This is a genomic window from Pseudoalteromonas sp. 2CM28B (genome assembly GCF_023161935.1).
This window is the reverse complement of record NZ_JALNTH010000001.1, coordinates 299,058-356,728: the sequence shown is the minus strand read 5'-3', so window position 1 is coordinate 356,728 and position 57,671 is coordinate 299,058. Positions and strand designations below refer to the sequence as shown.

Genomic DNA, 57,671 nt, shown 5'->3' with positions numbered 1-57,671 from the left:
TTGGCTTGGTTTAGGCCCATTTGAAAACTACCCAGATCGTAAAGCGGCTGCGCGCTTAGGGTTTTACAGCGCACAATATAATGAGCTACATACACCGTATATATTCCCAACCGATAATGGCGTACGTAGTGGTTGCCAATTACTTAGCATTAATAATTTAACCGTAACTGGTGCGTTTTTATTTGCCGCCAGCGAGTACTCACAAAGCATGTTAACGCAAGCAAAGCACACTAATGAGCTAGTCGCTGATGATTGCTTACATGTACATATTGACCATCAACATATGGGGGTTGGCGGCGATGACTCGTGGAGCCCAAGTACCCATAAAGAGTATTTACTAGAGCAAAAGCAATACAACTACTCTTTAAAATTCAGTGCTAAATAAAACAGCGCTTAACCCATACAAAAATAGCGGCTAATTTAGCCGCTATTTTTTAATGCTGAATTGTTATTTACTACTACTGAGGCAGCGATTTATTCGCTAACTTTTTAGCAATTACGTTATCAACCGATAAGCTACCTGCCCCTTGTATAGCCAGTGCAGCCGTTGCAACTAACAAAGTAAGTGCGAACTCATAGCCGTTGTTTGCTACAAATAAACCATGACTAATGTGCACGCTACATATCGCAATCAGCATAGTAAACGCCGTAACTACAGCTGCTGGGCGCGTTAATAAACCAATGGTTAAGGCAATGCCGCCAAAAAATTCAGCGCTGCCTGCCATCATTGCAAGCCAGTAGCCAGGCTCAAGGCCAATGCTTGCCATCCACTGTCCTGTGCCTTCAAGACCGTAGCCACCAAACCAAGCAAATAATTTTTGTGCACCGTGCGCTGCTAAAATTAAACCAACGGGTACACGTAAAATAAGTGCTGCCATGCCTGCGTTAGAGCTTAATAATGAGTGTAAGTATTTCATAGTGTGATCCTGTTTTATTGTTAATAAGGCTAGTAACCAATGAGTACAGTTTACTATCATCATTTAAAACAATTAATACGAATATTATTGCCAAATTATCAACATGGTGTTTTTAATTACTTAACTAAGTTGCGGCTATTTTGTACTTAGCGGGCATAAACACCTCAGGAGCTAATTTAATAGCGCACTTTTAAGCGTTATTAAACAGTAAACTAATAGCTAAATAGTCCGGCTCTGCTAGTATAAAAAAAGTAGTAAAAATTGGATCCGCTTATGAGCTATAAAGGTAATAGATTGACGTTTTTCCCACCTAAAAATAAGGGGGCGCTCTTTTTTGTTTTCATTACTTTGCTCACGTTATTTATTACTTTTGATTCTCATGCTGCCGATACATGTAAAATAAAGCACTTAAACTCACCCACGCCTGCCTCTGTGCTAAAGGTAAATACTCCTTCTGAACTCACTGCTCAACGCGGTGTTAATCAATACCAAATAAGTTGCTCTGTTAAAAATGGTGGCGTACTAAGCTTTTTACGCCCGGGGCTAGATAGCTTTACTTGGCAGCAAAATAACACTATAAAAGCGCCCTTAAAAGCAGGGCAAGTAGCCTACTTAATGGACTCGGGGGCTTTTACAGCCACAATAACATTAGAATCAAAGCTTAATTACACACCGCAGTTTAAATGGCAGCCAACTCATATTTATTTTAAAAAAGCACAGCAACATTCGCTGATTATGGGCTCATTTTATGGGTTGTGCATTACACTTATTTTTTATGTATTAATAATGGGACATAGACTTAACGAAAGTGTATTTAAGCTCTACAGCATTTACATTTTTTGTATTGGCAGCTTTATTTTACTCCAAGAAGGGCAACTGTATTTATTTGTAACGCAGCATGTATCTGGCGTTATTTTTAACTTATACCTACTTAGCATTGGCTTAACCGTACTAAGTGCCACGTGGTTTATGCTTGCGTTACTCGAGACTAATAAACGCTGGCCTAAATTAACTAAGCTGCTCAAAACATTGGCCTGTACTGTAATGCTATGCGCGGTACTTAAAATGCTCGTTACCGACCTGTTATTTTGGACAATAGCAGGGCATATAATGGCTTATTCTTCGCTGTTTATTGTGGCTGTTATTTTTACTTTAGCAGCCATGCAAGCCCTCAAAGGTGTGCGCGAGGCAACACTCGTATTTGTAGCGCTTAGCTTTGTATTAGTAAGTATGATTTTTAGGGTGCTGCTTATTAACCAAAGCCCGTTTATGCAGCGTTATGGGTTTGTGTTAGCGTTTGCGGTTGAATCATTTTTATTAGCTGTTGCGGTTTCAAGGCGTATAAGCCGAATGCGAATTGCACAAAAGCGCGCCGAAACCGAAGCCGACTACGATCCCCTTTGTGGTATTTTAAACCGCAGGGGCTGGGCTAAAAAATCATCCGCGCTTATCAATATGCACGCCAAAAAAGGCGGCGTATTATGCTTGATGTATATAGATTTAGACGACTTTAAACAAATAAACGACAGCTACGGCCATGCTGTAGGCGATGACGCTTTATGCAACGTTGCCCGTTGCTTAAAAAGCAGTGTTCGCAGCAGCGATGCTGTAGGGCGCTTAGGCGGTGATGAATTTGTCGTGCTTGCACATTTTTATACTAATGCGCAGGTAAACCCTAAAACTCATCATTTAAAAACCGCCTTAAATAGGCTCACAATAAATCACAACAACGACCCTATAGCCATTAAAGCAAGTATGGGTACTACCGTATTTAGTGAACTGCCCCACTCCATTGATGAAATTTTAAAAGCGGGCGACACCGCCATGTACCACGAAAAAATACAACGAAAGGTTAAGCCACTCACGTTAGTAGATGGCTAAATTTAGGCAATACTGCTTATTGCTATTAAACCGTAGCCGGCTTGGCAAATTGTTTACGGTTTACATAGTGGCTCATAATAATGGTAAATAAAGTTGAGCACACTGCAGCCGCTGCATATACCTGCCAAATCACAAATTCAAACTTAAGCGCGAGTGCAATCACAGCAAAAAACACACAGCCCCCTAACGAGCCAATAATGCCCCCGTTAAGCACCTTATACGCCGAGTATTTTTTATCACTTGCATGCGCAATACTGCCCATAACCGCCAAAATTACCGGAAAAGTAGAAAGTAACCCGCTCCACATTGCCCCTATTTTTGCCGATATAACCGTAACTAACATAATAAAGCAGCTGACCAATAACATTTTTAGCGGCAGCTCCCACGCAGCGGTAAAAGGTTTGGCATCGGGCGCAAATTTTAACTTACTCGATGCCAGCGCAAGCACCAATAAAGTACTAAGCGAGAGCACCGATGCAAAGGCAATATTCACCGGCAATAACAAGGTAAATGCACTAAAAGCGCACCATAGTGTTAATGCAGCAAACAACGCTTTAACTACCCCATATTTTGCAAGCATGGCAGCATAACAAAAACAAAATAAGCCTATACCGCTCATGCCATACAACGACGCCACAGCCGAGTTACTAGCAAATAACTTACCTTGCTCAAGCGCAATAAAATACGAAATAGGGCCCGATGTAATAGGCAAGCCCGGAATAATACCGCTCACAAAACTGCCAAAGCGTTTTTGAGCAAAGTGAATAAATAATAAAAGTAATGGCGCAATGGTGAGTTTTAACAGCAACATAAATAACTATAAAGTATGAGAGTTGCGCGTTAGTCTACGTTTAAAATTCCGTACTGTAGAGTGAATAAATATCACTCATACGGTGTAATTATTTTCATCTATAGGTACAAAAAAGGCCACTACAAAAGTGGCCTATTCTTTAATAAGTATTGCTTACGCTTTTTTAAATAAAACCTCAGGGTTTACCATAGTTTTCATTTCAAGCACGTTGCCGTTTGGATCTTCAATAAAAAAGGTTTCTTGTTCAAACTCATCACCAACAAAACGGCGATACGGTTTATCTAGGTATTCAAGCCCCGCATCTTCTATACGTTTTTTTAAACCGTTAAATTCATCTTCAGATAAATGAATACCAAAATGCGGTACCGCCACTGCGCCCATATCTACATCGTGGCGAACAGTGGGTAAGCGCTCTTCGCTTTGGTGTAATGTGAGCTCATTACCCCAAAAATCTATGTCTACCCACCGCCCTTCTTCGCTGTTCCCTGTTTTACAGCCAAGCACATCACAGTAAAACGTTTTCGCTACTTTTAAATCGCCAGCGGGTATAGCCAAGTGCAAACAGTTAGACATAAATTACCTTTAATCTTTTAAATTTGTATATTAATAACCTCTATTATACATAAAATATAATTTATGAAACATTAACAGCCACAAATAAGCATAGTTAATACCAACCCAGCTTAAAAAGTAGCCTTAATAACATTTAACGCTAACACCCACATTTTATTTATTAGAGATAGTTAGAAAGCGTAAAAGGATTAGTTTAAAATGCGCCACTATGATTAAATTCTTATTTTTAAAATTTATAACCTTCTTTTTAGGCTTTGTAGCCTGCTTTGCCATGCACACAACTTTTGCATTGCCTTTAGTTATTTCGGCGGCGCTTACAGGGCTAATTGGCTCGTTTATTCCTTTTCCTGCTCGGTTTAAAAATCATCCCTATGCGGCTATTTACGCAGGTAGTTTTGCCGGTATGTGCTCTACACACTTAATTACAAGTTATTGGGAAATAGCCATAATTTCTGTTATTGGCGCCAGTTTATATGTGCTTACCATAAATATGTTTACCGGATTTGGCGGTAAGCTTGGCAGTGTTGCCTTTGCAAGCATGGCTTTATTTATGTTGGCCAAAGGAATGGTTTTATGAATTTAGAATACCCATTTATAGCCTTACTAGGTGCGTTTTTAACGTTTTACTTAGCCAAACATAATCGTTTTGACGGCATACGTGCATCGGCCTCGCTTTCTATTATTGCTTATTTACTATTAAGTGCTTTGAACCTAAACCCCGACTTATACTCAGTCGTATTTTTTGGCGGCACATTTATAGGCATGAGCGCCCCACACCGTTTTGGTATTTATACCGTGGCCAGCTCATCTATTTTATTTTCGTTTTTATTTGAATACCTAGTACCAAAGCTTGATGGTTATGGCGGTGCCTTAGGTGTGAGTGCGTTTTTATCTATTTGTATTTGCCACATGTTTATTTTACTCGGAGCGCCAAGAAGTAAAAAGCCACTTGGCTAAATCACTCGTTTTTAACTTTAACGCTACTGGTTGGGTAGCCAAATAGCACTTTGCATTTAGCTTTTAACCCTTTCGCCGTATAGGTACTTTTTAATAAATGAGCCCACTGATGAAACGTTATTATTAGTGGGTTATTACTATTTAGCTGCCCTACTATGCCGTATTTACAGGGCTGATTTTTGTCTTCTTCTACAAAGGTGCCAAATAATTTATCCCAAATAATAAGCACACCGGCAAAGTTTTTATCAAGGTAGCGTTTATTAATTGCATGATGAACCCTGTGGTGCGATGGCGTATTAAATACGCTTTCAAACCAGCCTAATTTAGCCACTATTTGCGTGTGCACAAAAAATTGATATGCCAAATTAAGTGCCACTACACTAAATACGGTTAAAGGGTCAAACCCTAGTAGTATCATAGGTAGCCAAAATACCCACATGCCGGCTACTGGGTACATTATGCTTTGCCTAAACGCAGTGGTAAAATTCATTTTAGTGGAGCTGTGGTGCACCACATGCGCAGCCCACAACCAATGAATATGATGCGACGCACGATGAAACCAATAGTACAAAAAATCTTGCAGTAAAAATGCAAAAGCAACGCTTAATACACTTAGCTTTATATCAAATAAACGGTACTCGTAAAGCATGTAAAAAAATGGCATAAGTAGCAGCAGTGCCATTGCATCTGCGCCTTGGTGCAACAAGGCTAAAACGGTGTTTGCTAGGCTGTCTTTTATATTGTAATAGCGCTTAAATTTTACAAATTCAAAGCATACAAACACTAAAAACACAGGGCTTAGGGCAAGTAAAATAATTTCTGAGTTCATACTTTGCCCACCATAAAGTAATGCTGCAGTTTATTTAATGCCTGGGTTATATCTTTACTAATTAGGTGTTTTAGCAAAGCATTTGGCAGCCACCACGGCGCTTTGCAGCGTATACAATAATTAAGATCGGTAGTGATACTTTTAGCCCCTGTATTAGCAACTAAATAAATATCACCTTGATGGTGCGCCACAGGCTTATTACCTTCTATTCGATAGCAAATGTGGCTGGGGTTAGCCATTATTATACGCTCATTAAACGTGGCATTTGCCATTTTCACATGCCTAATAGCGCCTTTACCGCCTTTTAGCTCACCGCTATTTGCTGTTTTTATTAGCTCAAACTTGGCATTAAAAAAGCGATCTAACTGCTGATGATCCAACAAGGTGGTTATTATTTGCAAAGGATCTGCATTAAGCGTTTGTTTTATTGATATAAAGATCATTGTTTACAGCGAAGATAATTACTCATGTAACTAGCATATAAAAATTGAACATGGCAAGCTTGCTCATACACGACCATTTTTTAGCTTTAGACGACAAATGCATACACTGGCTGATCATTACTTTTCAAGCATTTTAGATTACTTGCAAACCCAAGGTATTGATTCTAGTACGGCTCTTAAGGCAATCGGGTTTACTGAATTTAGTCGCCAGCATAGTCAGCAATTAGCACCCCGGATTAGTTTACAAAGTTACAATGCGCTGCTTGTGTACGGCCAAAAAGTGCTAAACGATGCGCTGTTTGGTTTTACTTTAGGTATGCACATTCGCCCCGCAGATTACGGTATATTGGGCTATTTAATAGAATCGAGCGATACCCTAAGTAGCGCTATAAAGGCACTGTTAAATTACGACAGCTTAGTGGCAGATATTGGTAAAGCGCAGTTTTTGCAAACTGCAGACACCGCTACGGTGCGCTGGCATGCTCATCCTCATTGTAATGAACAAGTAGTATTACGAAACATGACTGCGTGGGTAAGCGTTATTCGCCAATTAATAAACGCATCGCTTTGCCCAAGCAGTATCAGCTTTATACATAATTGGCCTAAAAGGCACACACAACAGTTAGAGGCCTGGTTTAAATGCCCCGTTATAAGCGGCGCAGCGCATAACCAAATAAATTTTCCGAGCAGTTATTTAAACCTTGCCTTTAAAACCGACAACGCCATTGTAAATGCTACATTTAAGCAGCTTTCACAACAGCAGCTATCGCGTTTTAAAAGTCAGCAGTGCCTAACAGAAAAAGTTAAACAGCTACTTATTGCAAAAACAACATTACAAAATTGTCAGCTTATTGCTGTTGCAAGCGCACTAAACGTAACACCGCGCACGCTACAGCGACATTTAAAAAAACAACATGTAACCTTTGCGCAATTGCTCGAACAAGAAAGAAAAAACCGATCCCACACGTTAATTGGTACGCTCTCACTTAGCGAACTAGCTAACCTGTTAGGCTTTAAAGATCAGAGCTCGTTTAATCGTGCTTTTTTACGATGGCACCATTGCACACCCACACAATTTTTAAAACGTAAATGAACCGCAGTGTTATTCACATTAAATAAACATTTATGGTATACCTTTTAATCAACACTCTTTAAACTAGAGCGCATAATAATTAAAAATGTGGGTTATATTTGTGCGTGTAGTATTAAGTATTTGTGTGTTTATGCTTTATAGCGCCATGTGCAACGCACAAACCATTACCTTTGTAGCAGAAGATCTCCCACCTTATCATTTTATAAATGAAAATAACGAACCCGACGGCGCATTAGTCGATTTAGCCAAAGCCACCATTAAACACACAAAGCTATCCGCCAAGTTTGAAATAATTCCTATGGCGCGTATTTTTACAATGCTTAAAAACAACCCAAATGCAATTGCGTTGTCTCTTTTAAAAACCCCCATTAGAGCAAGGCAATACACCTGGCTAGGTGAGTCATACTTTGCCGATGCTTATTTAGTTAGCTTAAAAAACCGTACTGATGAAGTTACCCACCTTAATCACGCAAAATTTTACCAAGTGGCCACAATACGTGGCTATTCAAGTGCCACCTATTTAAAAAACGCCGGTTTTACCGAAGACAAAAACCTAGTTCTTGTAAGCTACTATCAGCAACTGTGGCAAATGCTTTATAAAAAACGCATCGACTTTGTACTAACCAATACACTTACATTAAATAACGAGCTAAAGCGCTCAGGCCTAAATCCCAATTTAATAACTAAGCGAATTCATTTAACCGACTACCCTTCAAAATTATATTTTAGTGCCAACAAAACCCTAGATAAACACATCGCAAGCGCTATTAGCCATGCACTTAACACGCTAAAAGAAAACGGCGAATATCAGGCTATTTTAACCAAGTGGCAACTACCGCTTCCGGCTACTGCCAACAAGTTGTAATAAACAGGGTCTATAATTTTAGCAACGCAAACACTGCTAGTTGGCTATGCGAACAATTAAAACACCTCAGGGTATAAAACTCAGTTACCAAGACGAAGGCGATAAAAAAGCCCCTGCAATCATACTTATTATGGGTTTAGGCGCACAAATGACCGTGTGGCCGGACTCGCTTTACTACACCTTAGTAAAAAAAGGCTTTAGGGTTATACGCTTTGATAACCGTGACACTGGCCTATCTACCCATTTAGAGCATCACCCTAGCCCGAGTTTATTTAAAACGTGGTTAAGTAAACGCCTGCCCATACGCACGCAAACGCCCTATTTACTTGATGATATGGCAAACGATGTATTGGCGCTTATGGCGGCGCTTAAAATAAAAAAAGCGCATTTTGTAGGTGCTTCTATGGGCGGTATGATTGCTCAGCTAATTGCAGCTCAACATAAAAAAAAGGTGCTAAGTTTAACCACTATAATGTCAAGCTCTAGCCTGCCAAGGCTAAGTGCCAAAAGCATTGGCGTATTTATAAAGCTTGCCAAATTAAAGCCCAAAACATCCAGCCGTGATGAGGCAATAAACTACAACATTAAACTTAACCAACTTATTGGCAGCCCCGCTTACCCTCAATCAGAAGACGCACTTCGCCATCATGCAACGCAAATTGTAGAGCGCTCGCATAATCCAAGTGGCTACAAACGCCAACTTATTGCTATGGCCGCGAGTAAAGATAGGCAACATTTAATTCGTAAAATTAAAACGCCCACTTTAGTAATTCATGGCAGCGACGATGTGGTAATACCCGTAAGTGCAGGCAAAAAAACGGCAAGCCTTATAAAAAAAGCCAAGCTAAGAGTAGTCCCTGGTATGGGCCATAACTTTGCGCCAGAACTTATGCCTCTTATGACAAAGTGGATAGTTAAGCATGTAAAAAAAGCACAGCGCAAACACCTAAATAAAAAACGCAAAAAACAACAGCAACAAAAAACCACTTTGGTATAACCAAAAAGGCACTATAAAAACTACGAAAACAAAAAATTGGTAATGTTGATATTTTAAATTGGTATGTTAGATTAAAGTTAAGCGAAGTTAATATCGCTCATTTTTAATATCATCACACAGAGACAACAATGAAAAATCTAACATCTACTTTTAAACTCACAGCACTGGCTGCTGTTACCCCTTTGCTATTTATGGGCTGTGCCAGCACAAGTACACCTGTTGATAGTAATGTCGCAGTACCTGCGTCAAAATTTGATTTATCGCAATGGAAAATAAACGTACCTGTAGATCTCAATAACGATGGAAAAATAGATACCGTAGACGTAGAAGAGATCCAAACCTACGCGCACCCTGATTTTTTCTACCTTGATGATCAAGGTTATATGGTATTTACCTCGCCAAACAAAGCGCTTACCAGCGCCAATTCAACCAATACCCGCAGTGAACTAAGACAAATGATCCGCGGCACTAATACCAAAATAAAAACTAAAAATTCAAAGAATAACTTTGCCCTAGCTGTACACCCGCTATCGGAGCGCTTTGGCTCGGTAGGCGGAAAAATGGAAGCCACCCTAAAGGTGGATCATGTTGCACTTCGCGCTAACGATCCTAATAAAAAAGCCGCTTATTCTGTGGTGGTAGGGCAAATTCACGCAGGTAAAGATCAAGCCTTAATAGATACAAAACTGGGTTTTGGCTGGGGTAACGAGCCGCTTAAAATTTATTATAAAAAATGGCCTGGCCATAAAACCGGATCTGTTTTTTGGAACTACGAACGTAACTTACCAAAAAAAGATCCTAACCGTACCGACATTACATACCCTGTGTGGGGTAACACCTGGGAAAACTCGGACGATCCCGGAGCGACAGGCATAGCGCTTGGCGAAGACTTTAGCTACACAGTAAACGTGCATAAAAACATGATGTACTTAACCTTTAGCGCCCAAGGTAAAAAAGACGTTAACTACGCAATTAACTTAGGCAATAACGTAGATGCCTATGGCAAGGTAGATGATAAAGATCACCCTAATGGCTATGCTGCCGATTGGCATTACTTTAAAGCGGGTGCATATAACCAATGTAGCACCAAAAGCGCTAAAGGCATTTGGTACCCAGGTTGTTTAGGCACTGGCGATTGGGCCACCGACAAACAAAATGGTGATTACGCCCAAGTGAGCTTTAAAAAATTAGTATTAAGCCCATCAACTAAGCCGTAAGCGTTGTTGTAGTTAAGTAGTTTTTAAGTGATGTAAACAGTGGCGATGGTAAATTATTAATGTCGCACCAGCGCCACTGCATACATTTATTTGGCTCGTTTAGCACAGGCTCGCCGCTCTCGTAATCGGCTTTTACATATAAGGTAATGTAGTGTTTATTCTCAGCACTAAAAATATCGTTAGTAAAATCAAGCTTAGTAATTTTACTCACATTTAGCCCTGTTTCCTCAAATACCTCGCGTATTGCGCACTGCTCAACACTTTCACCAAATTCTACATGTCCACCAGGCGTTGCCCATGTATTTGCACCATGCGACCCTATTCGCTCACCTAATAAAATAGTGTTTTGGCGCATTATAATAACCGCAACCCCTACTCTTACTACGTTACTCATATTGTGTTTTCTCTTATTTTAATTGCGCGCCATGCTGAGCCACACGCTTTGTATTGTCAATTTTGTATTTTAAAACCCAAAGTGTTGTTTAACTTTTAGCCGACCATAGTCGAATACCTATCGGTTAAAAAAAAGCCTACCTTTTGTAAGGTCTCTCACACACATTTAGTATTAGGAGCCCACTATGTTAGGCCCATATAAACAACAATACGAAAGCTTTAAACAAAACCCAGCACAATTTTGGCTTGAACAAGCAAAGCGCCTACCTTGGTATAAAAATCCTGAACACGCCTACACACAAGACACTGACGGCCTTTACCATTGGTTTGATGATGGCCAACTAAACACCAGTTTTTTAGCGCTCGACCAACACGTTATTGCCGGTTTTGGCGAGCAAACCGCGCTTATTTACGACTCCCCCGTAACCAACACGCAGCAGAAGTATAGCTACTACCAGTTACAGCAAGAGGTAGCTAAATTTGCCGGTGTAATGCAATCGTTAGGCGTTAGTAAAGGCGACCGCGTTGTTATTTATATGCCCATGATCCCCCAAGCTGTAATAGGCATGCTGGCCTGCGCCCGATTAGGCGCTATACACTCTGTGGTATTTGGTGGTTTTGCAGCGCATGAACTCGCCGTACGTATAGACGATGCTAAACCTAAACTCATACTGAGCGCTTCGTGCGGTGTAGAGGTAGATAGCGTAATAGAATATAAACCGCTGATTGATCACGCCATAGCTCTTGCCAATCATAAAATAGATCATTGCGTTATTTACCAGCGCGAACAAGTAGCTGCCACGCTTATCCCCACAAGAGATATTAACTGGGATGAGGCAATGCAAACAGCCAGTGCAGTAGAGCCAGTACCTGTAAGTGGGCGTGATCCTCTTTATATTTTATATACCTCAGGCACCACAGGCACGCCTAAAGGCGTAGTACGTGAAAACGGCGGCCATGGCGTTGCTATGCACTACAGCATGGAAACCGTTTACGGCATGCAGCCCGGCGAGGTGTTTTGGGCTGCCTCAGATATAGGCTGGGTCGTTGGGCACTCCTACATAGTGTATGCCCCGCTAATTTATCGCTGTACAACAGTATTATTTGAAGGCAAACCAGTTCGCACACCTGATGCCAGTGCATTTTGGCGAGTAGTAGAGCAATACCAAGTAAATGCATTATTTACAGCGCCCACTGCGTTTAGAGCCATCAAAAAAGAAGACCCAAATGCAGAGGGCTTTAAGCAGTACAACACCAGTAGTTTAAAACGACTATTTTTAGCGGGAGAGCGGCTCGACCCGCCAACGTACAACTGGCTAAAAGAAAAAACCAACCTGCCAATACTCGATCACTGGTGGCAAACAGAAACCGGCTGGGCCATTGCCTGTAACCCCGTAGGCATAGAAGAATTAGTAACAAAACCAGGTAGCTCTACCGTGCCAACCCCTGGGTTTGATGTGCAAATATTAAATATGCAAGGCGAGCAATGCGCACCAAACGAGCAAGGCGTGGTGGCTATAAAATTGCCGCTGCCGCCAGGTTGCTTACCCACCATTTGGCAAAATACAGCGCGCTTTAAAACCGGTTATTTAACTCAGTACCCGGGGTATTATCTTTCCGGCGATGGTGGTTACATAGATGACGATGGCTACCTATTTATAATGGGCCGCACCGACGATGTTATAAACGTAGCAGGTCATAGGCTTTCAACCGGCGAAATGGAAGAAATAGTCGCATCCCACCCAGCCGTTGCAGAGTGCGCGGTGTTTGGGGTTACTGATACACTAAAAGGCCAATTACCGATGGCCATGATCGTACTTAAAAACGACTTTACCGGCTCCCCTACCGATGTAGAGCAAGAGCTTGTGCAAACAGTACGCAACCAAATAGGCGCTATAGCGTGCCTTAAAACGATAATAAGCGTAGAGCGATTACCAAAAACTCGTTCAGGTAAAATACTACGCAAAAATTTACGTCAACTGGTCGATGGCGACGAACTACAAATTCCTTCAACCATAGACGATGCCGGTATTTTTGAAGAAATAAACCAGCAGCTCACCCTGCGTTAAATCCAACCTAACAAAGCCATTTTATATTTAAAATAAAATGGCTTTTACTTTGACTGAAATTTTATACTCATTAGCACTTTCTTACTTAATGCTAGGGTCTGTTGATCTTTTAAGGTTAAATTTGCAGCTGTCTGTTTGGTATTTAGGCAAGGCAGAGCCTATATAGTGTGGTTGTTCCCCACAAATAGGCGATAACGTAGCATTAATGCCAAACAGGCGCTGCCCAAAGGGTTCTTCCTAGGGGCTATTTACTCTTTGTTGCCTACATGGATGTAGGTAAAGGGCGTGAGCAGGACGCGGAAGCTTTGCTCGGCTTTTACTTAGCCCACTAGGTTACAAACCTCGCGCCGCGATTAAATAGCCCCTAGTTTGAACAAATTTTAATCCGCAAAGGTCAACAGACCCTTAGAACATTAAACAGGATTGTGCATGCTTCGCTTAATACAAACACTACTTGCCATCAGCCTACTATTTACAGGTTTTATGGCGCACAGTTACGAAATTGAAGATTTAGGCGATGGCCTCCACCGCTTTATTGACGACAGACACCGCTCGGTATTTTTAATCACCCCACAAGGTGCAATAGTTAACGACCCACTTAATAAAAAAGCCGCCACGTGGTTAAAGGAGCAAATTAAAACTCGCTATAACGTACCCGTTAAATACGTTGTATATAGCCATAATCACAGCGACCATATTTACGGCGCAGAGGTATTTAAAAGCCCTCACACTACCTTTGTAGCGCACAAACTTACCGCGCAAGATATTAAAAATACAAAAATAAAAACGGTTATGCCTAACCTTACTTTTGATGATGAACTAATACTTAGCCTTGGCGGCTCAACCTTAAAACTTAACTACCACGGCCCTAACGATGGCCGAGGCTCAGTAAGTATGCTGTTCGAAAAACAAAAAACACTATTTGTGGTCGACTGGATAGTCATTGGCAGAATGCCATGGCAAAAACTGTGGAGCTACGATATTCAAGGTATGATTAATTCAACCCAAGCGGTATTAAATTACGACTTTAATACCTTTGTGGGCGGCCATGCCGATATGGGTAATAAAGCCAATGTAGCACGTTATTTAAGTTATATAGAGCAGCTTTACAGCCAAGTAACCGCAGGCGCACTTGCAGGGCAAAGCCTAGAGCAAATAAAACAAAACGTTAAGCTCGATGAATTTTCAGATTTAAAGCAATATAAAGCATGGCTGCCACTTAATATTGAAGGCGTATACGAGCGCCTTATGGAAGAGTCGGGCATGGGCTGGCGCAGCGATTTATAAATTGTATGCGTGTGCATTTGTAGCTTAAATGCAAGTGCATACGTATTCACATTGAATTAACAATGCAAGCTTGTGATAGTGCACTTTTTGTATGCTAAGGCGCCACCATGAAATTAGTTGCTTTACTGTTTAGCTTATCAATATTTGTAGTGCATACCAGCTATGCAAACACGCCCACCGTGCAAGTAAGCAAGGGTCATATTGAGGTGATCGACAATATAGAATCACAGTTTGTAAAAAACCGTTTTTTAAATGTATGGCTACCGCCAGGTTACAGCAAAAACACCACCTACGATGTACTTTACATGCACGATGGCCGCATGCTGTTTGATGCCAATAGCACATGGAACAAGCAAGAGTGGCGCGTAGATGAAGTAGCCGGCTCATTAATAGAGCAAGGCAAAGTACGCCCATTTATTGTGGTAGGCATTCCAAACGCCGTAGAAAACCGCCACAGCGAATACTACCCGCAGCAACCGTTTGAGGCCTTGAGCAAACAAAAGCAAAACGCCCTATACCAGTTAGAAAAATACCCAGGCCACAAATTATTTGCCTCTAAGGTGTACTCAGACAACTACTCACGCTTTTTAGTTAAAGAAGTTATTCCTTACATAGAGTCTAACTACAACGTAAACAAAGGCGCGCAGCACCGCTATATTGGTGGCTCTAGCATGGGTGGGCTTATATCGTGGTATACACTACTTAATTACCCTAACGAATTTGCCGGCGCTATTTGTATGTCGACCCACTGGCCGGGTATTTTTAGCCACGACGACGAAGTATTTGCCGAGTTTAAAAATTACATTGCCAACAACATCGCAAAGCTGAGTAACCAAAAAGTGTATTTTGATTACGGCGACAGCACTTTAGATGCCATGTACCCGAAGCTACAAGCGCAAATTGATGATTTATTTATGGCGCAACACTACCCAGCAAAGCTATGGCAAAGCCAGTTTTTTCCGGGTGAAGATCACACCGAAAACGCGTGGGCAAAACGCTTACACATTCCGCTTGAGTTTATGTTTAGAAAAACCAAACAAGCTGCCCCCGAATAATCATTTACAAGTATTATCCTATCAGCAATCACAAAAAAGCGGCTTAACGTTTACTACGTTAAGCCGCTTTTTTAATAGACTTTTAAACCGTTTTAAAACGTAGGTCGGAAGCGCAGCACCGTCCGACAATTAACGGCGCTTAAAGCTCATTAGTCTTACCAAGCATTCATAGGAACCTCTAAAGGAACTTGGCTACCATCCTCATTTTCTAAAACTAACTGTAAGATGTCCCCTGACTCCTTTCGCATTAATTTTTTTGCTTTACTGGCAGGGCAGCCCGGAATTTTACAGCCTTCTATAGAAATAATTTTTTGCCCTGCAACAATCCCTGCTTTTTCAGCGGGTGAATTAGGCTTTACGTTTTCAATAATAAATGACATTACTTTTGGGCTAAAAAAGCCATCCGCTCCAACGTTCCCTACAACTCCAAGCTTCACTTCTTCTGCTGCCAAGGTATTAAAAGAAATAATTGATATTAAAATAATTATAATTTTGAACATAAAAATAAACACTCCATGTTATCCAACACTAAATATGTTGGTATCGTTTTTTGTATTGTTTGCTAAATATATGACTATTAATCATTCTCTGGGTCGCCGCGTTTGTTATATCGCTCTTTGAATGACTCATAGTCTTCGCTTTCAAGTAATAAAACATTTTGTAAAGTATAACTAGCCGCACCATATGTAAAATCAGCTGAAACAGAAACACTTTCCCCTATTTCAAAATCAGAACGATTAAACCCGCTAATTTCAGACTTGTTTATAGCAGCACACAACGAAGCTAACTTCTTTGGACCACTATTAATACTTATGCATAACTCAGATATTGGTTGGCCTTGCTGATCAACTTCGGGATACATTAGTATTATCCAGCTATCGTCCAAATTTTCACTATTTCCATCAACTAGTCGATGAATGTGTAATTTTTTTGCTTCATCTGAGCTCAGTACATTTTCAGCAATAACAAGCGATGTGTTTTCAGCACTACATACCCAAAATGGGCAAAGTAATATAAAAACTAAAAGTATCTGCATACATCTCCTAAAATAAAACATTCAATAATCGCAACTAGTTTGTACTGGATTGCCCTGATTACTATAGAGCAATTTCCCATTCCCAGTTTCACACTCCACTATCGCATACTATTCAATCAAATGTTTAATTTCACATAAAAAACCGCGCTAACACTTTATAAAAAGCCTTAGCGCGGTTATTAATACTTGAAACCTAATTAACCTAATAACTAACTAAAATCGACCACCACTTCATAGCGCCCTGGCATGTCGTTTACATCGTAAACCCAGCCGTGGCGTTTTATTATTTTTTCGCTTAATTGCAAGCCTAGTCCGTACCCTATGCTAGCGTGTTTTGCTGAGGGCGAGCTCGCTTTAGGGGCATCGTCTTGCTTACTACAATTAACAATAGTCACTTTACTGCCTTGCTGCGTAATATGTACTTGGCCAAATTGGGTATGTTGGTAGGCATTACGAATTAAATTAGTCAGTACAATGTGGCACGCAGTAGCATCGGTGGTAATAACGCTCTCTTGTTGGGTGTTTAAAACCACCTCAACGTGCTTAGCATTAAGCAAGTAGTTAAGCTCATTACTCAGGGTCGTTATTTTATCACTAAGGTTTACAGGTTCTGGACTACTTTGCTGATCTTCGTTGCGGCTTAGCCATAATAACGTATCGGTTAAATCGCTCATGGTTAAACCGGCGCGCTCTATACGCTCAAGTGTAAGCTGTTGTTTATCACTTAACGGGGCTTTTTCGCTCAGCCGATTGAGTAGCTCAACGTTACTGCGAATAACCGAAATTGGCGTACGTAGCTCGTGGCTGGCATAGCTTAAAAAGCGCTGCTCGCGCTCTACGCTTTCATTCGCCGAAAGTAAGCTGCTGCGTATTAATGTGGCTAAAGTGTTTAGTTCGTTATATGTAAAATCAGGCGGTGTTTGCTGCAGATTAGTTTGGTTTAACGATTTAGCCCAACTCCTTAACGACTCCACTGGCTTGGCTATTTTTTTCATTACCATAAACAAAAAAAACGCAAATAATACAATGGCAGCAATGCCTGTAATGGCAATCCAAAGCATGCGTTGTTCGGGCTCTATATTAGCGAGCAATTGGGGTTTGTCTTTTTCGAGCATAATGCGCGATATATAACGCGGCTCGCCTTCGGGGCTTGGATAATACACCACAAAAAATAAATTTTGCGGCATAGAAAACATCGATGGCCTGTCTTTTGTTTTATGTAAAAGCCCCACCTCTGTTGGTTTTTTAAAACGCTGCTGAATTGACGCAGGCATGTCTTCCCAGCGACTTGCTATATTAAAGCCCACCAGCTCTTTTGTTTCCCCAGGCTTTACTTCAGTGGTTTGCGAAAGCTTTAACATAACTCCGTTTAAGCCTTTATCTAGCCCATCAATAAAGTAATTTACACTTAAAAACGAAAAGCCAATGGCCATAGCAGAGCTAAGCACTACCATACTGGCAAAAAAGTAGAGCCTTAAACTAGGCCTTATTTTCATTGTGGTTGCCCTTCGTTTGCTGTTATTGCAAAGCCCACACTAGGAATGGTTTCAAGTGTAACTTGGTGTGTGGTTGCTTCTAATTGCTTGCGCAAATGATGCACATGCACTTTTAAACTGTTGCTGTCGGGCTGCTCTTCGCCCCATATAGCTTGCATAATGCTACTGCGCGTAACAGGCTGCGGCGCATGGCGTACTAAGGTTTCTAGCAATTTAAATGCAATGGGCGATAACTTTAATGTTTGCCCCTCTACATCGGCACTGCGCTTTGCTAAATCTAAATTTAAATTAGCTAAGGTGAGGCGTTTTGCCTCACCACTTTTGCGCTTTGCCAGTACTTGTACCCTCGCTACTAGCTCTTTCATGGCAAAGGGTTTTACTAAATAGTCGTCGCTACCGGCGGCAAAGCCCTCAAGTTTATTATCGAGGCTATCGCGTGCGGTCAACATTAATACCGGAATATCTTTACCTTGTTCACGCAATGTTTTGCACATTGTTAAGCCGTCCATTTTGGGCATGTTTACATCTAAAATAATCATTTGATAATCATTAATTTGCAGTAAATTTAAGCCCAAAACGCCGTTGCTTGCATGGTCACACTCAATGTCTTCTATATCGAGGTAATCAACAATTGTTGTTGCCAGGTCTATGTCGTCTTCAACCAGTAGTACGTTTATCATTAAGAGGCAGCTCCTTGGGTGCGTTTACCACTTAAAAAGTCTAACACATTGGCAAGTAAGCGCTTAATGTCTATTTGAATCATTAATAATGCCGGAATAAGGATTAATGTAATAACCGTGGCAAACAAAATACCATAACCAAGTGATGCCGCAGCAGGGATTAAAAACTGTGCCTGCATTGAGGTTTCGCTTAATAACGGCACTAAGCCCGCGTAGGTGGTAATTGAGGTAAGCATTACCGCGCGCAGGCGGCTTGTGCACGACTCTACAATAGCATCGTGCGTGCTCATGCCTTCATCTTTTACCAGCTCGTTAAAGCGCGATACCAATAATAGGCTGTCATTTACAACCACCCCACTGAGCGCCAAAATACCATTTAAAGAAAGTATGCTGATGGTTAAGTCGTTCCACCAATGGCCTAAAATAGCACCCACAATACCAAAGGGAATCGCCACCATAATCAACATGGGTTGAATGTACGATTTAAGCGGAATCGCCAGCAATACGTAAATAACTAATAACGCGGCTATAAACATAGTGGCCATTGAGCCTGTTGTTTCGTCTTGCTCTTCGGCTTCTCCGGCAAAGTGAATACTTAAGTTAGGAAATTGCGCGTTAAGCTCAGGTACTAAGTCGCGGCTTAAGTTAGCAACTAATTCGTTAGATGCCACAATGTTTTTATCTACTTGTGCGCTTAAGTAAATTGCACGTAGGCCATCAATGCGGGTTATTTCATCTTGCTGATATTCGCTACTTATATTGGCTACGTTAACCAAAGGTACTACGGAGCCATCGGGTAACCTAATACGCGATTGCATTATATCGGCTGGTGTTTTACGGGCGTTTTCTGGGTAACGCACACGTACTTTTACTTCGTCTTTATCGCGCTGGTAACGCTGTACAATTGCTCCACCAAAAGCTTGTAAAACCTGCTCTGATAGGCTCGCCGTATCCATACCTAAAGCGCGCCCTTGTGCATTTAAGGTAAATTTAAGCTGTGGCTGACCTGGGTTTAAATTATCATCTATGCCATTAACACCAGCGGTATTTTGTAAGCGCTCTTTAAACAGTGCGCCTGCAGCCATTACTGTTTCGTCATCCCACGCTTTTAGCTCCACTTTAAAGTTATCGACCATTTTACGTGTAGCCAATACTTGTAGCTTTTTACTGCCCTCTGGCATACCGGCAAGGCGCTGCCATTCTTGTGCAAATTCGCTTGCAGTAAAGTCGCCCTCGTTTAATAGCTCAACACTTACCGTACCGCTAGTATCGCTACTGCTCACTAATTGTAAGCTCGTTATTTCGCTCTCTTGCGAGTCAAACTTATCCATTAAATTTTGCTGGGCTTGTAGTGCACTTTGCTCAAGCGCTAACAAGTTTTTATTAGTTTGCCCATACGCTGCATCGTTTTGCATAACAAGCTCAGCGGTTACGGTATCGCCGGCAATACTTGGGAAAAAACCTACTTTTACTGCACCGGTCATAGGCATACCAACAACCAGAATAAAAAAGGCTACAAATGCAGCAACAATGGCGTACCTAAAGCGTAACGAGTATTCAATAACGCGGCGGTACACTTTATCGCTAAACCAAGTTAGGCCGCTGTCGGCGCCGTGCTGCACCTTTGACCACAAGCCACTAAGGCCCGATTTCAACTGGCGTTTAGTACTTACGTGGGCTAAATGCGACGGCAAAATAAGTTTTGATTCAACAACCGAAAGCAGTAAACAAATCGTCACTACGGTCGCAAACTGAGAGTAAATTTTACCTAAATTGCCAGATACATTCGAAAGCGCAACAAACGCAGCTACCGTGGTTAATACGCCAAATATGGTAGGTACAGCCACCTTCATGGTACCTAAAATCGTGTTATTAAGGGTGTCGCCGTGTTTTTTGCGAGTGGTGTAAATACTCTCCCCTACAACCACGGCATCGTCGACCACGATCCCCAGCGCCATAATAAAACCAAAGGTGGTCATTTCATTTATGGTCAGTGCGGTGTAGCTGTCGGTCATAAAGTACAGCGTGCCAAAAAATACAAATGGCAAGCCACCTGCTACCCATAGTGCAACGCGTACATTTAAAAATATCGCTAAAATAACAAACACCATAATAATACCGGTTACGGCATTTTTAGTAAGCAGCGATAGGCGCTCGGTGATCATAGTGCTTTTGTCGTGCCAGCTTTCAAGCTCTACATTTTGCGGTAATAAGCCGCGCTCGTGCCATGTATCAATTACGCTTTGTGCCTGCTCAACTATGGTGGTTATATCGCTATTTTCATCCATTAAAATTTCAATGCCTACGGCATTTTTCTGGTTATAACGACTTAGTGAGTTGGTATCTTCTGCGAAGGTGTCGGTAACGGTTGCTACATCACCTAATTTAATTTGTGTGCCTGATTGCGTTGTAAGTAACACAATATTGGCAAAGTCGCGCTGCCAGTAAGCTTGGTCTGCCGCTTTTAGGCGCATAATTTTATTGCTATCGCGCAAGCTAGTAGAAAGCGGGCTCGATGATTCGTTGTTAATCACCTCGCTTACATCGCTAATAGTTAAACCGTAGGCTTGTAGTTTGCCTTCGTCGATTTCTACCGACATCATAGGGTCAAGCACGCCCGATTGCTCTACATCGCTAATGCCCGATTTAGCTAATAAATCGGCTTTTAGTTTTTCACCTAGGTTTTGCAACGTATGGCGGTCGGCATCACCAAATAATTGTAAAGTTAATGCGTGATCTTGCCTGCGCGCTTTGTCGATCACCGGCTCTTCGGCATCTGCCGGAAAGTTATTTATGGCATCAACTTGGTTTTTAACATCGGTGAGTAGCTCATCAAGCGAGTAATCGGTTTTTTTCTCAATGCTTACATGACTGCCGCTGGCATCGGATGTAGAGGTAATGCGCTTAATACCCGGTACGGTTTCAAGGGCTTCTTCTACTTTTAGGGCGATGCCTTCTTCTGCTTGTAAGGCATCGCCACTGTCGTAAACCACCGATACCGAAATAGTATCTGGCTCAAGGCTTGGAAACGCCTCTTTACGCAAAGTAGAAAGCGACATTATGCCCATTACTATTACGCTAATGAGTAATAAATTGGCGGCCACTGAGTTGTTAGCAAACCAGCTAATAATGCCGTGCAAAGGGTTAGTATTATTAGGTAATTGCGGTGCTTGATGCGGGCTCATTATGGCATCTCCTCAACAATTGGGTTTACTAACATATCGTTTAAGTAGCTTACGAGTGGGCGAGCCACCACACGTAAATTAGTGTGTCCTTCAATTGGAGAGATATAAACGTAATCACCGCGCTCAAATAGTTTTTGCGCTTGAATGCTCATTAACGTGTTTTGCTCGTTTACGTACCAAATTAAGCCCTCTTGCGATACTGCTGAGGCGGGTAATTTAATTACGTTGTTAAGCGCTTTGCCGGCAATTTGTACCGCTAAAAATGTACCTGGTAGCAATGGTGTTGCTTGCTCAAAAGGTTTGTCTAGCGCAACCACTACACTGCGCTGGCGTGAGCTATCGTCAAGATGCTGCTCAAAACGAGCAATGTAACCTTGCCACTGATTCTGTGTTGTTACATCACTTAAAATAACCTCGCCCGACTTATCGCTTGCCAGGTTTTGCCATTGGCTTAATGAAAGCGGTACGCTAATTTCTACTTTGTCGGTGCTGTTTAATGTAGCCAGTGTATCGCCGATGCTTACGTAAGTGCCTAAATCTACATCACGCGATAAAATAACAGCATCAAACGGCGCACTTATATGCGTGTTTTTTTCATCACGCTGCGCAGTTTGGAGTGCGTATTGGGCGTTATCGGCCGTTGCTTGGGCAGCTTCTAGCTGTAGCGTTCTAAATACTAAAGGTGAGCTTGGCGCTTGTGTTACACCCGAGCGCTGCCATTCACGCTTTGCTTGGTTTCCTAAGTCTTGCTCTTCTTGTAGGGCAAGTTTGGCATCTGCTAATGTGGCTTTAGCGCTCGCAACTGCTTGTAAGTATTCGGTGTTATCTATTTGTGCAAGCACTTGGCCCTTTTTAACTACATTACCGGTAGCAAATTGCTCGCTCATATTCGTTATTTCGCCCTTAACTTGCGCTTTTAAGCTAAGCGCCCAGTGCGCTTTAGCCTCACCGTGGCCATTAACATAGGCTTGATACGTACTTGGCACAGCGTTAATAACCGATACATTGGGTGCCACAGATTTAGCCGGCTCTGGCTTTGGGCCATTTGCTTGCTGCGCCATTTTTTGGCCGTTATATGAAATAGCAAGCCCTATACAAACAATGGCAACAAGAGTTACAACAACAGGTACTGGCGAAATTTTCATGACGATACTCCAAGGCCCAAGGCAAGGCCTAAATCTATACGGTTAGTTAAAAGGGTGTAATTTATTTGGCTAAGCTGAGCTTGTAGGTCGTACACCTGCTGCTGCACGGTTAGTAGGTCTAAAATATCAACCAAACCTTGCTGGTATTTGCTTTGGTAGTTGCTATAACTGCGCTTAGCACTGGCAAGTGCTTTACTAATTTGTAGCTGCTGCTGTGTTAATGATTGCTCTTGACCTAGTGCGTTTTCTACTTCGTTTACGGCGCTAAGTAGCGTGTCTTGGTATTCCCAAAACGCCTGTTCGGCATTTAATTTTGCAATATCAACTTGTGCACGAAGTGCCCCGCCTTGAAACAACGGCGCACTTAAACTGCCTAATAAGTTCCAAACTGGGCTGGTTAATAATGCTTGGCTGGGTGTAGTTGCTAAATCGCTAAGCGATGCCGAAAGCGTAATGCTTGGCAGTAAATCTTTGTAAGCTACATCCACTAAATAACGTTTAGATTGAATATTGTAATAGGCACTTTGTAAATCGGGGCGACGCGCTAAATCTTGCTCTGGTAGCGCGCTTAGCGGCTCAATTACCTCAGGTAAAACAGAGGTGGTAGGTAAGTTTTCAAGTTTATCAACGCCCACTAATAATACTAAAGCACGTTTAGCTTGCGCTATTTGCTCTTGGTAATCGGCAATAGTGGCTCGGGTTGAAGCGGTATTTGTACGCGCGGTATCAAGGGCTTCTAAATCACCTAAGCCGTATTGGTAACGCTCAACAATACTTTGCTCGTTATTTTCTAAAACCGTTAAGCGCTGCTGCTCTATGTTAAATAAATCTTGCTGCAAAATAATGTTTAAATACGTGCGCATCACGCTGGCTACTAAGGTGTCTTTAGCGCCTTGGTAAGTGGCCTGATTACTGGCTATGGTCATGTCTTGCGCGGCTACGTTATCAGCAATTTTTTGCCATACGTCGGCCTCCCAGCTAACCCCTAGTGATGAGCTGTACTGTGTGCCAGTTGTTTCGTTGCGCTGAGCGTCAAAATCGGCATCTACACTAAACCACTGGCTTGCTGCGGTAACATCTCGCTGCGCATAAGCAAGTTTTAGCGCCACATGCACTTGGTTAAATGAAGGGTTATTTGCAACGGCTTGGTTAATAAGCGAATCAAGCCCCGCTATATTCACTAAATCAGTGATATAACTTACCTCGGTTGCATCATCTTGTGTGTATTGCCAATTTGCATGCTGCTTTAGCGATTGCTCGGTGCTATTACCTGTATAGCTTGGCTGGCTACTACACGAAGCAAGCGTGCAGCTAAGTGCAAGCAATAAAACCGTTGAGCGCTTTTTAAAATAAACCATTTAACTGTGCCTAATTTACATCATTACACACAGTGTATTAGGGCAAGGGTTAAGGATGGGTTAAAAGGGGTTAACTTACTTTAGACAAATTAGTATTTGCCTCGTTTAGCCAAATTACGTAGCCTTTGGCAAAAATACTCACTTAAAACTCATATGCATAAATTAATTTTTACCCTTTTTTTAATACTCCCCACGTTATTACAGGCTCAAGTAACCTTAAGTGATAAAACCATTATATACAGTGGCCAAATCAACAAACAAAATAACAATACGGCAGCTGAGCTTTTAAAAACTAACCCTACAATTAATACATTTACGATTACCAGCGGCGGCGGAAACATTGATTTAGGGATGGACTTAGCCGAATTAATTTTGGCGCATAAGCTAACGGTAAACATAAAGCAGTTTTGCTTTTCGTCGTGTGCAAATTATGTGTTGCTTGCTGGCCACCCTACTACAATTGAGCCCAATACAATTATTGGCTGGCATGGGGATGCAGCCTCAGCTAAGTGGTTAGATAGTGATATTGATGCCATGGTAAAGCATTTAAAAGAGCCACAAAAAAGCCAAAAGTGGCAGACATTACGCGCCCATTACGATGAGGTAATTGCTAAAGCAAGCTTGCGCGAAAAAGCCTTTTACACAAAGCTAAATGTAAATCACGACCTACTCACAGTAGGGCTAAAACCCAGTTTACGCAGCGCCGCCATAAAGCAACGTGCGCGTGGCTGGACGTACTCACCTAAGGTGCTTAACTATTTTGGAATTAGCAATATTAGCTATAATAATTGGCAACCTCGTTCAGTTAAAAACTTTCCGCTGCTTATTATTAGCGACTTAAACTAACAACCATCCTCCTCTTTACTAATCTCATTTTTACTCACAATAAAGCCCTGTTAATAGCAAGGTTTTGTGTTTTAGCTGCCTTATAAGTACTTTGTGGATACTCACTATTAATATGACAAATAGTTTACACACCTTAAAATATAATTGATATGCGTTATCATTCGCAACATCATTAACTTTTAATATTAACAATAATGAACAAGCTAATTAAATTTACCCCAATATTATGCGCGCTTGCGTTGGCAGGTTGTGGCGGTGGCTCGGGTAATACTGCTCCACAGTTTTCTCAACCTAATTTAAGTTTTACTGTAAACGAAGACACCACTTTTTCAGGCCAAGTAACAGCCACCGACGATGACGCCTTAAGCTATACGCTTGCCAATGCACCAAGCAATGGCATCATAGCAGTTGAAGCAAACGGTGAATTTACCTACACACCATTTAGTAATTATTTTGGAGAAGACACAGCAACCATTAGCGCAAGCGATGGCAGCTTAACGGCAAATGTAGTGATACGTTTTAGCGTAGAAAATGTTAATGATGCCCCGCAGCTACTCACTACTAATGTATTTGTTACCTCTTCAACCACCACTCAAGGGGTTATTACTACACAAGACTTAGATGGCGACACCGTAACTATTAGCTTAATAACACCACCGAGTAATGGCGTAATGAGCATAAATAGCACCACGGGTGAATTTACCTATGAGGCTCAATCTCTAAGCAGCATTGATGAGCAATTTGAAATTAGCTACACAGATGGTCTAATTAGCGAGCCGTTAACTGCAATTATTTCACTAAGCCCTTCTTATGTAACTAACGAAGATAAACTTAATTATTATTACAGCTCTAGTCTGTCGCACTTAAAACAAGCCGACGAGTTAAGCGCAAATATTGCCGATGAACTTTCTCGATATGAGGTATACGCAACCCAAGCTGCGGCCTATGCACGTGCAGGATTTTTAGATACTGCTAACGACTATTTAGCGCTTATAAACGAGCAAACAGCGCGTTCTTCGGCACTAAAAGATGTGGCACAAGCACTAGACGAAATAGGCCAAACAGAACAAGCAAACGATTACCGTGACCAAGCGGTGGCGGCCTACAACCAATACTTAGCTGATAAAGGCTTTGATAACATTGCCTCATCAGACGCATCAGCCCTTTATTCTTTAGTAAAAAGCTATTTAGCTGCTGATCAAGTTTCGCAAGCAAGTAATTTGTTAAATACAATTTCATTATACGCAGAGCAAGTACGCGAAGACGAATACACCTCAAGCTATGGCTACTTTTTAAATGGCGTACGCTTATCAATAGATGACGCCCTACAAAGCTATGCGCAAAGCCTAGATGAAAGCGATTTAACGCAAGCCAAATTGCTTGCTAATAACTACGCGCAACTTGCAGTAAAAACAGGTTACAGGCTAGTACGTAGCGGCGAATACGAAGGCCAACCATACGAGCAATACAAAACGCTACATGGTGCATGGGCTGCGCAATACCTTTATAGAGCTGGCGAATTTGAAGCGGCAAAAGACTATACTAACCAAGTACTTGCCATGTATGGTTCAACGGGTTTTGATAGTAACTACGCTTACTCTGCATCGCCTTACAGCGCCGCTACTTTAGATAACTACACTTATCCTATTCAATTTTTAGCAGGCTTAATTGAAGGCCTTTACCAAAGCGACGAAAACCCAGCAATAACGCTATCAGACAGCGAAACCGATATAAACAACGCGCAAGATCAAGTGTATGGTTTTAATATAGCTAATCGCCTGCTTGGTGGTGAAGATATAACAAGTGCCGCAGCTCAAGCTCGCAGCTTTTTTACAGAAAATGGTGATTACAACGAATTTTTTAGAGCGCTAACATCGCTTGATAACGTCCCTGGCACAGGCCTAATTTTAAGTGAAGCCGGCAGAAACGATCTAGCACAGCAAGTATTTACCTATGCTGGCGACTTTATAGCCTCGGATGACTACATAAGCAAAGAATCATCAACCACGCTTTTAACCGGTTCCAAGGGCTGTAAATTGTTAGTTGATTTAACTGCCCAAGTCGGTGGTGATACAGCAAATGCCGCTAATAAATGCTTAACCATGCTTAATACGCTCAATGCAGGCGATATACGTACGCTAAGTAATACCTCATCAATTACAGCTCATAATCAAGTAATAGTATCGCTTATTAAATGCGGCTTATCGGAGCAAGTAGCTGGTGTACACAATCAACTACTTAGCTACATTGCCCTAGATGAAGATACCGAAGACAGGTTTGAAGCACGCTTAGAAACCTTAGGTTACTTAGTTAATGCAAACCAAACATCACTGGCAAGTACCACTTTAAATGATGCTATTACTGAAATAACCCCTGAGCTAAATGCATTAACAAGCGATCAGCTAGAAACTATTTTAGCCGCTGTTAAAGCCGAAGTAATTGGTTTTGAAGAAGCTCAAACAGGTGAATTTGAACGTTATTCTATGCTTTCAAGTATGGGCACTAACGCGGCGAATATTAGCGATTTTTCAGCAAACTATAGCAATGCAAAAACACAAGCTAGCACGCTTTTAAATACGCTTGAGCCTCTTATTTTAAACTTTGCCGATACAATTATTGCCGACAACATGGAAGATTTAGTAAACAGTTTTACGCTAATTAACGATACCACTAAAGCACAAAGCTTAATAAATAATGGCGTTAATGGCGAAGCCGATCAGCTTGAGCTTTACATAGGCATGACCAACTTAGTCGCCTCTCGTGATGACTTTAAAGGCATAGCTATTGCCAGCGTAGATACAGACCACGACGGCTTACCTAACTTCTTTTTACCTAACACCAGCGATGAAGATATAGCCTTAGCTGGATTAATTGCCGACCAAGACGCCGATAACGATGGCGTAATTGATAGCGAAGACACTACCCCACTAGGTATTTAACTAAGAGCCGTAATAAATGCAGACACCGACTACCCTCGCGTGTCTGCTTTTGCTTTCTCAGGGTGTATACGCCGCAGAGCAGCAACAGCAGACCGAACCAAAAACACAGCCATGTAACGACCTTAAAAATGAGCAAAAAGAGCGTTGTGAAGCACTTGAGCACATTGAAGTAAAAGGCCAGTACATAGGCATAGAAGTACCCGAAGTTATTGGGCGTTCTTACTTAAATCGTGACTTTATAAATGCCACACCTAAAGGCAACGGCGATATAAACGAGCTTATTGCATTGCTCCCTGGTGTACAGCTAAGCAACGAGGCTTACTCTATTGGTAGTTTGGCAGAAATCAGCGCACCAGAAATATCAATCTCAGGCGCACAGCCATGGCAAACTGGCTTTTCGTTAGATGGACTAAACTACAATAACCGCATAGACCCGGGTAGCAGCAGCCGCTTAAGCTCTTCATCAAACGATGTATCGGGCGGCGTGCAAAGCATGAATGTAAACTCCGATGTAGTTGAATCAATCACAGTGTACGACCATAACATTCCGGCTGAGTTTGGTGGCTTTTCGGGTGGCATTGTTGATAGTAAAACCAAAAGCGTATTTACCAATGACAGTTTTAGCTTTGGTGTGCGGGGTAATCAAAGTAGCTGGGGGAGTTATCACTTTATAGAAGCCGATCAAGACAGCTCTCAGCAAAATGTTGATCAAAGCACACTTGAAACGCCTAAGTATGAAAAAATCAGCTATAACCTGCGTGCTAATAAACAAATTAATAAGCGCCATGGCGTAATGATGAGTGTTAGTTACTTAACCAGCGACATCAGCGATTTGTCGTTAGGAGAAGTCAAAACGCAAAGCCGTAAAAACATAAATGCCATTGTTAAATATGGTTATCGCAATGGCTGGGTAGACGCATTAGATTTAACCCTAATGTATTCACCTTACGAAGTAGATGACTTTATAACCGACGCCAAAGACAGCGACTTCCATTTAGAAGGCGGCGCAGTAGGCGCGGTCGCATCACTTACCCAGCACTTTGATTTTGCAACCTGGCGCAGCAACCTTAATTTTAGTATGAGTGATAGCAGCCGAGAAGGCCCAGCGCACTTTTATAACTGGCTGCAAGCTAAAGGCAAAGATTGGGGACAATATGCCGACCAAGGCGATGCGCAAACACGCTACTCTCGCCAAGGAGGCTATGGCGCTTTAGATAACACCCAATACACCACCAGCTGGAAAAACACGCTAAATTTCAATTCATTTGAATTTGCAGGAACTGAGCATAATATTAAGGCCGGTATAGAGCTTATTCGCCAAGAAGTAGAGCGCGAACGCATACAAAATAGCTATAACTACGACTCCCCTATTATATGGTCTAGCGCTAGTACACCACTTAATTGCAGTGGTTACACGCTTGACTGCCAAGCGCTTGAAACCACTATATCTATTGACGAACTTGCAGCGCAGTTAGGGGGCGAAATTGATTTTAACAACCAAGATCACATAACAGCGTACAGCAACAATGTAACAGCCACCGCACAGTATTTTAATGGCCGCTTAGTAACCCCAGCAGAGTATATAAATGTAGCGTTAAATCGCGCCTCGTTTTATGCAACAGATAGCATTACCTTAGGGCAATTAAGCTTAAATTTAGGTATGCGCTACGAATACAATGACTTTTTAGCTAATCATAATATTGCGCCACGTCTATCCCTTGGTTACGATGTATTTAACAACAACCGCACTATTATTAGCGCAGGGGTTAACCGCTATTACGACTCAGCCATTATTGGTTATAAAATAAAAGAGCAGCAGCGTTTTTCATACAGAGAGTACCGCCCAATTGAAAACGGCTACCTTCAAGGGTGGCTACCGTCTAACTACACCGGCGCGTTTAAATACCGCTTTGATGATGTAAATACCCCCTACGATGACGAACTCGCATTAGGCATTGCGTATTCATTTGAAAAAGCAGGCAATATATCTCTCAAATATGTAAAACGTAAAAAGCATCAGCAATTTTCTCAAGTTACCGATGAAGAAGCAGCTAGTGATGGCTATAAATACATTTATATGACTAACGAGGGTGATGGCAGCTCAGAGCGCTACTCTATCTCGTGGAGTGCACAGTTTGGTAAACACTCTTTATGGGCCAATGCCTCCTACGCTGAAAACAAAGTTTCAAACGACGAATACAGCGCTAGTGCAGAAAATACCCCCCTTGATGAACTCGTTTATTATCTCAATGCACAAGGCGAAGGCGAGCTTGTAACGCTTGGGCAGCTAGAGCAAATACGTACCAACTTTGGCACCCCAGTGTCAGGTGCGCTTGGTTGGAATGTTGATTGGAACAGCTCATTTAGTACAGGCTTAAATGTTACCTACAGTGACAGCTACACCAGCGCGGTAAGTACCGGGGCTAGCGAAAGTATTGGGCTTGAGCAAAGCTGTACAAGTTGCCCTGTAGAATCAAGCTTAGTTGATGTATACGAAGAGCAAGAAATACGCGCCAGAACCATGCTAGGGCTCAGTTTACGCTATAGCCATAACCTCACAAAAACCCAAACTATTGACATAAGAGCGGATATTTCTAATTTATTAAATGCCCGCACTTACACAGTAAACGAAGGGGCATCAGGTATTGAGCCCGGGCGTATGTTTTGGGTAGGAGTTAGCTATAACTATGATTAGGTTATTAAGCATTTTTTTACTGTGCTCATTTAGCTTAAACGCCAAATCAACAAGTAGTAACGATTTACGCTCACTTTATAGCAAAGGCCAAGCTCATTGGCCTGCTATTCAAACCAGTGACGGAAGAAGCGTTGAGCCCATGTCGCTTTTGCCTGTAGCATCGCCTAAGCCTGAGCACGTGGCACTAGGCGATAAGCTTTTTCATGATGTGCAGCTTTCACGTAATAATACCGTTAGCTGCGCCACCTGCCATGAACGCGACAAAGGCTTTCATGATGGCCGTACAACTGCCATAGGCATTGACGAGCAAATAGGCACGCGTAACACCCCCGCAATTTTTGGTATTGATCAATGGCAACATTTTTTTTGGGATGGACGCGCAATCACCGCTGAGCAGCAAGCACTTATGCCAATAGAAAACCCGATTGAAATGGACTTAGATCCAAAAATAGCTTTAGCCCGAGTAAATAAAGATAAGAGTTACCGTGCATTTAATAAAAGCGCTTTTAATAGCAGCACGTTAACCACTGAGCAAATGGCAAAAGCCTTAGTTGCGTTTGAGCGCACATTAGCAGCGCCAAATAGCCGCTATAAAACTTTTTTAACGCAGCTTAATAAAAATCCACAACAAGCAGTTAGTAGCCTAAGTGATAGTGAGTTAAATGGCCTGCACCTATTTAGAACTAAAGCTAAATGCATGACTTGCCATAACGGCGCACTACTTAGCGACAACCAATTCCATGGCACAGGGCTGCATTATTACGGCCGCCGTTTTGAAGATAAAGGCCGCTACGATGCCACCCACAACCCTGAGCATATTGGCCAATTTAGAACCCCATCGCTATTAGGGTTAATGCAAACATTTCCGTGGATGCATAACGGCTTATTTGACGATTTAGCCGGTATTGTCGCCTTATATAACCATGGCGGAGTAAGGCCCAGACCACGAAAAAACCAACTAAACGACCCACACTTCCCTAAAACCACCGACCTGCTTATAAAGCTTAATTTAACCAAGCAAGAACAAGCAGACCTAGTGGCATTTTTACGGATTTTATAAATAGTAAGCTACTCACCTAAAGTGCGCGTGAGTAGCTTAGCGAGATAAAATCGAGGCCTGGGTTAGGCTTTTTAATACCAGCGTTTGAATAATGAAAATACTTAAGCGAGACACTATGTTGCTCAGCCTCACCAAATTTCATGGCAATGCCTAGGCGGTCTTCAAACTGGTAATGGGTGCTTATGTTTTTTCCCGCAAATTTGGTGTCGTCTAATAAGCTTAAACCAATACCAAACTCGGCAAAAACGCGGTTCCCAGCAATACTGCCAATAGGATAAAAAATAACAGGCGAAAGCGATAAGCCTAAATTAGCGTCGTAGCGTTTTGGGTCATCGTATTCAAAAAAGTTGGCATTGGCTTCTAGGTAAATCTCTAGCTCTTCAAAGCCTTCTATTTGATAATCTAAGGCATATTGATAAGCCACCTTAACCCCTCGCACGTCTCCTTCACCTTGAATATAGCTCATCGAAAAGTAATCTTGTGCAGCCGTTGCAGCGCCTGCGTATAGCGTTATAGCTATTAAAAACAATTTATAAAGTTTCATGTTATTCACCTCAAGCAGCTCTATTTTTATTGCAATTGCTTGACCTAAACACAGCAAATTTAGCTGCTATAGATTAAGCAATGATTCAATGAGGTGCATACTAATTGCATTTAACTATTTTGATAATTGCAATTTAAGTGGAATAACTTTCTTCAATATATTGATAATTAAACAGTGATTGAGCGCACGCTAACGTGTGTTGTTAAACGCTTATATTGCTGCTTAAAAAGCTGCCAACCCACAATACCCGACAAGGTATTACCGCATGCCATACCGATAAATAACCCTGTTAAACCGTAAAAATACGAGCCTAACCAAAGTAGTGGTAAGTAACACAAAAATAGCCGCAATATGGAGATAAATAAGGCCGTGGTCGCAAAGCCCAGCGCGTTACATACCGATACCGTGATCATACATACACCCAAAGCCGCATAGCTCAGGGGCACAAATGCAAAGTAATCTGTTAGGTTAGCTACTATTTCACTATTATTGCTAAGCGCATTTGCAAGCGGGTTAGCCACACCTAGCATAATAACCGCTAATAAAATTTGTATGCCAATTACAAAACCGCACGCAAGTTTTACTACGCTTAATATTTGCCTAAGCTCGCCCCGCCCTTTTAAATTTCCAACAATGGGGGGCAGCGCCATGGTAAGCGCTAAAATTAAAATAATCGCAATATATTCAATACGGTTTGCAAGCCCCCAAGCTGCTACAGCAAACCCACCATACGCGGCAATCAGTGCCGTTACTATCATGGCTGAAATAGGCGGAATAAACTGTGAAAGTAAAGCCGGCGCCATCATTTTGGCAATGGCTTTTATTGCCTGCTCGGTGCGGTTTTTTAAAACGTCAAAGGTTACAAGTTCTCGTTTAATAAGCGTGTAAAACACCACTACTAAGCCTATTGAAAAAGCAACACAGCTTGCCCATGCAGCACCCGCTAACTCCATATCAAAGGTAAACATAAACAATGGATCGAGCGCTATATTTAACACGCTGGTTAGCACCATAATTCGCCCAGGCAATAAGGTTTCGTTATGAGCACGGCAAATGCTGTAACCAAAATAAAGCAGCGCTCCAAGCCAGCAGCTTATTAGCCAAGGCAACCAGTAAAGCTCGGTTAAATTAAATAACGAAGGCGTTGCACCCAGCGCTAAAATTATAGGCTGCTGAAAAAGCCACAACGCCAAGCACAATAGCGTTACTATTACGGTGCCAATAAGTACGATTAAACTACCTAAGTAGCGTGCGTAGTGAACTTTATTTTCCCCAAGTGCAGTAGAAATGGTCGCAGTTGCCGCAATACCTAAGCCTACTTGTACTCCCACAATTACCTGAAAAATAGCAATACTAAAGGCAACTACAGCGAGCCGCTCAGCGCCTAGCTTAGCAATAAAAATACTATCAACCAGCTGGCTTCCCATAATAGAAAACAAGCCAACCAACATAGGCCAGGTTTGCTTAAATAAATACTTTAAAAGTAATGATGTATTACGGCTCATAAGGCAGGCTCACTCTAAACTTAAAAATTTAAACGAGAAAAATACCGAAAAAAAGGCGCTTATAGTAAGCGCCACAGGAAAAGTCACAATGAATAACCTGCTAGTATATTTACACAACTAAGTATTGATAATATAGTTGTTTAAATAATCAGTTTATTGAAAAATTTGATAATGAACATTGCCCATTTAAATCTGTTTGTCAGAATCGCAACAACACACAATATTAGCTTAGCTGGCAAGGAGTTAGGTTTGTCGGCTGCGGTTTCTAGTGCCCAAATGAATAAGCTTGAAGAAACGCTCGGCGTTAAACTCATTCATCGTACAACCCGAAAAGTATCGCTAACCGAAGAGGGCCAAGCTTTTTTACCCCACGCCGAGGAAGTGCTTGCCAATGTTGAAATGGCACGCGCCTCGGTAGGTATTGGCAGTGTAACTCCACAAGGAAAATTGCGCATTACCGCCCCTGCTTCGTTCGGGCGTATGCATATTATTCCTGCATTGGCTGGATTTATTGAGCAATACCCCGACCTGACAATTGATTTACGCTTAAGCGATAGCATTATTGATATGGTTGGCGGTGGTTTTGATATAGCAATACGCGACGCCGCCCTAAACGACTCAACCCTTATAGCCCGAAAGGTTGCCCGCGATAAACGCTTAATTTGCGCATCGCCTAATTACCTTGCAAAACACGGCACCCCAACAACACCGCAAGATTTAAAAAATCATACCTGTGTTAATTTACATGGTTTAACTACGTGGTCGTTTATTACACCCGAGGGCACACAAAATATTAAAACCAATAACGTATTACAAGCCGATAACGGTGAAGCGGTGCGCGATGCGTGCGTGCAAGGCTTAGGTATTACGCTAATGTCGAGCTGGTGTGCCTATAAAAAACTACAAAGTGGTGAGCTGGTACAAATTTTACAAGATTACCCACTTGCATCCGACACCGCTATTTGGAGTGTGTACCCAAGTTCGCGTTTATTAGCGCCAAAAGTAAGGGCCTTTATAGACTACTTTAGCGGCTACTTTGGTGACGAACCCTACTGGGAAAAAATATAATTATTTAACCGTAAAATATAAAAGCACAAACCTAGGTTTGTGCTTTTTGCGCTTTAAATATATGGAGCTTTATTGGTAAACCTTGGGCAAGTAAAAACAGCAGTTGCTAACTTGTACTTTTATACTTCGTATTTAATCGTGTAAGTTTATTAAATAACTTAATAACAACTCCCAATAATGTTAATTAAAAGCTAGCCATGCATCTCAAACATATCAATAACTCTTTTAAAACTTTCATTTTATTTGCACAATTTATTGCCATACTAAAACCTACGTATATAAATCGTTTTGGGGTAAGTATGAGAACAATTAAACGAAGTCGTTTAAAAGCGCCTAGCGTTAACACTACAAAAACTAAGCTCGCATTTTGCCTGATTAGTGCCACGGTACTTTTAACTGCATGTGGCGAGCAGATAAAAAGCGAAAGTACACCTGCCTCCCCAGAAACTAAAAGCGCTAAAAACACGCTTATAAATACCGATGAATTTAATATTAAAGCCATGGTAAAGCTGCCACAAACTGTTGAATGTACGCTTGAAAACGGCTTACAAACTCAGTGTGCTCAGGTTGTTTTAAAATATCAGCCCGACAACATTGAAGTCGGCCCTTTTTGCCCAGAAACACTCGACGACGTAGGTGGAATTTGGGATTGGGATGGCACCGATGCGGGGCTATATAGGTTAGATAAAGCATTTTTAACCATGCTTAACGAGCAAGGTTTTACCTTTTACGATGAAGACGGCAACGTGCATATTGTTGATAACGCGACCATTCGCCCAACCGTTGATCATGCATGTATTAATGTATCGGTAGATAAAAGCGTAGAAATTACCGCCCTTTTACCACTGCACCCTGTTATGTCTGAGCAATCAACAGCGCTGGGCACTGTATCTAAAGTGGGTATAGCGCTTGCGGGTGTGCCTATTTTTTCGGATGCGCCAAGTGTGCAACATACTGGGCATTTACCCGCGCTTGATACCTGCGCAGGTCATATTGATCCGGGCGGTTGGTACCACTACCACGGCACCGCCAGTGATATAGACAGCGTATATAAACACGAACATGTAAACGCCAACTGTAATAATTTAACGCAAAAGCCAAGCGCCCTGTTTGGTTATGGCTTTGATGGCTACCCAATTTACGGAAGCCAAGAAATTGATGGTACATCCCCAACCGAGCTTGATAGCTGTAATGGCCACACAGGCCCCGCAGGCGAAAGCGGCATAGTCACTTACCACTACCATGCAAGTAATACATTCCCTAACTTACCTAAGTGCTTAAAAGGCGTGGTTGCACAAAATAATTTTACGACCACAGCACAAGCGGGTGTAGGGGCTAAGCCACCTGAAGGCACTAAAATAACTCGCCATGAACCACCTGGTGGAGGCGGTCCAAAAGCGGGTGGCCCTAACGGCGGCATGTCGCCACCGGGGTTTGCTGAGGCAGCTAACAAACTAGGCGTTAGCGAAGAAGCGCTTATGCAAGCAATGCAAGAAGCCGGCGGCCCTAATGCCGATTTAACGGTTGTAGCAAAGGCACTTAACGTAACACCGGAGCAACTAAAAGCCGCCCTACCCGAAAAACCTAAACGCTAATTAACCTGAACTCTGGTTAGAGATTTACTAACATATTGAACCATAATGATATTTAAGTTTATTTTCTCTAGCCAGAGATTTTCAGTGAAAATAAGGTAAATTTACGCGTCAATAGCTGGCCTATTGCAAGTAAATTAAGCGCGGTTAGCACTGAAAATAGCTGCTCGAGATAGATTTATTATCCAAATTCAGGCTAATTATAAATTACGGCAAGTGTTAAAAGCACTTTCCGTAACAATTAGTTACGCAACTTAAAGCGTTTTAAAAGTTCCTAAAATCGTCAAAAATGTGAGAAAACGTTGGCTTGTGTCAAGAACAGTAAACGTTAGTAAAAAGCTGTAAACACGCCCCTGTTATCGGTTACATGTCAGTTACCATTCAGTTTAAAGCGCTAGTATTGAACCCAGTTATGTAACAACATACACGAGGCACTAGTATGAAACTGACTCAATTACTCCCTGCTCTACTTGCCATAAGTGCAGTATCTGGCGCTGCATATGCAGCACCCAATGAGCGAGAACACGCAAAAAGTTTTAATAATGAGCGCGCAAAACGCATCGAATACAAACGAGATGAGCGCCGCGATGACAAAAAACAGCGTATAGAATATAAAAAAAACGACCGTAAAGAGCGCAAACAAGCCAAACGCGAGCACCGCAAAGAGCAAAAGCGCAAAGTTGCCCATTACAAACAGCAGCAACGCACTCGTAATTATTTTAAACATAATCGCCACAACGTAGTGACCTACCGGCCTGGGCATTATTTTAATCATTTACCGCGCAATAGTGCTTCAATCAGATTTAATGGCATTACGTTTACATTTAGTGATGGTATTTACTACAGAAAAGCAAAAAGAGGCTACCACGTAGTTAAGCCACCAAGAGGCTTAAGAATACGCTCTCTACCAAGGCATTATTCACACTTTAAACGCCACAATACCACTTACTATACCTACCAAAATGTATATTACGTGGCAGATAATAATGGTTATAGAGTAGTTGATGAGCCTAAAATAGTGGTTAATCAGGCTATTAAGGTAGGCAGTGCTAAAAATTATGATTTAGGGCAAACCTACGACACCCTCCCTATTTCGGCAGAGGCAGTCACGATTAACGATCAACAATATTTTAAGTACCAAGATATTTATTTTTTACCGCAAATAAACGGTGACGAAATAAAATATTTAGCGATAAATTTAGGGTAAACAATTTAGCTCAAACGCAGGGCAAGTTTCGCTAAGCATCTTGCTCTTTTGACATTAAGTCGGCCATTCGTTGGTTAATTTCTTGCTCACTTAAATCTTCTTTATGGGTGCCTATGGTCCAAATATGCCCGAATGGGTCTTGTAGGGTGCCGGCTCTATCACCATAAAACTGGTCGTGCACTGGGCGTACTTCTGTAGCGCCAAGTTCAATTGCCTTTTTAAATACGCTGTCTACATCTTCTACGTAAAGCATTAAACTTACCGGTGTGCCACCAAGTGCATTGGGGCTTTTAAATGACTCGTCCGGGCATGAGTCCGAAATCATAATGTGGGAGTCGCCAATTATAATTTCAGCATGGGCTATACCGCCCTCTGGCAGCGGCATTTGCATTACTAACTGCGCATTAAATGCATCACGATAAAAACAAATAGCTTGCTGAGCACCTTCTATAATTAAGTACGGTGTTACCGAACTAAACCCTTTGGGAATTGCTGAAACAGTCATAACGCTCTCCATTATTTTTTATGGGTGTATGTATTTAGCCTATAGGTTAAAAACACTTCTTTCAACGTGTTAACTCATTTAAGTCACTATAATTAAATTAGCCAATTTGTGGTCAATAACTATACTAGCTGTAATATATATCTTACTTTTATTTGCTTAGGACTTTTATAATGTTAGCTAAAATTAGCCTAGCCGCTAAAAAGTATAAAGTTCTGAAGTATTTAGTTTTAAGCTGGTGTGCTTTATTTGCCCACCAAAGCGTGGCTAAAGTTGTGATTGCCATTGTAGGTAAAACAAAAAACGACTCTTTTTATCAGCAAGCCTTTAAAGGCTGTTTGCACTTTAGTAATGAGCACCCTGAAATAGAATGCAAGTACGATGGACCAAAAGACTTTCAAGATATTCGTAGCCAATCTATGGTCATTAATAGGTTAGTTGACCAAAAAATAGATGGGTTAATCGTAGCAACAACCGACTCTCAGCATTTGGTCACTCGTTCATTAATGGCGCTTAAAAGCAAAAACATTCCTGTTATAACGTTTGATTCTGACCTGCTAGAAAAACACCAACAGTTCCGCCTAGCCTACGTAGGCAGTAACAACTTCGACTTTGGCGTTGCCTTAGGCGAGCAAGTAAAAAAACTGACCAACAAAGCAAATAATACGCTTTGCATGCAGTCGGGGCACCATACAACCCCTAATTTAAACAAGCGTATTGCAGGGGTTAGGTACGCGCTGCCTGATCAAGCGACAGCGCACCTATCAGGTAAAAACGGCTGGCGCGAACATAGTCGCTGCCCCTTATTTAGTTTAGGTAAGCGCGAAGAGTCACTAAAGCAGTTAATGCATTTATTAAAAATGGACAACCCACCCATTTTTTTAGCTGTGGCGGGGTTTGCACAATTTAACCCTCATTACGTAAATGCCTTAGCGCCTTTTAAGCAACGTATTGCCGATAAAGACATTATTATTGTTTCTGCCGATACAGAAGAGATACAGCTCAATGTGTTAAGCAGGGGTCTATCTTCGGCTAACATAGGGCAAAACCCTTTTGAAATGGGCCGCTTGAGCACCAAGCTAATGCACGACTACATTTTATATAATAAAAAGCCTGCGCAATCTCACTATTACACCGACTTTCATTACTGTACACAAAGTAACGCCTCACAGTGCACTGTTAATCATTAAAATTTTACCCCATTAACTGGGGGGTATGCCCTTTTAAGTACGATGCAGCGCACTTTAGCCAGCGTATTATTGCTCTAAGTTTAAACGTTGGTGCCACGCTGCAATGCTTTCATCGGGGTATTCATCAAACTGTTTATCATTCTTTTGAATATGCGGGGTAACCCAATTGGCCTTACTAGCAAGCATTAAATGGGTGTGCTCTGGCGGTACGGGTAATTCGCTGTCTATTGCGCCAGCAAAGGGATGAACTTGCTCAGGCCATCGCGAATCATATAACCACAAGTTACTGCTGCAGTGCTTACAAAAATGGCGCTCAGCGGGGCTGGTTTTATCACCCACTTTGGCATGATAAATAGTAATATGCTCACGCCCTGTAACCTCAAGCGTGCTGTATTGTGCGTTCAAGTTTATAACAAACCCGCCACTGCCGGCCGTTTTACGACAAATAGAGCAGTAACATAAGTTATAAGGGTAAGGGTGTTTAGAGCTCACACTAAACGTTACTTTGCCACAGTGACAAGCGCCTTTAAGCTTCATAATAAATCCAATTAGTTACTGTTTAAGAGTTAATACCATAACCAGTTAGCCATAAAAAAACCACACCCTTTACAGGGTGTGGTTTTTATTTGCTAAAGCGTTTTGTTCTAACGCTGCCAAAATCTTAAATTGCGCAATGTTTCAATAAATTTATCTGCAGAGTGCATGTTTAAATCTATCCACCCATCGTCGGCTTTACCATCAAGCCCTGCGGCTTCAAATAATGCCATGGCATCTTTTGTGTAGCCTATGTATTTCATGTGCGCGAACGCATCGCTCACAAAGTCTTTCGCCTCAGGGATACCAGCAAGCTTCTTAGCGCCCTCTTGCGTTGCAAGTACCATCACCGCATCATAAAGCACCGAAGGGCCGCCATTGATTACTTGATCCGCTGCTACATGCTTACCTTTACTACAACATGCACCCCCTACTTGTGCGGCCACAATTTCGTAGTTAGCACCTTCAGCGTCTAAGGCATTTGTAACCGAATTAAAAATATCAGCATCAAAGCCATCGCTCACTAAAATACCTAACTTACGACCTTTAAAGGTATCTGGCGCATTTTTTAAAATACTTAGCGCATCTGATACAGGTAAATCGTTACGCGTTGGCATAGCAGCTTCAGCCGGCTCTGGCATATCTTGCAGGCGCAGGCCTTTTGCAACTTCTTGCGCTAATGTGTTATCTACATTTAATAAGTGCGAAACCACACGCTCACGAATCGGCACATGCTCTACTTTTGAAAGCTCAAATACAAACGCATATTGAATGTGCGCTTGCTCTACGTCTGTTTGGCTTAAGTAAAATTGGCGCGCTTGGCTGTAGTGATCGCTAAATGTTTCTGAGCGATAACGCAGCTTATCTCCACCGCTTACTTCTGGCTCGCTTGAGCTTTTAAAGCCATGCACTGGGCATTCGCGGGGGTTATGCTCATCGCCGCTCCACGAGTTTGGCTCGTAGTTAGCACGCCCTTTAGGGTTATGCATTGCCATGTGGCCATCTTGTTGAAAATGACGCATTGGGCATTTAGGCGCATTAACCGGAATATGCGTAAAGTTAGGACCGCCTAAGCGTTTGGTTTGAGTATCTAAATACGAAAAGTTACGCCCTTGCAGTAATGGGTCAGGTGTAAAATCAAGCCCAGGTACAATGTTTTGTGTACAAAAAGCAACTTGCTCTGTTTCGGCAAAAAAGTTATCAACTACACGGTCAAGCACCATGCGGCCCACAATTTTTACGGGTACTTGCTCTTCAGGTATAAGCTTGGTGGCATCAAAAACATCAAATTCAAATTCATCAGCAAATTGCTGATCAAACACTTGTACACCCAGCTCCCACTCTGGGAAGTCGCCTTTACCAATAGATTCCCACATGTCTCTGCGATGAAAATCAGGGTCTGCGCCATTAAGTTTAAGCGCTTCGTTCCACACTACTGACTGCATACCGGCTTTTGGTTTCCAATGAAACTTAACAAATTTTTCATCGCCATTTGCATTAATAAATTTAAAGGTATGAACACCAAAGCCTTCCATAAAGCGTAAAGAGCGCGGTATGGCTCTATCTGACATGGCCCACATAATCATATGAATTGACTCAGGCGATAAACTTACAAAGTCCCAAAAGTTATCGTGCGCGGTTTGCGCTTGTGGAAAACCACGGTCTGGTTCAGCCTTAGCTGAGTGAATTAAATCAGGAAACTTCATTGCATCTTGAATAAAAAATACAGGTATGTTGTTACCCACTAAATCCCAGTTTCCTTCTTGGGTGTAAAATTTAACAGCAAACCCGCGAACATCACGTGCTAAATCGGGAGACCCTTTATTCCCTGCCACAGTTGAGAACCGTGCAAATACCGGTGTTTTTTCACCTTTGCGCTGAAAAATATCAGCACAAGTTAAATCTTCAAGCGTATCGTAGGTTTCAAAATAACCATGAGCACCGTAGCCTCTGGCATGTACCACACGCTCTGGAATGCGTTCGTGATCAAAGTGAAACAGCTTTTCGCGCATTACATGATCTTCTAATAAACCTGGGCCGCGCTTGCCTGCACGTAATGAGTTTTGATCGTCGCTAACAGGGCACCCTTGCGCGGTGGTCATCGTTGGGTATTCATCAGAAGCCTTTTGATGTAATTCGCCACCATGCCCTTTATTGCCTGAGTATTTAAATGATTCAGCCATGTTTAGTCCTTCATACAATTTGATTTAATGGGTCGATAGTTTTTATGGGCTTTAAATTAAAAGCGACTATGCAAATGCAAAATAAAGACCAGCCATCCAACCTAGTAAAAAAAGGGCTGTACAGACAAAAAAGTAGTATTTGAGGTAATTTATAAAAGAAAAAATTACACAGGCGTGTAACTTTTTCAGACAAAAAAAGAGCACTTAAAAAGTGCTCTTAGGCTTAAGCCTTAATCTTTATTCTCGTTAACTAAAATAACTTTACGATGTGGGAATGGAATTTCGATATTGTTTTCATCAAGGGCTTTTTTAATCAGCTCTGGCACCGTGTATAAAATTTCGAAGTAGTGCTCGCCTTTACAAAAAGGTCTTACTAAAAAGTCTACCGAGCTGTTGTTTAGTGTTTCTACTTCAACAAAAGGAGCAGGGTCTTTTAGTATGTGTGGGTGAGCCTCAAGCACGCTATCAATAACTTTGCGAACAGCGTCGGTGTTTTCATCGTATGCCACACCAAAGTGCATATCTACGCCGCGAATAGGATGATGCGAGTGATTAATAATTTGCGCTCCCCAAATTTGGCTATTTGGGATAATAACTTGCTGATTATCGAACGTTTGCAAAATTGTTGTAAACATATCAACCTCGGTCACTTTACCAAAGCGCCCTGCGGCTTCAATAAAGTCGTTTACTTTGTAAGGTCTAAATATAAGTAACATTACACCTGCAGCTAAGTTAGACATAGCACCTTGCAGCGCTAACCCAATAGCTAAACCTGCCGCACCTAATAGCGCAATAATTGAAGCTGTTTGCACACCAAAGCGGTTTAACACGGCAATAAATACAAACGCTAAAATAACATAGCGCGCCATACTGCCTAAAAAGCGAAACAGCGTGTCATCAAAGTGAGTGTATTTATGGCATAAACTAATAATCATATTACGCACTTTACCCGCAAGCCATAAGCCTATTAGTAATATAACAATTGCCATTAGAATATTTGTTGCCCACATTACTGCTGCCGGCAAATACTGATTTACATCAATATTATTTATTATCTCGTCCATTTTATTGTTCCTGTTAGACTGGTTGTAAATATAAAATCACATTAAACATTTGATGTTAACTTTTTATTAACCAAATTACGAATTTTTACTTATTCGCTGTATTTGCCTTTCATTTTTATCACCAATAACAGTTACAAAAACAAATCAGTACATAAATTGACCGAAAATATTTTTATTGCGTATATATTGTTCAATTTGTAAATAAAGCCAATGTGTTCTAAACCTTTAAGAGACACCTTGTTAAGGAGCGTTGTTATGCCAACAACAAATACGATTAATAAACACTCTGAATTTGCCCGCTGCATTGAATGCAATAAGGTAAACACATTTGCGGCTTTTCACTGGCTAGCACTGGCATTTAAAGACATGGCCCGTGCGCCCATATTGAGCCTTATTTACGGGGTAATATTTACCCTTATTCCTGTTGCTATTGTTTACTGGGCAATGTTTACAGGTACATATTTAGTAATACTGCCTGCAACCGTGGCGTTTGCATTAATAGGCCCAGCCTTTGCGGCAGGCCTTTACGATGTAGCATGGGAGCTTGAAAAAGGGCATAAACCCACACTTAGCCACTCTATAAAGTCGATGTTTAGAAACCCAGTAGGCGAATGGGGCTTTGCAATAATGCTAATGGTTATCATGATTGCTTGGATGCGTTTAGCCGCGCTTGTGCATGCTTTATATCCTAGCCACGCCAATCCCACCTTTGAAGAGTTATCGGCGTTTTTAACGTTAGGCAGCATAATAGGAGGGGTATTACTGGTGACTGTATTTTCGCTTTCTGCTTTTGCTCCACAAATAATGATGGAGCGCCGAGTAGATATTATGACCGCTGTAATAAGCTCTATGAACGCTGTAAAAACTAACTTTGCCGCTATGGTGGTATGGTCAATTTGTATATTTTTATTGGTAGCTGTTGGTTTTGCTACCGGCGCCACGGGCTTTATTGTAATTATGCCTTTGCTTAGTTACGCCAGTTGGCATGCTTATATTGCAGTTATTAAAACCAAAAAACCTCGTGGTTACGAGTAACAACCAACCACTTAAAGTTCCAACCACACTGACTAAAAATAGCGCCAAAAGGCGCTATTTTTTTATCAGCCTAGCAAAGCAAGCTTTGCTTAAAATACCCAAATAGCATGTAAAAAGGGCTGGTTTTCTATTTTATTAGTCCCTAACTTGTTGTACCAATAGCGCCACTCTACCCCTACCATCAACTGCTGCGGGTTTAAATTAAAGTTTTGCCCTACATCCCAATGCACAGCGGGTTGAGCAAGCAACCACTCATTAACTTTATTGCCTAGTTCGTCATCACGCCCAGAAATATATTCTACGTGGCCGGTAAAATAAAATGCTTGGCTAGCTAGTGTAAAAGGTGCACCCCATGCAAGGTCTATAAAAATACTGTTGTCTTGCTTGGCTAGCTGATCTTTTTGCACGCCGCCATTGGCATCAATGTAACCTGCAAAAGTAGTTGTTAAAAAATCAAAGCCAGGGGCATCCCAGCTGAGCTTGATGCCTGGGGTGTATTTCATCAACCCCTCTTCACCGGCGTTTATACCAAACACTAAACCTGTGTCTTTTATTGCACCATAACGCACAGAGGTATCAAAGGCTTTTGATAAGCTAAGTGTTGTGTACCACTCGCCATATATACCCGTATCTTGAAAACCATCACTAAGGCTGTCGTTTAAAAAGTCGATAAAAAAGTAGTTATCACCTAAGTCATGCTCTGAGGCATGCTCTATGGTGTAGGTGCGTGTAAATGACGACTCCCCGGTAAAGGGATTTAAGGCATCGCCAAAATTTGTGTGAAGCTGTGTGACGCTCCAATTTTCTGCTAGTGCTGAGTGAGACAAAAGCAGTATAGATGTTGTAAACAGTGTTTTTAAAAAATTCATGATTTATTTACATAACCCCAATTAAAATGCGGCGGGAGTATATCAGTGAGCATTCACCAACTAAAGAGATTAAATAAGCACAAAGGCTGATTTTTAAAATCTAAGCAGTAAAGCCCAGTAGCGCGGCTTTAAAAGAGCAGCGTTAGCCCTGTATAAAACACCTGAATTAATCATTACGCAGGTAATAAATAAGCGCCTTTATATTTTGTATACCCTTGCTTAGCTTATTTACTGGGTTTTATTTAGAGGTTGTAGCGCGTGCAATATTAAGGTGAGCTTTAAAGGCAATTTAATAACGGCATGAATTGTAAGACTAGGTACTTTAGGTAGATGTATTACACAGACTACGCCTTATTGAGCATAAACAAATTTCAACTCTTTCGATAAACAGCCACAGCTTTTTTACTACTGTGCACAATTTACAAAAATAAGTGCATAAAATTCATATTCTACGCCTCTCCCTTTTTAACCCTACGTACCCAATTAAAAATAAAACATTAAATATCAATAATTTAAACAAATAAACTTGATAGGCATAGGCTTTGCTTCATGTATTGCAAGTTAAATGGTAGCAATGGCTACATACAACAAATTACACAACGGGAGACATTATGAGTAACTCACAACACCCAATTGAATTTACAGCCCCAGGTATGGATAACGAATCAGCAAAAAAAACAATTGAAACACTCGATAACCGACTCGTAGCGCTTTTAGACTTACAACTTACTTTGAAGCATATTCACTGGAATGTAGTAGGCCCAAGCTTTATTGGTGTGCATGAAATGTTAGACCCACAAGTCGATGCTATTCGCGAAATGACCGACACCATAGCAGAGCGTATTGCTACATTAGGCGGTACGCCACAAGGTACACCTAAGTCAATTGTAGATCGCCGCACATGGGAAGAATACTCATTAGGTAAAGCCTTTGTAGTAGAGCATTTAGGTGCATTAGACAAAGTATACAGTGGCGTAAACGCCGACCACCGCAAAGCCATTGGCACGCTGTCTGAATTAGACCCAGTATCAGAGGATATGATCACCAGCCAGCTAGGTGACTTAGAGCAGTTTCAATGGTTTGTACGTGCACACATTGAATCGTCTGCAGGTAAACTAAATCATTAATTTATTACCCACTTTGCCATACAAGGAATGTTAATAAGAGTTAAAGGACTAATAAAGATACAAGGATACGTTACATAAGTAGGTACAGGATGAAGTGCAAACTACAAGGACCCGTTGCTTATTACATAAAGGATGTAGTAAATGCACCAAGGATGATTAAAGCTTGCTAACGGATTTGGTAAACCTACAAGGATTGTTAAAATACAAACGCCTAGTATAGGCATGCTAAGCGTTTGTATTTTTTACCACTTTAAAGCTTAAAACTATCCCAAGGACCAGTAATAGCCAACGTTTTAGTTGGCATGTATACGTTTACAAACAAGGTTTGCCCGTCTGGTGAAAAACACGCCCCAGCAAGCTCTGTTTGCGCATGCAATTTAGCAAAGTTATACACCTCTCCTTTAGGTGTTACCCCGCGTAAATGGTTATTCACCGTGTCTGTGTATTGATCCTCACATACAATTAAATGCCCGTTAGGCGCTACCGTTAAATTATCACCAAAGTTGTATAACGACTCGTTTGTACTTTCTACAAATAGTTGTATTTTACCAGGCTCATTTTGCTCTAACTCAGTGCCTTCGTTTTTTGAAGGTGTGTACTTCATTACCTGACCTAACTGCTTTTTGCCCCCATTAGTACAGCAAAAATAAAGCTCACTTTTACCCCAATGTATTCCCTCTCCTCGTGCAAATAAGGCTGCACCTTTTTTATAACCTTGCTTACGTAGGTCATCATTTGGGCTTTTAGGGTTTGTGAGCGTTATCCATTCAACTAAAAGGTCGCTGTGTAGTGGCATGGCCGGTGAATCCCAATTTCGGCTATCAAACTGAGGCTGGTTTTTAATTACCATCGCTTGCAATGTGCCGCCTTTATTTAACTTATCGCGATGATGAGGAATAAACCGATAAAACAAACTATCGCCTCTATCTTCAGTTAAATAAACAATACCGGTTTGTGGGTCTATTGCTGCGGCTTCATGGTTAAAGCGGCCCATATCATATAATGGCTCTGGCTTAATTAGGCCTTTGGCGCTGGCTGGTACCTCAAAAATGTAACCGTGAGATTGAGACAAGCCATCGCTTTTATCCATAACGGTTTCTTCGCAGGTTAGCCAACTGCCCCACGGCGTTACACCGCCTGAGCAGTTTCTTATTGTGCCACACAGCGATAAATACTCTTGCTCTCGTTTTTGCTCTTTTACGTTATAAATAATATGGCTAGTGCCCCCTGGCAAAGCTACACCATTTTTAAATGAATCATAGGCTAAGGGGGTTTTGTGGTTACTAATTAAATCAGATGCTTTATTAATGTGTTTAGGTTGTAACTCATGGTTACGTATAAGGGCTACGCGTTCGTTATCTAATGCAATACAACCCATGCCATCGGCACGGTCGGGTACGTCTAAACCATCATCCATTTTATCGCCAAGTGCCGATATAACCCGATAACTAAAGCCTTTAGGTAAATCTAATAAGGCCTGAGGGTCGGCTATTAATGGGCCATAAGCAGGTAACTTTGTTGTTACTTCAGGTAAAGCAACGTTACCCATTGCGCTGCGCGATAAGCCAATAAACGCAAGCGAGCCTGCACTAAATAAAAACTCTCTTCTAGAAACCATTATTTTATTCCCGTGTTTTTTATTAAATCTATAGTAAAGGAAATAACTCCCTAGAAGTGCGGCGCTTTGCTAAATTCATCAAAATGTAATAATGTAACATTCCATCCGTACCAGATATCAGTTAATTCAACTTTAAACAATTGCCCTCACTGTTTAATAGTAGGATAGTAAGTTACTCAAATAACAACGGCTTAATTAGGAGTATCATGATCAAAGTATTACTAGCAACCAGCTTAATGGCCTCTTCATTCGCAGCTTTAAGTAATCCACTCACCGTTGAAGAACAACGCATCAGCAAAGCACAAACAGCTATGCCCACTGTGTTAAACGCCTTTAATAAAGAAGTAACCACCTTTGAGCAACAGTTTAAAGCGCTCAATAGCTTTAAAGAGGCAAAGCAGCTCATTCAAACCTATAGTTTTGAGCTGTGGGAAAGCGCTAAGCAACGCATTATTAAAACTAACAATTACGACGACCGAGCACTTTACTGGGCGCGCTTGCTTTCAAGCAAAATAATACGTACAACCGCAGCTAACGTTGAGCTATCTGACGCACAAATAAATACGCTGCTAAGCATGCTTGAAGAGGGCAGCCGAGGCCGCACCGATTTAGCTTTTTCATCAGGCAGTGATAAAAAAATTATACTTACCGGATTTGACCCTTTTTTACTCGACAAAAATATCAACCAAAGTAACCCATCTGGGGTCGCCGCATTGTTACTCGACGGCCAAGTTATTAATTACAATGGCGTTAGCGCCGAAATTAACACGGTTATGGTACCAGTACGCTACGAAGACTTTGACCAAGGTATAATAGAATCACTCCTTGCCCCCTACTACGCACTTAATAACGTCGATATGGTTGTAACGGTTAGTATGGGTAGAACCGAGTTTGATTTAGAGCACTTTCCTGGTAAACGCCGCAGCGTAACCGCGCCAGATAACGCCAATATTGTCTACGGTGGTACGCAAACAAGTCCTGTTATACCCAAGCTAAATGGCCGCCCACTACCTGGTAATGAGTTTGTAAAATTTAGCCTACCAGTAAGCGCCATGCAAAACGCCAAAGGCCCATATAAAGTAATCGACAACCGCGAAGTAACTACACTTAATAAAACCTTTAAAGCCGGCTCGTACGGCGCGCTTAAAAACAGTGTTGCGGTAAATGGCGGCGGGGGTGGTTATTTGTCTAACGAAATATCGTATCGTAGTATTCGACTGCGTGACGCGCTAAATTCGAGCATTCCTACTGGGCATATCCATACCCCGCGTATTCAACAATTTGAACCCGAAACAGAAGCCAACATAGTTAAACAAATTAAAGCAATGCTCACGCAAAGCTTAGTGGCATTATAATAAAGCTAAGCAATTAATATACATAAAAAAAGGGCAATATTAATTGCCCTTTTTTACTTTTTAAGCGTTAGCTCTTCGGGTAGTTAGATGGGAAAAACGCACGTTTGGCTTCTTCATCAAACTCTTTTTTAAAGGCGACATCGGTGCCAATTTTGCGTGCACGCGCAACCGCTGGGCGGCTATCAATGCTTTCAAACCAACGTTTTAAATTAGGGTATGGCGCTAGGCCTTCTTCACCAAGTACTACTGGCGCTTTATCAATCCAACCCCAAGCAGATACATCAGCAATAGTGTATTCATCACCCACTATAAAGTCGCGACCTTCAAGGTGTGCATCAAGCACTTCGTAATGGCGCTGCGCCTCACGCAAGTAGCGGTTAACGGCGTAATCAAGCCCTTCAGGCGCCATGTGTCTAAAGTGTACACTTTGCCCCGAATACGGCCCAAAGCCCGATGCTATAAACATTAACCATGAAAGCATTTCGGCGCGATTCTCTGGCTTACCTGCTAACTTACCGTGTTTTTCACTTAGGTACATTAATATAGCGTTCGAATCAAACACACGAGTTTCACCATCAACAATGGCTGGTGCTTTTGCGTTAGGATTGATGGCTTTAAACTCAGGTGTGTGTTGCTCACCTTTTAAGGTATCAAGTGGCACAAGTTCAAACGGTAAGCCTGTTTCTTCTAAAAACAAAGCAACCTTCATTGGGTTAGGTGTATGGTGAAAATAAAATTTGATCATAAAACGCTCCTAAAAGTAGTGGCTACAATTAAACCACAACTTGAGCAGTCGTTCAAATAACATGTATTACTTAGCTAAAGTACTTAACCAAACAACTCACCTGCATTAACCCTGCCCCAATATAAATAAATGTAACGCGCGCTTCTTCTTGTGCCTTTTTAATAAGCGCTACCAAAAAAGTGACTACAATAATAATTACACTTAATGCTAAGCCATATAAAAAAGAGCCACAAAAATGAGGTAAAACTGCAAGCAATCCCGCAATAATTACTGCGCCATAAAAAGCTACAAGCATACGAACGTTAAACAATATCCCAAGCAATGCAGTTATAAGCGCAGACGCATATAAAATTACAACCTCCCTAGGCCATTCGTAACTTAGTGGATGTTTAAAATTAAAGCTTGTAGAGTTTAAACTAGTAACCGCAGACGAAGTCGCGTGTATAAAAATACTAACTAATAAAGCGCCGATAAAAAATGCAGCAAATGCCGAAACAGCACCGCCGCCTGTATACCCTGCTTTCTCTTTTTCTATCACTATAACCACAACACTCAATGCCGCACTGAGCTGAAACCATTGCCAGTAATCGTTACTAAAAAGGGGGATTGCTGCAAAGCCAATAACGGGAACTAATATTTTGGCTTCTTCGTTTTTGTGTAATAAATAAAAAGCCATAATAGCTATATAAAACAGTGCCGTTACATCGGGCATAAAATCTACTTCCTTTTAAATTTCAACACTATTTCTACATTTAGGGAATGCACTACAGCCAAAGAACGTATTTCCTATATTAGTACCTTTCTTTGCTTTACGTAGTACCATTTTCTCACCGCAACGTGAGCATATCTGAGTTTCTGAGCGTTCTTTTTTTGGCGCCTGCTTATGTTCAATAATTGTTTTTACATGGCTTACATGTTGGCGATTTGTTTTAAAACTTGGCTTTAATTTTCCGCTTTCAATTGTATTTACTATATCGTTTTTAGTATTAGCACTAAGTACTCGCTCGGTTTTACTTTTAATGTACTCAATACCGCCGCGTGCAAACCTAACATTTTCAGGTAGTTTAGTTTTAAATGTGCTGTCGCCAATAAAAATAATAACCGAAAATAATGCGTTACTGTTTATACCTAAACACGACTCAAGTGTTTTTAAATGCTTGTAGTTTTGATGCAGGGGGTTTTGAAATTTTGATGAGTGTTTAAAAATTTTTTGTGTCCACATTTTTTGATTTGCTGAACCAAAAATCCAACCTTTCATGTTTTTAGTTTCCACCACAAACACACCAAACTCAGACACAATAATATGATCAATTTGCGTAGTGCCATTTTCAATGCCGTTTTCAAAAGTAGGCAGTGTCACATTTTTAATTAACGTGTAATCTGCCTTATTTAAAAACAGTTTAATTAGCACATTAACTTGCCACTCTCCCATCGCTCCTTTGAACCAAGGTGTTTTAAAAACCCCAATACAAATAAACAGCGGTATAAAGTACCAAAGTTGGCCTAATAGCGTGACCAAAATCGTAGAAAAATCCATATTTAGTTAATCCTTTAAGCTATACAAGTGGCAATAATAGAGCCGCGAAATTTAAAAAAATAAACTAGCAGTACACGTAATAATGCACGTTCAATACTAAACACATTTCAGCATTGTTTTTAATACGCCCTTTCTAAGGCATGTTCATTAACATGTTCAATTAACTCAGGGAAAAATGCTAAAAATACCGATTCTAACTCATGGTAGTTTTGCGCTATATCCTCAGCGGAACCTGCAAAGTTATTAGTAAAACGAATGCGTTTGGCTATGTTATCAAGCGCAAGCCCTACCCCTTCTATCGTTTCGTATTCTTTAAACCAATCGTTTGTAGTCATGCTGGTTACAACATGCTGCATGCGCGGTGGCATAACTGCTATGCGCTCATTTAAAAGTGCGTAGCTGCTGCGTTTAAAATCATATAAAGGGTGTTTATTAAATTGCTGCCAATGCCTAATTAAAAAGTGATCAAACAGCACGTCAATCGCTACGCCCGCAAAGCGCTTTCGCTCGGGTGAAAAGTACTGCTTAGTGGTTTTTACTAACGGGTGAGAGTCGGTAAATTTATCGACTAAGTAATGGTTTTCTAGTGCACTTTTAACGCTATTGGGCAGGTATTCTGCGTGCCTGCGTCCACCAAAATCACCTAATAAATTGCCAAAGTGTGAATCGGCAGTTGGTTGTGCAAAGTAAAGGTGAGCTAAATAATTCAACGTAATCCCAATGGGTTTAAACAAACTTAATTTTGCCAAATAGTAACGCACATTTAAGCGAAACTCACACGAGTGTTTAGCGCGCTCCCTGTGTAATTACCTAACACTTTAGTTTGAAAATTATACAAACACTCTGTAAAGCCGTTGCACTCAATTCAGCATTAAATATTTAAAATAGAATTATCAATAACTTAAAATTTAAAAATCGCTGGAATATATATTGCTACTTAGCGTATTTAGCACTCAAACATGTATAGCTCTTTTTATTAGTGAGTAGTTTAAAGGAGCATAAAACATAGGTTAAATCAGTTATGGATATAGCTATATTTTTTAAGTCGTTACTACTACTGGCCTTTTTTTTAACGCTAGGTAATTTAATTAAGTACACATTTTTAAAGGGCTTAATTGTGCCCTCATCTTTAATTGCTGGCGTATTAGCTCTTTTATTAGGGCCACAATTACTTGGTGAGTATATTAATTTGTCGCTCCAAGGCACTAATTTATGGATAGATGAAAAGGTCACAAGCATATGGAAGGAGTTACCTGGGTATTTAATTGTAGTGGTGTTTGCAGGTTTATTTTTAGGTAAAAAAATACCTACAATTAAACAATAGCTAAATCAAAGCCTACCCAATTTAAGCTTTGGCTACAGCATTGCTATAGGCCAATATGTGGTGGGTATGATCACGGCATTATTAGTACTTGCCCCTTTATTTGATACCAACGAAGTTGCCGGCGCACTCATTGCGGTGGGTTTTCAGGGCGGGCATGGCACCGTAGCTGGCCTGCAATCCACTTTTGAAAGTATCGATTTTGCAAAAGGTATGGACTTGGGGTTAGGTATAGCAACAATAGGCCTTATAAGCGCCATCATATTAGGGACTATTATGTCTAACCGCACCGATGGGGGCGACCAAGAACTTGAAATTAGCCACGACGAAAAAGTAGAGGTAAAAGACCGCCCATTTGGCCTGCACTTTGCTATTTTAGGCACAGTTGTTATTGTTGCTTGGCTTATTCTTAGTGGCTTACAAGTAGCCGAAAAAAGCCTTTTTGCCGATTCATCGGTAAAAATACTTGAGTACATGCCTTTATTCCCCATTGCGATGATGGTGGGTTTAGTGGTGCAAATAGTGCTTAATAAATCAGGCATGGGTAACTTAATTAGTCACTATCAAATAAACCTGCTTTCTAACCTCTCCCTCGATTTACTAATAATTGCCGCACTGGGTGCGCTTAACTTATCGGTACTTGCTAAATATTGGCAAAGTATTTTAATTTTAGGCGCAGTGGGGGTTGCCTATAGTGCAGCTATTTACTTTTTCTTTGGTGGGTGGTTTTTCCCAAAGGATTGGAAAGTGAGAGGAATTGGCGAGCTTGGGCAATCTATGGGCACTACGGCGGTTGGGCTGTTAATGCTAAAACAGGCTACCTCAAACCCAAGCGAGCATATTCGCCCCTTTAGTTACAAACAACCACTTTATGAGCCCGTGGTTGGCGGCGGTATTGTTACCGCCCTTGCTCTCCCTGCCATTGCTAATTTTGGGCCGTGGGCATTTACTATTATTATGGCGGTTATATTAGCCTGTGTAGTGGGTGGTTTTGCCTTTTATAAACGCCGCAAACACAAAAGCGAGTAGCCTAATTGCGCTATAAAAAAGCCGCTACAACTTTTGTAGCGACATTTTTATGCATTGGTTTTTTACTTGTACAAGTAACTAATTACTCGACTTAACCCAATTTCCATTATCATTTTTACTGTAGCTATTTTTAACCGCAGACCAAGCCACTTTATGCGCTGTGGTTTCGCGGTCGTCGTCGTTTTTTCTCTCGCTTGGGTCCTCGTAGGTATCCCACGCGCTATTAAACGCCTCTTGATATATCTCTTGGGCATGTTTAGGTAAGTTACTTTTTACCGAATCCGGTAACTCGTTTGTGTTTTGATAAGGCATAAATAATCTCCGAATTACTTAATTACGCCGCACGCAACACGTTTACCACCGCCACCTAATTTCTTGGGTTCGTCGGCATAATTGTCGCCCCCTTTGTGGATCATCACTGCGTGTTGTTTAAGCTGCTCAAGCTTGAGCCTTGGCGCTAAAACAGGCGATTTAGCTTCGCCACGCTCATTTATAAATAACGCAGGTAAATCGCCTAAGTGGCCATTACTCCAGGGTTCATCGTGGTGTTTAGCGCTGTTAGGATCAAAGTGCCCACCAGCAGCACCGGCCGGTACAACTTTACCGTTTTTTTGCTTTGGCTCGCAGCTAGCATATTGATGAACATGAAAGCCATGCTGCCCAGGCGTTAAGCCTTTAAGCGCAGGGGTAAATACCACCCCGTGCTCATTTTCTGTCAGTGTAACGGTGCCAAGTAGCTCACCTTGCCCCGACTTACTTACTGCATGCATATCAACATCTACATTCGCCAATGCGCTATTTTGTAGCATTGCAGCGGTAAATAATATGGCGCAAGCTGGTTTAAAAATACGTGCTACGCTTTTTTTAGCGGTTGAATCAAACTGTAAACAATTCATCGTGATCTCCTCATGTAGTATCAGGTTTGTAAATAACGCGACTGCTCAGTTATTAGGTACAATCTCTATACCAAGCTCACTGTAGGCAAAAAATTTCACCTGCGCTAAACGTAACGCATTGATTAAAAATAAAATAAACAAGGCTAGATAATTAACCACTACACATACTTAAAATTTACTGCGTGTTTTTGCTTAAACGCTGCACAAAAACTAGTGCAAATTTACAAAAGAAATGACAACTTTACAGGCTTAACACGCCCACCCGCCTAATACTAAGTACCGCTCAAAACGGGTAAAAAAGCAGCTTAAACACTTAATAGTGCATTTACTAATACCGCGCTAAGCCAATAGCACAGCGCGTTTAATAAAAATACACGGCACATGCACATGCTAAAATAAACCATGCTCACAACGCCTTCTGCGCTATCGGTATACTAATTGCTGAACATACTAGTGTTATTAAACGGGTTATAGATGACCCTATCGCTATTAAACAATCGAGGGAATTATGAGTAACAAGCAACTAATTAAAACACTAGGTATAGGCCTAGCCGCCGCATCAGCTGGCATGCTAACCAGAAAAAGTTTACAAAAGTCGTGGGAAAAGGTAACCAACGAGCCCGCCCCAAAAGACAAGCCAAGCGAGCATACAGATCTTAAAGAAGCCGTTACATGGGCAGTGGTATCTGGCATTGGTGCAGGCGTGGCAAGAATGGCCGTACATTATGTGCTCGACAAACGTAAATCTAAGTAAGCTAATAGCTACTAAAGTGCAACGTAAAAAAGCATAAAAAAAGGTGAAACTAAGTTTCACCTTTTTTATTACTTTAAACTAATTAGCTTTACGCGGTAGACACACTACTCGCGCCTGCATTTTTAAGTATTTCTTCAATCGCGCTTTTGTTATCGCTGTTGTACTTAACACCAATTAATATAGAGCCTTTCTCAATGGCGTCTTCGTAAAATTTAACTTCGTGTTCAGGAATAAACGCCCCAATAGCAGCGCCTAAACTTCCGCCAACCGCAGCACCAGCGCCGCCCGCTGCAAAAGCAGCCACTAGTGGGCCTGCTACTAATAAACCTGTACCACCGGTTGCCACGGTACCTACGGCAGTAAAACCGCCAACAATTGCAGCTATAATACCACCAGACGCTGCACCAACAATGCCGCCTTCAGCCGCTTTGGTTCCCTCGTCTAAGGCAAAGTCTTCCTTTGCGTATGAGTCATTGGCAACAATGCTTATATCAGCTTCATTAATACCTAATGCTTCTAATCTATAAATAGCCAGTGTTGCTTGTGATGCGCTTTCAAATAACCCAGTAATAACCGTGCTCATAATAACTCCTTTATTTATTTAAAAAATACAGCTATTACTAAGCAAAACCCAAACCACTTAAATTGTATTTATTAATCAATAAGTTAAATAACAAACCGAAACTACTGCTTTCATTTACACAGTAAATATTGCTAACCGTTGTAAAAAACTCCTACCACATAAATAAATGCACTAACGCTAAGCGCTTTTATATAACGCGTTAATAAACTCAATTACTTAGACCAAGTAATTTCGGCTAATTGATTAGTAGCCGTTTGATGAATAATTAAGCCGTTATTGCCCATACGCATGTGCCTAATTAAGCCAGAGTAAACCCCTTCTTTACTCGGAATTTGCCAGCTTTGCATGGTTTGAGTTTTTAAATCAAACCTAACCAGCGTTTCGGGGCGCTTAGCCGACTCATTAAACCAAATAGCATTATCGGCATATTCAATGGCATACGGGTGGCTGTTTTCGCCGCTGGGATTATCCCACTGCGTTATTTTACCGTTTTTGGGGTTATAGCGACCAAGTTTACCCATGCCAGAGTTTACATAAAACACCATATCATCAGGCGTAATAGCAAGGCGCCTAGTATGTGTTTTAGCACCTGGGAGTTTTATTTCGCTAAGCTCCATGGTGTTTTTATCAACTTTAACCAAACAGTTACTGCCATTACACGACACCCACGGCGTCCCGCTAGAATCAAGCTTTATACCATAAGGCCGCGAGCCTTTAGTGGGTAAAGTAGCCAGCTTAATATCGCCGCTTTTAGGGTTTAGCCTGCCAATCATGTTGCTGTGCTGCAGGGTAAACCAAAATATACCCGCATCATCAAATACGCCTGTATGTGGGTCACGGGCGTTTTTATCAGGCATTTTATACACTTTAAATTTTTCGGTTTTTAAATCTAAATACCCAACCGTGCCATTTTTATTACCTAAAAACCAAGGGGTTTGGTTTTTATCAAGCGATACACTGTGCGCATATGTACCATTTGGCAAAGTGTACTCTTTCATTTCACCGGTTTTAGGGTTTAACCTACCTAAAATATTGCCCCACTGGCCAACCCACCAAATAAGCCCGTTTTTACCTTGCACAGGGTCGCGAGCGCGCTGCCCAAGCGTAGGCACTTGCCAGTATTTAAAGCTAAGTTTTAAATCGCCTTTAACCACCGTTGACTCGCGCTTAGTGTTAACAGGGTAATGCTTAGCTAAATACGCGCTAATATCTTTACTAAGCGCAGTACCCTCGCCGGTATCAACCATATAGCTTATGAGTGTTTGCCAATCCGCTTGGCTATAACCCGCACTGCGCTCAAGGTTGTTTAAACTATGGCAACTGGCACAAAGCTGCTCGACTAATACCCCAGGCTCGTTACTCAATACAGGTAACGGCGCAGCTAAAGCCCCTAGCGCAGCCATTGCAGCAAAGTGTTTATTAAATAAAAATCGATTTTTATGCATAACGCCCTCCCTTTTTTAATATTAAAGCATAGGGCGAAAGTGTTTACTATATGAGCACTTTTAGCTTTTAGCTTTTAGCTTTTAGCTTTTAGCTTTTAGCTTTTAGCTTTTAGCTTTTAGCTTTTAGCTTTTAGCTTTTAG

The 57,671-nt window shown here is 41.4% G+C and carries 54 protein-coding genes (1 of these 54 only partly in view); 25 read left to right on the top strand and 29 right to left on the bottom strand.

Annotation, left to right across the window (positions count from 1 at the left end; all coding sequences use genetic code 11):
• Positions 1-385, top strand: the 3' end of a protein-coding gene (locus tag MTN96_RS01645) for a beta-galactosidase (RefSeq protein ID WP_248530579.1). Its footprint begins 2,714 nt before the window's first position; the window shows 385 of its 3,099 coding nt (coding positions 2,715-3,099); the start codon falls outside the window, past its left edge; its stop codon occupies positions 383-385.
• A gap of 73 nt (positions 386-458) precedes the next feature.
• Here the strand turns inward: MTN96_RS01645 and MTN96_RS01640 are convergent, their stop codons facing one another.
• Positions 459-917 carry a DoxX family protein gene (locus tag MTN96_RS01640; RefSeq protein WP_248530578.1) on the bottom strand — a complete coding sequence of 153 codons (459 nt, stop codon included), beginning with the start codon at positions 915-917 and terminating at the stop codon, positions 459-461.
• Between the two features lie 273 nt (positions 918-1,190).
• Here MTN96_RS01640 and MTN96_RS01635 point away from each other — a divergent pair, with 273 nt between their 5' ends.
• Complete coding sequence (locus MTN96_RS01635) at positions 1,191-2,798, top strand: diguanylate cyclase (protein WP_248530577.1); 1,608 nt, start codon at positions 1,191-1,193, stop codon at positions 2,796-2,798.
• A gap of 25 nt (positions 2,799-2,823) precedes the next feature.
• Here MTN96_RS01635 and MTN96_RS01630 read toward each other — a convergent pair whose 3' ends face one another.
• Together MTN96_RS01630 and MTN96_RS01625 are read right to left on the bottom strand one after the other, a co-directional pair.
• Complete coding sequence (locus tag MTN96_RS01630; RefSeq protein WP_248443852.1) at positions 2,824-3,609, bottom strand: hypothetical protein; 786 nt, start codon at positions 3,607-3,609, stop codon at positions 2,824-2,826.
• Positions 3,610-3,762: 153 nt separating this feature from the next.
• Positions 3,763-4,182, bottom strand: a complete 420-nt coding sequence (locus MTN96_RS01625) for a VOC family protein (RefSeq protein ID WP_024033213.1) — start codon at positions 4,180-4,182, stop codon at positions 3,763-3,765.
• A 271-nt stretch (positions 4,183-4,453) separates the two neighbouring features.
• On the opposite strand from MTN96_RS01625, the gene MTN96_RS01620 reads away from it, so the two are divergent.
• Both MTN96_RS01620 and MTN96_RS01615 read left to right on the top strand, forming a co-directional pair.
• On the top strand, positions 4,454-4,759 hold the full coding sequence (locus MTN96_RS01620) for a hypothetical protein (protein WP_248530658.1): 306 nt from the start codon (positions 4,454-4,456) through the stop codon (positions 4,757-4,759).
• The gene (locus MTN96_RS01615; protein ID WP_004586056.1) at positions 4,756-5,139 is read left to right on the top strand and encodes a hypothetical protein; all 384 of its coding nucleotides are present in this window, start codon (positions 4,756-4,758) and stop codon (positions 5,137-5,139) included. Before MTN96_RS01620 ends, MTN96_RS01615 begins: the two co-directional genes overlap by 4 nt.
• Position 5,140: 1 nt before the next feature.
• Here the strand turns inward: MTN96_RS01615 and MTN96_RS01610 are convergent, their stop codons facing one another.
• A complete protein-coding gene (locus MTN96_RS01610) occupies positions 5,141-5,968 on the bottom strand; it encodes a sterol desaturase family protein (RefSeq protein WP_055252786.1) in 828 nt (275 codons plus the stop codon).
• Positions 5,965-6,411, bottom strand: a complete 447-nt coding sequence (locus tag MTN96_RS01605; RefSeq protein WP_248530576.1) for an SRPBCC family protein — start codon at positions 6,409-6,411, stop codon at positions 5,965-5,967. Before MTN96_RS01605 ends, MTN96_RS01610 begins: the two co-directional genes overlap by 4 nt.
• 97 nt (positions 6,412-6,508) lie before the next feature.
• Here MTN96_RS01605 and MTN96_RS01600 point away from each other — a divergent pair, with 97 nt between their 5' ends.
• The 4 genes from MTN96_RS01600 to MTN96_RS01585 all read left to right on the top strand — a co-directional run bounded on the left by MTN96_RS01600 (position 6,509) and on the right by MTN96_RS01585 (position 10,583).
• Complete coding sequence (locus MTN96_RS01600; protein WP_248530575.1) at positions 6,509-7,504, top strand: AraC family transcriptional regulator; 996 nt, start codon at positions 6,509-6,511, stop codon at positions 7,502-7,504.
• 94 nt (positions 7,505-7,598) lie between these two features.
• Complete coding sequence (locus MTN96_RS01595) at positions 7,599-8,369, top strand: ABC transporter substrate-binding protein (RefSeq protein ID WP_248530657.1); 771 nt, start codon at positions 7,599-7,601, stop codon at positions 8,367-8,369.
• A gap of 46 nt (positions 8,370-8,415) precedes the next feature.
• Positions 8,416-9,366 carry an alpha/beta fold hydrolase gene (locus MTN96_RS01590; RefSeq protein WP_248530574.1) on the top strand — a complete coding sequence of 317 codons (951 nt, stop codon included), beginning with the start codon at positions 8,416-8,418 and terminating at the stop codon, positions 9,364-9,366.
• Positions 9,367-9,494: 128 nt separating this feature from the next.
• Entirely contained in the window at positions 9,495-10,583 is a 1,089-nt protein-coding gene (locus tag MTN96_RS01585; protein WP_248530573.1) for a polysaccharide lyase family 7 protein, read from the top strand.
• Here the strand turns inward: MTN96_RS01585 and MTN96_RS01580 are convergent.
• Entirely contained in the window at positions 10,573-10,977 is a 405-nt protein-coding gene (locus MTN96_RS01580) for an NUDIX hydrolase (protein ID WP_248530572.1), read from the bottom strand. The two genes, MTN96_RS01585 and MTN96_RS01580, sit on opposite strands and share 11 nt — an antisense overlap.
• Before the next feature lie 184 nt (positions 10,978-11,161).
• Here MTN96_RS01580 and MTN96_RS01575 point away from each other — a divergent pair, with 184 nt between their 5' ends.
• The 3 genes from MTN96_RS01575 (at position 11,162) to MTN96_RS01565 (ending at position 15,387) form a co-directional block, all read left to right on the top strand.
• Entirely contained in the window at positions 11,162-13,045 is a 1,884-nt protein-coding gene (locus tag MTN96_RS01575; RefSeq protein WP_248530571.1) for an AMP-binding protein, read from the top strand.
• A gap of 429 nt (positions 13,046-13,474) precedes the next feature.
• Positions 13,475-14,332, top strand: coding sequence for an MBL fold metallo-hydrolase (locus MTN96_RS01570; protein ID WP_248530570.1), 858 nt, complete (start codon positions 13,475-13,477; stop codon positions 14,330-14,332).
• 107 nt (positions 14,333-14,439) lie between these two features.
• Positions 14,440-15,387 carry an alpha/beta hydrolase gene (locus MTN96_RS01565; protein ID WP_248530569.1) on the top strand — a complete coding sequence of 316 codons (948 nt, stop codon included), beginning with the start codon at positions 14,440-14,442 and terminating at the stop codon, positions 15,385-15,387.
• 155 nt (positions 15,388-15,542) lie between these two features.
• Here MTN96_RS01565 and MTN96_RS01560 read toward each other — a convergent pair whose 3' ends face one another.
• The 7 genes from MTN96_RS01560 to MTN96_RS01530 form a co-directional block, all read right to left on the bottom strand.
• Entirely contained in the window at positions 15,543-15,887 is a 345-nt protein-coding gene (locus MTN96_RS01560; RefSeq protein ID WP_248530568.1) for a PDZ domain-containing protein, read from the bottom strand.
• Between the two features lie 77 nt (positions 15,888-15,964).
• Positions 15,965-16,423, bottom strand: coding sequence for a hypothetical protein (locus MTN96_RS01555; RefSeq protein ID WP_054982795.1), 459 nt, complete (start codon positions 16,421-16,423; stop codon positions 15,965-15,967).
• 209 nt (positions 16,424-16,632) lie between these two features.
• The gene (locus MTN96_RS01550; protein ID WP_248530567.1) at positions 16,633-17,919 is read right to left on the bottom strand and encodes a HAMP domain-containing sensor histidine kinase; all 1,287 of its coding nucleotides are present in this window, start codon (positions 17,917-17,919) and stop codon (positions 16,633-16,635) included.
• The gene (locus MTN96_RS01545) at positions 17,916-18,599 is read right to left on the bottom strand and encodes a response regulator transcription factor (RefSeq protein ID WP_029772931.1); all 684 of its coding nucleotides are present in this window, start codon (positions 18,597-18,599) and stop codon (positions 17,916-17,918) included. Before MTN96_RS01545 ends, MTN96_RS01550 begins: the two co-directional genes overlap by 4 nt.
• The gene (locus MTN96_RS01540; protein ID WP_248530566.1) at positions 18,599-21,784 is read right to left on the bottom strand and encodes an efflux RND transporter permease subunit; all 3,186 of its coding nucleotides are present in this window, start codon (positions 21,782-21,784) and stop codon (positions 18,599-18,601) included. The genes MTN96_RS01545 and MTN96_RS01540 overlap by 1 nt, the downstream gene beginning before the upstream one ends.
• Entirely contained in the window at positions 21,784-22,929 is a 1,146-nt protein-coding gene (locus MTN96_RS01535) for an efflux RND transporter periplasmic adaptor subunit (protein ID WP_248530565.1), read from the bottom strand. Before MTN96_RS01535 ends, MTN96_RS01540 begins: the two co-directional genes overlap by 1 nt.
• A complete protein-coding gene (locus tag MTN96_RS01530; RefSeq protein ID WP_248530564.1) occupies positions 22,926-24,287 on the bottom strand; it encodes a TolC family protein in 1,362 nt (453 codons plus the stop codon). The genes MTN96_RS01535 and MTN96_RS01530 overlap by 4 nt, the downstream gene beginning before the upstream one ends.
• 153 nt (positions 24,288-24,440) lie before the next feature.
• Between MTN96_RS01530 and MTN96_RS01525 the strand changes: the two genes are divergently transcribed.
• The 4 genes from MTN96_RS01525 to MTN96_RS01510 all read left to right on the top strand — a co-directional run bounded on the left by MTN96_RS01525 (position 24,441) and on the right by MTN96_RS01510 (position 31,827).
• Complete coding sequence (locus MTN96_RS01525; protein WP_232510938.1) at positions 24,441-25,133, top strand: hypothetical protein; 693 nt, start codon at positions 24,441-24,443, stop codon at positions 25,131-25,133.
• Between the two features lie 194 nt (positions 25,134-25,327).
• Positions 25,328-28,072, top strand: a complete 2,745-nt coding sequence (locus MTN96_RS01520) for an Ig-like domain-containing protein (protein WP_248530563.1) — start codon at positions 25,328-25,330, stop codon at positions 28,070-28,072.
• Between the two features lie 16 nt (positions 28,073-28,088).
• Positions 28,089-30,767: a porin gene (locus tag MTN96_RS01515; RefSeq protein ID WP_248530562.1), complete on the top strand. Its 2,679-nt coding sequence runs from the start codon at positions 28,089-28,091 to the stop codon at positions 30,765-30,767.
• Entirely contained in the window at positions 30,760-31,827 is a 1,068-nt protein-coding gene (locus tag MTN96_RS01510) for a cytochrome-c peroxidase (protein WP_248462271.1), read from the top strand. Before MTN96_RS01515 ends, MTN96_RS01510 begins: the two co-directional genes overlap by 8 nt.
• A 16-nt stretch (positions 31,828-31,843) precedes the next feature.
• Here MTN96_RS01510 and MTN96_RS01505 read toward each other — a convergent pair whose 3' ends face one another.
• Together MTN96_RS01505 and MTN96_RS01500 are read right to left on the bottom strand one after the other, a co-directional pair.
• Positions 31,844-32,371, bottom strand: a complete 528-nt coding sequence (locus MTN96_RS01505) for an acyloxyacyl hydrolase (protein WP_058547509.1) — start codon at positions 32,369-32,371, stop codon at positions 31,844-31,846.
• Positions 32,372-32,538: 167 nt separating this feature from the next.
• Positions 32,539-33,876 carry an MATE family efflux transporter gene (locus MTN96_RS01500; protein WP_248530561.1) on the bottom strand — a complete coding sequence of 446 codons (1,338 nt, stop codon included), beginning with the start codon at positions 33,874-33,876 and terminating at the stop codon, positions 32,539-32,541.
• Positions 33,877-34,047: 171 nt separating this feature from the next.
• On the opposite strand from MTN96_RS01500, the gene MTN96_RS01495 reads away from it, so the two are divergent.
• The 3 genes from MTN96_RS01495 (at position 34,048) to MTN96_RS01485 (ending at position 37,743) form a co-directional block, all read left to right on the top strand.
• Positions 34,048-34,944: a LysR family transcriptional regulator gene (locus tag MTN96_RS01495; RefSeq protein WP_039972407.1), complete on the top strand. Its 897-nt coding sequence runs from the start codon at positions 34,048-34,050 to the stop codon at positions 34,942-34,944.
• 299 nt (positions 34,945-35,243) lie between these two features.
• Positions 35,244-36,539, top strand: coding sequence for a YHYH protein (locus MTN96_RS01490; RefSeq protein WP_248530560.1), 1,296 nt, complete (start codon positions 35,244-35,246; stop codon positions 36,537-36,539).
• Positions 36,540-36,975: 436 nt separating this feature from the next.
• Positions 36,976-37,743 (top strand): DUF6515 family protein, encoded by a 768-nt coding sequence (locus MTN96_RS01485; protein ID WP_004588873.1) that lies wholly within the window; start codon positions 36,976-36,978, stop codon positions 37,741-37,743.
• Between the two features lie 31 nt (positions 37,744-37,774).
• Here the strand turns inward: MTN96_RS01485 and MTN96_RS01480 are convergent, their stop codons facing one another.
• Complete coding sequence (locus MTN96_RS01480) at positions 37,775-38,248, bottom strand: VOC family protein (RefSeq protein WP_004588872.1); 474 nt, start codon at positions 38,246-38,248, stop codon at positions 37,775-37,777.
• Positions 38,249-38,418: 170 nt separating this feature from the next.
• Here MTN96_RS01480 and MTN96_RS01475 point away from each other — a divergent pair, with 170 nt between their 5' ends.
• Positions 38,419-39,435, top strand: coding sequence for a substrate-binding domain-containing protein (locus tag MTN96_RS01475; protein WP_248530559.1), 1,017 nt, complete (start codon positions 38,419-38,421; stop codon positions 39,433-39,435).
• A gap of 66 nt (positions 39,436-39,501) precedes the next feature.
• On the opposite strand, the gene MTN96_RS01470 is transcribed toward MTN96_RS01475, so the two are convergent.
• From MTN96_RS01470 to MTN96_RS01460, 3 genes are all read right to left on the bottom strand, one after another.
• Positions 39,502-39,972, bottom strand: a complete 471-nt coding sequence (locus tag MTN96_RS01470; RefSeq protein ID WP_054982811.1) for a GFA family protein — start codon at positions 39,970-39,972, stop codon at positions 39,502-39,504.
• A 107-nt stretch (positions 39,973-40,079) separates the two neighbouring features.
• Positions 40,080-42,152, bottom strand: a complete 2,073-nt coding sequence (locus MTN96_RS01465; RefSeq protein WP_055252765.1) for a catalase — start codon at positions 42,150-42,152, stop codon at positions 40,080-40,082.
• Between the two features lie 230 nt (positions 42,153-42,382).
• Entirely contained in the window at positions 42,383-43,216 is an 834-nt protein-coding gene (locus tag MTN96_RS01460; RefSeq protein WP_004589490.1) for a mechanosensitive ion channel family protein, read from the bottom strand.
• Between the two features lie 255 nt (positions 43,217-43,471).
• Here MTN96_RS01460 and MTN96_RS01455 point away from each other — a divergent pair, with 255 nt between their 5' ends.
• The gene (locus tag MTN96_RS01455; RefSeq protein ID WP_248530558.1) at positions 43,472-44,251 is read left to right on the top strand and encodes a DUF2189 domain-containing protein; all 780 of its coding nucleotides are present in this window, start codon (positions 43,472-43,474) and stop codon (positions 44,249-44,251) included.
• An 89-nt stretch (positions 44,252-44,340) separates the two neighbouring features.
• On the opposite strand, the gene MTN96_RS01450 is transcribed toward MTN96_RS01455, so the two are convergent.
• The gene (locus MTN96_RS01450; RefSeq protein ID WP_055252763.1) at positions 44,341-45,120 is read right to left on the bottom strand and encodes a nucleoside-binding protein; all 780 of its coding nucleotides are present in this window, start codon (positions 45,118-45,120) and stop codon (positions 44,341-44,343) included.
• Positions 45,121-45,731: 611 nt separating this feature from the next.
• Here MTN96_RS01450 and dps point away from each other — a divergent pair.
• The gene (gene dps, locus MTN96_RS01445; protein WP_004587573.1) at positions 45,732-46,247 is read left to right on the top strand and encodes a DNA starvation/stationary phase protection protein Dps; all 516 of its coding nucleotides are present in this window, start codon (positions 45,732-45,734) and stop codon (positions 46,245-46,247) included.
• A 250-nt stretch (positions 46,248-46,497) separates the two neighbouring features.
• Here dps and MTN96_RS01440 read toward each other — a convergent pair whose 3' ends face one another.
• On the bottom strand, positions 46,498-47,865 hold the full coding sequence (locus MTN96_RS01440) for an alkaline phosphatase PhoX (RefSeq protein ID WP_248530557.1): 1,368 nt from the start codon (positions 47,863-47,865) through the stop codon (positions 46,498-46,500).
• 206 nt (positions 47,866-48,071) lie between these two features.
• Between MTN96_RS01440 and MTN96_RS01435 the strand changes: the two genes are divergently transcribed.
• Positions 48,072-49,220 (top strand): hypothetical protein, encoded by a 1,149-nt coding sequence (locus MTN96_RS01435; RefSeq protein ID WP_248530556.1) that lies wholly within the window; start codon positions 48,072-48,074, stop codon positions 49,218-49,220.
• A gap of 67 nt (positions 49,221-49,287) precedes the next feature.
• Here MTN96_RS01435 and MTN96_RS01430 read toward each other — a convergent pair whose 3' ends face one another.
• From MTN96_RS01430 to MTN96_RS01415, 4 genes are all read right to left on the bottom strand, one after another.
• A complete protein-coding gene (locus MTN96_RS01430; protein ID WP_248530555.1) occupies positions 49,288-49,965 on the bottom strand; it encodes a glutathione S-transferase family protein in 678 nt (225 codons plus the stop codon).
• Positions 49,966-50,035: 70 nt separating this feature from the next.
• Entirely contained in the window at positions 50,036-50,677 is a 642-nt protein-coding gene (locus MTN96_RS01425; RefSeq protein WP_248530554.1) for a hypothetical protein, read from the bottom strand.
• 15 nt (positions 50,678-50,692) lie between these two features.
• A complete protein-coding gene (locus tag MTN96_RS01420; protein WP_248530553.1) occupies positions 50,693-51,502 on the bottom strand; it encodes an NERD domain-containing protein in 810 nt (269 codons plus the stop codon).
• Positions 51,503-51,621: 119 nt separating this feature from the next.
• The gene (locus MTN96_RS01415; RefSeq protein ID WP_248530552.1) at positions 51,622-52,212 is read right to left on the bottom strand and encodes an ACP phosphodiesterase; all 591 of its coding nucleotides are present in this window, start codon (positions 52,210-52,212) and stop codon (positions 51,622-51,624) included.
• A gap of 311 nt (positions 52,213-52,523) precedes the next feature.
• Between MTN96_RS01415 and MTN96_RS01410 the strand changes: the two genes are divergently transcribed.
• Both MTN96_RS01410 and MTN96_RS01405 read left to right on the top strand, forming a co-directional pair.
• The gene (locus tag MTN96_RS01410; RefSeq protein WP_248530551.1) at positions 52,524-52,826 is read left to right on the top strand and encodes a hypothetical protein; all 303 of its coding nucleotides are present in this window, start codon (positions 52,524-52,526) and stop codon (positions 52,824-52,826) included.
• Between the two features lie 66 nt (positions 52,827-52,892).
• Complete coding sequence (locus MTN96_RS01405; protein WP_248530550.1) at positions 52,893-53,852, top strand: sodium:glutamate symporter; 960 nt, start codon at positions 52,893-52,895, stop codon at positions 53,850-53,852.
• A 78-nt stretch (positions 53,853-53,930) separates the two neighbouring features.
• Here the strand turns inward: MTN96_RS01405 and MTN96_RS01400 are convergent, their stop codons facing one another.
• Both MTN96_RS01400 and sodC read right to left on the bottom strand, forming a co-directional pair.
• On the bottom strand, positions 53,931-54,164 hold the full coding sequence (locus tag MTN96_RS01400; protein WP_055252757.1) for a ChaB family protein: 234 nt from the start codon (positions 54,162-54,164) through the stop codon (positions 53,931-53,933).
• 14 nt (positions 54,165-54,178) lie between these two features.
• Positions 54,179-54,748 carry a superoxide dismutase [Cu-Zn] SodC gene (sodC, locus tag MTN96_RS01395; RefSeq protein ID WP_282451837.1) on the bottom strand — a complete coding sequence of 190 codons (570 nt, stop codon included), beginning with the start codon at positions 54,746-54,748 and terminating at the stop codon, positions 54,179-54,181.
• Positions 54,749-55,256: 508 nt separating this feature from the next.
• On the opposite strand from sodC, the gene MTN96_RS01390 reads away from it, so the two are divergent.
• Positions 55,257-55,502: a DUF4235 domain-containing protein gene (locus MTN96_RS01390; RefSeq protein ID WP_004587585.1), complete on the top strand. Its 246-nt coding sequence runs from the start codon at positions 55,257-55,259 to the stop codon at positions 55,500-55,502.
• Positions 55,503-55,590: 88 nt separating this feature from the next.
• On the opposite strand, the gene MTN96_RS01385 is transcribed toward MTN96_RS01390, so the two are convergent.
• Complete coding sequence (locus MTN96_RS01385) at positions 55,591-56,085, bottom strand: hypothetical protein (protein WP_054982822.1); 495 nt, start codon at positions 56,083-56,085, stop codon at positions 55,591-55,593.
• Positions 56,086-56,297: 212 nt separating this feature from the next.
• Positions 56,298-57,530 (bottom strand): cytochrome C, encoded by a 1,233-nt coding sequence (locus MTN96_RS01380; RefSeq protein WP_248530549.1) that lies wholly within the window; start codon positions 57,528-57,530, stop codon positions 56,298-56,300.
• Between the last annotated feature and the right edge of the window lie 141 nt (positions 57,531-57,671).

Bases quoted from the DNA above. Each gene is read 5' to 3' on its own strand.
- MTN96_RS01410 (WP_248530551.1), top strand. From the start codon at position 52,524: ATGGATATAGCTATATTTTTTAAGTCGTTACTACTACTGGCCTTTTTT.
- MTN96_RS01605 (WP_248530576.1), bottom strand. From the start codon at position 6,411: ATGATCTTTATATCAATAAAACAAACGCTTAATGCAGATCCTTTGCAA.
- MTN96_RS01515 (WP_248530562.1), top strand. From the start codon at position 28,089: ATGCAGACACCGACTACCCTCGCGTGTCTGCTTTTGCTTTCTCAGGGT.
- MTN96_RS01380 (WP_248530549.1), bottom strand. From the start codon at position 57,530: ATGCATAAAAATCGATTTTTATTTAATAAACACTTTGCTGCAATGGCT.
- MTN96_RS01435 (WP_248530556.1), top strand. From the start codon at position 48,072: ATGATCAAAGTATTACTAGCAACCAGCTTAATGGCCTCTTCATTCGCA.
- MTN96_RS01460 (WP_004589490.1), bottom strand. From the start codon at position 43,216: ATGGACGAGATAATAAATAATATTGATGTAAATCAGTATTTGCCGGCA.
- MTN96_RS01485 (WP_004588873.1), top strand. From the start codon at position 36,976: ATGAAACTGACTCAATTACTCCCTGCTCTACTTGCCATAAGTGCAGTA.
- MTN96_RS01640 (WP_248530578.1), bottom strand. From the start codon at position 917: ATGAAATACTTACACTCATTATTAAGCTCTAACGCAGGCATGGCAGCA.
- MTN96_RS01420 (WP_248530553.1), bottom strand. From the start codon at position 51,502: ATGGATTTTTCTACGATTTTGGTCACGCTATTAGGCCAACTTTGGTAC.
- MTN96_RS01535 (WP_248530565.1), bottom strand. From the start codon at position 22,929: ATGAAAATTTCGCCAGTACCTGTTGTTGTAACTCTTGTTGCCATTGTT.
- MTN96_RS01430 (WP_248530555.1), bottom strand. From the start codon at position 49,965: ATGATCAAATTTTATTTTCACCATACACCTAACCCAATGAAGGTTGCT.
- MTN96_RS01440 (WP_248530557.1), bottom strand. From the start codon at position 47,865: ATGGTTTCTAGAAGAGAGTTTTTATTTAGTGCAGGCTCGCTTGCGTTT.
- MTN96_RS01400 (WP_055252757.1), bottom strand. From the start codon at position 54,164: ATGCCTTATCAAAACACAAACGAGTTACCGGATTCGGTAAAAAGTAAC.
- MTN96_RS01465 (WP_055252765.1), bottom strand. From the start codon at position 42,152: ATGGCTGAATCATTTAAATACTCAGGCAATAAAGGGCATGGTGGCGAA.
- MTN96_RS01520 (WP_248530563.1), top strand. From the start codon at position 25,328: ATGAACAAGCTAATTAAATTTACCCCAATATTATGCGCGCTTGCGTTG.
- MTN96_RS01450 (WP_055252763.1), bottom strand. From the start codon at position 45,120: ATGAATTTTTTAAAAACACTGTTTACAACATCTATACTGCTTTTGTCT.
- MTN96_RS01480 (WP_004588872.1), bottom strand. From the start codon at position 38,248: ATGACTGTTTCAGCAATTCCCAAAGGGTTTAGTTCGGTAACACCGTAC.
- MTN96_RS01620 (WP_248530658.1), top strand. From the start codon at position 4,454: ATGCACACAACTTTTGCATTGCCTTTAGTTATTTCGGCGGCGCTTACA.
- MTN96_RS01405 (WP_248530550.1), top strand. From the start codon at position 52,893: ATGATCACGGCATTATTAGTACTTGCCCCTTTATTTGATACCAACGAA.
- MTN96_RS01425 (WP_248530554.1), bottom strand. From the start codon at position 50,677: ATGCCCGATGTAACGGCACTGTTTTATATAGCTATTATGGCTTTTTAT.
- MTN96_RS01610 (WP_055252786.1), bottom strand. From the start codon at position 5,968: ATGAACTCAGAAATTATTTTACTTGCCCTAAGCCCTGTGTTTTTAGTG.
- MTN96_RS01580 (WP_248530572.1), bottom strand. From the start codon at position 10,977: ATGAGTAACGTAGTAAGAGTAGGGGTTGCGGTTATTATAATGCGCCAA.
- MTN96_RS01625 (WP_024033213.1), bottom strand. From the start codon at position 4,182: ATGTCTAACTGTTTGCACTTGGCTATACCCGCTGGCGATTTAAAAGTA.
- MTN96_RS01590 (WP_248530574.1), top strand. From the start codon at position 8,416: ATGCGAACAATTAAAACACCTCAGGGTATAAAACTCAGTTACCAAGAC.
- MTN96_RS01540 (WP_248530566.1), bottom strand. From the start codon at position 21,784: ATGAGCCCGCATCAAGCACCGCAATTACCTAATAATACTAACCCTTTG.
- MTN96_RS01390 (WP_004587585.1), top strand. From the start codon at position 55,257: ATGAGTAACAAGCAACTAATTAAAACACTAGGTATAGGCCTAGCCGCC.
- MTN96_RS01560 (WP_248530568.1), bottom strand. From the start codon at position 15,887: ATGTTCAAAATTATAATTATTTTAATATCAATTATTTCTTTTAATACC.
- MTN96_RS01475 (WP_248530559.1), top strand. From the start codon at position 38,419: ATGTTAGCTAAAATTAGCCTAGCCGCTAAAAAGTATAAAGTTCTGAAG.
- MTN96_RS01545 (WP_029772931.1), bottom strand. From the start codon at position 18,599: ATGATAAACGTACTACTGGTTGAAGACGACATAGACCTGGCAACAACA.
- MTN96_RS01495 (WP_039972407.1), top strand. From the start codon at position 34,048: ATGAACATTGCCCATTTAAATCTGTTTGTCAGAATCGCAACAACACAC.
- MTN96_RS01565 (WP_248530569.1), top strand. From the start codon at position 14,440: ATGAAATTAGTTGCTTTACTGTTTAGCTTATCAATATTTGTAGTGCAT.
- MTN96_RS01530 (WP_248530564.1), bottom strand. From the start codon at position 24,287: ATGGTTTATTTTAAAAAGCGCTCAACGGTTTTATTGCTTGCACTTAGC.
- MTN96_RS01470 (WP_054982811.1), bottom strand. From the start codon at position 39,972: ATGAAGCTTAAAGGCGCTTGTCACTGTGGCAAAGTAACGTTTAGTGTG.
- MTN96_RS01635 (WP_248530577.1), top strand. From the start codon at position 1,191: ATGAGCTATAAAGGTAATAGATTGACGTTTTTCCCACCTAAAAATAAG.
- MTN96_RS01615 (WP_004586056.1), top strand. From the start codon at position 4,756: ATGAATTTAGAATACCCATTTATAGCCTTACTAGGTGCGTTTTTAACG.
- MTN96_RS01500 (WP_248530561.1), bottom strand. From the start codon at position 33,876: ATGAGCCGTAATACATCATTACTTTTAAAGTATTTATTTAAGCAAACC.
- MTN96_RS01505 (WP_058547509.1), bottom strand. From the start codon at position 32,371: ATGAAACTTTATAAATTGTTTTTAATAGCTATAACGCTATACGCAGGC.
- MTN96_RS01575 (WP_248530571.1), top strand. From the start codon at position 11,162: ATGTTAGGCCCATATAAACAACAATACGAAAGCTTTAAACAAAACCCA.
- MTN96_RS01455 (WP_248530558.1), top strand. From the start codon at position 43,472: ATGCCAACAACAAATACGATTAATAAACACTCTGAATTTGCCCGCTGC.
- sodC (WP_282451837.1), bottom strand. From the start codon at position 54,748: ATGAATTGTTTACAGTTTGATTCAACCGCTAAAAAAAGCGTAGCACGT.
- MTN96_RS01585 (WP_248530573.1), top strand. From the start codon at position 9,495: ATGAAAAATCTAACATCTACTTTTAAACTCACAGCACTGGCTGCTGTT.
- MTN96_RS01490 (WP_248530560.1), top strand. From the start codon at position 35,244: ATGAGAACAATTAAACGAAGTCGTTTAAAAGCGCCTAGCGTTAACACT.
- dps (WP_004587573.1), top strand. From the start codon at position 45,732: ATGAGTAACTCACAACACCCAATTGAATTTACAGCCCCAGGTATGGAT.
- MTN96_RS01550 (WP_248530567.1), bottom strand. From the start codon at position 17,919: ATGAAAATAAGGCCTAGTTTAAGGCTCTACTTTTTTGCCAGTATGGTA.
- MTN96_RS01555 (WP_054982795.1), bottom strand. From the start codon at position 16,423: ATGCAGATACTTTTAGTTTTTATATTACTTTGCCCATTTTGGGTATGT.
- MTN96_RS01385 (WP_054982822.1), bottom strand. From the start codon at position 56,085: ATGAGCACGGTTATTACTGGGTTATTTGAAAGCGCATCACAAGCAACA.
- MTN96_RS01630 (WP_248443852.1), bottom strand. From the start codon at position 3,609: ATGTTGCTGTTAAAACTCACCATTGCGCCATTACTTTTATTATTTATT.
- MTN96_RS01510 (WP_248462271.1), top strand. From the start codon at position 30,760: ATGATTAGGTTATTAAGCATTTTTTTACTGTGCTCATTTAGCTTAAAC.
- MTN96_RS01600 (WP_248530575.1), top strand. From the start codon at position 6,509: ATGCATACACTGGCTGATCATTACTTTTCAAGCATTTTAGATTACTTG.
- MTN96_RS01525 (WP_232510938.1), top strand. From the start codon at position 24,441: ATGCATAAATTAATTTTTACCCTTTTTTTAATACTCCCCACGTTATTA.
- MTN96_RS01570 (WP_248530570.1), top strand. From the start codon at position 13,475: ATGCTTCGCTTAATACAAACACTACTTGCCATCAGCCTACTATTTACA.